At 63.9% G+C, this 57,671-nt stretch carries 44 protein-coding genes (2 of these 44 cut by a window edge); 32 read left to right on the top strand and 12 right to left on the bottom strand.

All coding sequences use genetic code 11. The features are described 5' to 3' along the window. From BJD99_RS11930 to BJD99_RS11955, 6 genes are all read left to right on the top strand, one after another. Nucleotides 1-648: the final stretch of a (2,3-dihydroxybenzoyl)adenylate synthase gene (locus BJD99_RS11930; RefSeq protein WP_256895631.1), read on the top strand. 948 nt of this gene lie to the left of the window's left edge; the window shows 648 of its 1,596 coding nt (coding positions 949-1,596); its start codon lies beyond the left edge, outside the window; it ends in the stop codon at nucleotides 646-648. Between the two features lie 2 nt (nucleotides 649-650). Next, the gene (locus BJD99_RS11935) at nucleotides 651-13,184 is read left to right on the top strand and encodes a non-ribosomal peptide synthetase (protein ID WP_084347056.1); all 12,534 of its coding nucleotides are present in this window, start codon (nucleotides 651-653) and stop codon (nucleotides 13,182-13,184) included. Between the two features lie 68 nt (nucleotides 13,185-13,252). Next, on the top strand, nucleotides 13,253-14,254 hold the full coding sequence (locus tag BJD99_RS11940; protein WP_256895632.1) for an ABC transporter substrate-binding protein: 1,002 nt from the start codon (nucleotides 13,253-13,255) through the stop codon (nucleotides 14,252-14,254). Between the two features lie 48 nt (nucleotides 14,255-14,302). Further along, nucleotides 14,303-14,530, top strand: coding sequence for a phosphopantetheine-binding protein (locus BJD99_RS11945; RefSeq protein WP_256895633.1), 228 nt, complete (start codon nucleotides 14,303-14,305; stop codon nucleotides 14,528-14,530). Nucleotides 14,531-14,556: 26 nt separating this feature from the next. Then, entirely contained in the window at nucleotides 14,557-16,407 is a 1,851-nt protein-coding gene (locus BJD99_RS11950; RefSeq protein WP_084347058.1) for a siderophore-interacting protein, read from the top strand. Between the two features lie 35 nt (nucleotides 16,408-16,442). Continuing rightward, nucleotides 16,443-17,336, top strand: coding sequence for a siderophore-interacting protein (locus tag BJD99_RS11955; RefSeq protein WP_084347059.1), 894 nt, complete (start codon nucleotides 16,443-16,445; stop codon nucleotides 17,334-17,336). 7 nt (nucleotides 17,337-17,343) lie between these two features. Here the strand turns inward: BJD99_RS11955 and BJD99_RS11960 are convergent, their stop codons facing one another. Continuing rightward, entirely contained in the window at nucleotides 17,344-18,753 is a 1,410-nt protein-coding gene (locus BJD99_RS11960; RefSeq protein WP_084347060.1) for an MDR family MFS transporter, read from the bottom strand. A 62-nt stretch (nucleotides 18,754-18,815) separates the two neighbouring features. Between BJD99_RS11960 and BJD99_RS11965 the strand changes: the two genes are divergently transcribed. Both BJD99_RS11965 and BJD99_RS11970 read left to right on the top strand, forming a co-directional pair. After that, nucleotides 18,816-19,700: a phosphoribosylaminoimidazolesuccinocarboxamide synthase gene (locus BJD99_RS11965; RefSeq protein WP_084347061.1), complete on the top strand. Its 885-nt coding sequence runs from the start codon at nucleotides 18,816-18,818 to the stop codon at nucleotides 19,698-19,700. Then, nucleotides 19,697-21,844, top strand: a complete 2,148-nt coding sequence (locus BJD99_RS11970) for a S9 family peptidase (RefSeq protein ID WP_084347062.1) — start codon at nucleotides 19,697-19,699, stop codon at nucleotides 21,842-21,844. Before BJD99_RS11965 ends, BJD99_RS11970 begins: the two co-directional genes overlap by 4 nt. Here the strand turns inward: BJD99_RS11970 and BJD99_RS11975 are convergent. Next, entirely contained in the window at nucleotides 21,829-22,509 is a 681-nt protein-coding gene (locus tag BJD99_RS11975; protein ID WP_084347063.1) for a response regulator, read from the bottom strand. The genes BJD99_RS11970 and BJD99_RS11975 overlap by 16 nt on opposite strands. Beyond that, nucleotides 22,506-24,068: an ATP-binding protein gene (locus tag BJD99_RS11980; protein WP_084347064.1), complete on the bottom strand. Its 1,563-nt coding sequence runs from the start codon at nucleotides 24,066-24,068 to the stop codon at nucleotides 22,506-22,508. Before BJD99_RS11980 ends, BJD99_RS11975 begins: the two co-directional genes overlap by 4 nt. A gap of 149 nt (nucleotides 24,069-24,217) precedes the next feature. Between BJD99_RS11980 and BJD99_RS11985 the strand changes: the two genes are divergently transcribed. The 4 genes from BJD99_RS11985 (at nucleotide 24,218) to BJD99_RS12000 (ending at nucleotide 27,760) form a co-directional block, all read left to right on the top strand. After that, on the top strand, nucleotides 24,218-25,615 hold the full coding sequence (locus BJD99_RS11985) for a cation:dicarboxylate symporter family transporter (RefSeq protein WP_084347065.1): 1,398 nt from the start codon (nucleotides 24,218-24,220) through the stop codon (nucleotides 25,613-25,615). A gap of 129 nt (nucleotides 25,616-25,744) precedes the next feature. Beyond that, the gene (locus tag BJD99_RS11990) at nucleotides 25,745-26,251 is read left to right on the top strand and encodes a glutathione peroxidase (RefSeq protein ID WP_084347119.1); all 507 of its coding nucleotides are present in this window, start codon (nucleotides 25,745-25,747) and stop codon (nucleotides 26,249-26,251) included. Between the two features lie 55 nt (nucleotides 26,252-26,306). Continuing rightward, a complete protein-coding gene (locus tag BJD99_RS11995; protein WP_084347120.1) occupies nucleotides 26,307-27,005 on the top strand; it encodes a DUF2334 domain-containing protein in 699 nt (232 codons plus the stop codon). Between the two features lie 89 nt (nucleotides 27,006-27,094). Next, entirely contained in the window at nucleotides 27,095-27,760 is a 666-nt protein-coding gene (locus tag BJD99_RS12000) for an LppP/LprE family lipoprotein (RefSeq protein WP_084347066.1), read from the top strand. On the opposite strand, the gene BJD99_RS12005 is transcribed toward BJD99_RS12000, so the two are convergent. After that, the gene (locus tag BJD99_RS12005; RefSeq protein WP_084347067.1) at nucleotides 27,757-28,401 is read right to left on the bottom strand and encodes an MBL fold metallo-hydrolase; all 645 of its coding nucleotides are present in this window, start codon (nucleotides 28,399-28,401) and stop codon (nucleotides 27,757-27,759) included. The two genes, BJD99_RS12000 and BJD99_RS12005, sit on opposite strands and share 4 nt — an antisense overlap. A gap of 87 nt (nucleotides 28,402-28,488) precedes the next feature. Between BJD99_RS12005 and purS the strand changes: the two genes are divergently transcribed. From purS to purM, 10 genes are all read left to right on the top strand, one after another. After that, on the top strand, nucleotides 28,489-28,725 hold the full coding sequence (gene purS / locus BJD99_RS12010) for a phosphoribosylformylglycinamidine synthase subunit PurS (protein WP_084347068.1): 237 nt from the start codon (nucleotides 28,489-28,491) through the stop codon (nucleotides 28,723-28,725). After that, complete coding sequence (purQ, locus tag BJD99_RS12015) at nucleotides 28,722-29,399, top strand: phosphoribosylformylglycinamidine synthase subunit PurQ (protein WP_084347069.1); 678 nt, start codon at nucleotides 28,722-28,724, stop codon at nucleotides 29,397-29,399. The genes purS and purQ overlap by 4 nt, the downstream gene beginning before the upstream one ends. 29 nt (nucleotides 29,400-29,428) lie before the next feature. Then, nucleotides 29,429-29,779, top strand: a complete 351-nt coding sequence (locus BJD99_RS12020; protein ID WP_084347070.1) for a VOC family protein — start codon at nucleotides 29,429-29,431, stop codon at nucleotides 29,777-29,779. Between the two features lie 88 nt (nucleotides 29,780-29,867). Beyond that, nucleotides 29,868-31,181, top strand: a complete 1,314-nt coding sequence (locus tag BJD99_RS12025) for a M18 family aminopeptidase (RefSeq protein WP_084347071.1) — start codon at nucleotides 29,868-29,870, stop codon at nucleotides 31,179-31,181. Between the two features lie 357 nt (nucleotides 31,182-31,538). Beyond that, nucleotides 31,539-33,815: a phosphoribosylformylglycinamidine synthase subunit PurL gene (gene purL, locus BJD99_RS12035; protein ID WP_084347072.1), complete on the top strand. Its 2,277-nt coding sequence runs from the start codon at nucleotides 31,539-31,541 to the stop codon at nucleotides 33,813-33,815. 100 nt (nucleotides 33,816-33,915) lie between these two features. Next, nucleotides 33,916-35,622, top strand: a complete 1,707-nt coding sequence (locus BJD99_RS12040) for an alpha/beta-hydrolase family protein (RefSeq protein ID WP_179142310.1) — start codon at nucleotides 33,916-33,918, stop codon at nucleotides 35,620-35,622. Between the two features lie 23 nt (nucleotides 35,623-35,645). Next, complete coding sequence (locus BJD99_RS12045) at nucleotides 35,646-36,227, top strand: CPBP family intramembrane glutamic endopeptidase (RefSeq protein WP_256895634.1); 582 nt, start codon at nucleotides 35,646-35,648, stop codon at nucleotides 36,225-36,227. Further along, nucleotides 36,206-36,607 (top strand): sterol carrier family protein, encoded by a 402-nt coding sequence (locus BJD99_RS12050; RefSeq protein WP_084347075.1) that lies wholly within the window; start codon nucleotides 36,206-36,208, stop codon nucleotides 36,605-36,607. The genes BJD99_RS12045 and BJD99_RS12050 overlap by 22 nt, the downstream gene beginning before the upstream one ends. Nucleotides 36,608-36,710: 103 nt before the next feature. After that, nucleotides 36,711-38,276: an amidophosphoribosyltransferase gene (gene purF / locus BJD99_RS12055; RefSeq protein WP_084347076.1), complete on the top strand. Its 1,566-nt coding sequence runs from the start codon at nucleotides 36,711-36,713 to the stop codon at nucleotides 38,274-38,276. 179 nt (nucleotides 38,277-38,455) lie between these two features. Beyond that, a complete protein-coding gene (gene purM, locus BJD99_RS12060; RefSeq protein ID WP_084347121.1) occupies nucleotides 38,456-39,556 on the top strand; it encodes a phosphoribosylformylglycinamidine cyclo-ligase in 1,101 nt (366 codons plus the stop codon). 89 nt (nucleotides 39,557-39,645) lie between these two features. Here the strand turns inward: purM and BJD99_RS12065 are convergent, their stop codons facing one another. Continuing rightward, nucleotides 39,646-39,861: a DUF3073 domain-containing protein gene (locus tag BJD99_RS12065; RefSeq protein ID WP_084347077.1), complete on the bottom strand. Its 216-nt coding sequence runs from the start codon at nucleotides 39,859-39,861 to the stop codon at nucleotides 39,646-39,648. A gap of 256 nt (nucleotides 39,862-40,117) precedes the next feature. Beyond that, the gene (locus BJD99_RS12070) at nucleotides 40,118-41,248 is read right to left on the bottom strand and encodes a folate-binding protein YgfZ (RefSeq protein WP_084347078.1); all 1,131 of its coding nucleotides are present in this window, start codon (nucleotides 41,246-41,248) and stop codon (nucleotides 40,118-40,120) included. A 44-nt stretch (nucleotides 41,249-41,292) separates the two neighbouring features. Here BJD99_RS12070 and BJD99_RS12075 point away from each other — a divergent pair, with 44 nt between their 5' ends. The 5 genes from BJD99_RS12075 (at nucleotide 41,293) to cydC (ending at nucleotide 48,170) form a co-directional block, all read left to right on the top strand. Beyond that, on the top strand, nucleotides 41,293-42,171 hold the full coding sequence (locus BJD99_RS12075) for an aminodeoxychorismate lyase (RefSeq protein ID WP_084347079.1): 879 nt from the start codon (nucleotides 41,293-41,295) through the stop codon (nucleotides 42,169-42,171). A 102-nt stretch (nucleotides 42,172-42,273) separates the two neighbouring features. Then, the gene (locus BJD99_RS12080; RefSeq protein ID WP_084347080.1) at nucleotides 42,274-43,740 is read left to right on the top strand and encodes a cytochrome ubiquinol oxidase subunit I; all 1,467 of its coding nucleotides are present in this window, start codon (nucleotides 42,274-42,276) and stop codon (nucleotides 43,738-43,740) included. Nucleotides 43,741-43,751: 11 nt separating this feature from the next. Beyond that, the gene (gene cydB / locus BJD99_RS12085; protein ID WP_084347081.1) at nucleotides 43,752-44,795 is read left to right on the top strand and encodes a cytochrome d ubiquinol oxidase subunit II; all 1,044 of its coding nucleotides are present in this window, start codon (nucleotides 43,752-43,754) and stop codon (nucleotides 44,793-44,795) included. Continuing rightward, nucleotides 44,792-46,465, top strand: coding sequence for a thiol reductant ABC exporter subunit CydD (gene cydD, locus BJD99_RS12090; RefSeq protein WP_084347082.1), 1,674 nt, complete (start codon nucleotides 44,792-44,794; stop codon nucleotides 46,463-46,465). The genes cydB and cydD overlap by 4 nt, the downstream gene beginning before the upstream one ends. Further along, entirely contained in the window at nucleotides 46,455-48,170 is a 1,716-nt protein-coding gene (cydC, locus tag BJD99_RS12095) for a thiol reductant ABC exporter subunit CydC (protein ID WP_084347083.1), read from the top strand. Before cydD ends, cydC begins: the two co-directional genes overlap by 11 nt. Nucleotides 48,171-48,370: 200 nt before the next feature. On the opposite strand, the gene BJD99_RS12100 is transcribed toward cydC, so the two are convergent. After that, a complete protein-coding gene (locus BJD99_RS12100) occupies nucleotides 48,371-49,045 on the bottom strand; it encodes an FABP family protein (protein ID WP_084347084.1) in 675 nt (224 codons plus the stop codon). A 324-nt stretch (nucleotides 49,046-49,369) separates the two neighbouring features. Here BJD99_RS12100 and BJD99_RS12105 point away from each other — a divergent pair, with 324 nt between their 5' ends. Further along, nucleotides 49,370-50,785: a cutinase family protein gene (locus BJD99_RS12105; RefSeq protein ID WP_084347085.1), complete on the top strand. Its 1,416-nt coding sequence runs from the start codon at nucleotides 49,370-49,372 to the stop codon at nucleotides 50,783-50,785. Between the two features lie 68 nt (nucleotides 50,786-50,853). On the opposite strand, the gene BJD99_RS12110 is transcribed toward BJD99_RS12105, so the two are convergent. From BJD99_RS12110 to BJD99_RS12130, 5 genes are all read right to left on the bottom strand, one after another. Beyond that, nucleotides 50,854-51,159 carry a DUF1416 domain-containing protein gene (locus tag BJD99_RS12110; protein ID WP_084347086.1) on the bottom strand — a complete coding sequence of 102 codons (306 nt, stop codon included), beginning with the start codon at nucleotides 51,157-51,159 and terminating at the stop codon, nucleotides 50,854-50,856. Nucleotides 51,160-51,161: 2 nt separating this feature from the next. After that, nucleotides 51,162-51,998: a sulfurtransferase gene (locus BJD99_RS12115; protein ID WP_084347087.1), complete on the bottom strand. Its 837-nt coding sequence runs from the start codon at nucleotides 51,996-51,998 to the stop codon at nucleotides 51,162-51,164. 80 nt (nucleotides 51,999-52,078) lie between these two features. Next, nucleotides 52,079-52,546 carry a DUF4395 domain-containing protein gene (locus BJD99_RS12120; RefSeq protein ID WP_084347088.1) on the bottom strand — a complete coding sequence of 156 codons (468 nt, stop codon included), beginning with the start codon at nucleotides 52,544-52,546 and terminating at the stop codon, nucleotides 52,079-52,081. 284 nt (nucleotides 52,547-52,830) lie between these two features. Beyond that, nucleotides 52,831-53,247 carry a co-chaperone YbbN gene (locus BJD99_RS12125; RefSeq protein ID WP_084347089.1) on the bottom strand — a complete coding sequence of 139 codons (417 nt, stop codon included), beginning with the start codon at nucleotides 53,245-53,247 and terminating at the stop codon, nucleotides 52,831-52,833. Continuing rightward, entirely contained in the window at nucleotides 53,244-54,023 is a 780-nt protein-coding gene (locus tag BJD99_RS12130) for an LmeA family phospholipid-binding protein (protein WP_179142307.1), read from the bottom strand. The genes BJD99_RS12125 and BJD99_RS12130 overlap by 4 nt, the downstream gene beginning before the upstream one ends. Nucleotides 54,024-54,190: 167 nt before the next feature. On the opposite strand from BJD99_RS12130, the gene BJD99_RS12135 reads away from it, so the two are divergent. The 4 genes from BJD99_RS12135 to pstC all read left to right on the top strand — a co-directional run. Further along, the gene (locus tag BJD99_RS12135; RefSeq protein WP_084347091.1) at nucleotides 54,191-54,964 is read left to right on the top strand and encodes a response regulator transcription factor; all 774 of its coding nucleotides are present in this window, start codon (nucleotides 54,191-54,193) and stop codon (nucleotides 54,962-54,964) included. Then, nucleotides 54,965-55,882: a mycothiol synthase gene (gene mshD / locus BJD99_RS12140; RefSeq protein ID WP_084347092.1), complete on the top strand. Its 918-nt coding sequence runs from the start codon at nucleotides 54,965-54,967 to the stop codon at nucleotides 55,880-55,882. Nucleotides 55,883-56,022: 140 nt separating this feature from the next. Then, on the top strand, nucleotides 56,023-57,117 hold the full coding sequence (gene pstS / locus BJD99_RS12145) for a phosphate ABC transporter substrate-binding protein PstS (RefSeq protein WP_084347093.1): 1,095 nt from the start codon (nucleotides 56,023-56,025) through the stop codon (nucleotides 57,115-57,117). Between the two features lie 96 nt (nucleotides 57,118-57,213). Further along, nucleotides 57,214-57,671: the start of a phosphate ABC transporter permease subunit PstC gene (gene pstC / locus BJD99_RS12150; protein ID WP_084347094.1), read on the top strand. It continues 586 nt past the right edge of the window; 458 of the gene's 1,044 nt are visible here — the first part of the coding sequence; the start codon lies at nucleotides 57,214-57,216; its stop codon lies off the right edge, out of view.

Raw genomic sequence — 57,671 nt, forward strand, 5'->3', positions numbered from 1 at the left:
GCCCGCAGAGTCACCCCCGAACTCGGCTGCGCGTTGACGCAGGTTTTCGGTATGGCCGAAGGACTGGTCAACTACACCCGACTGGGCGACGACGAGGAGACAGTGTGCACCACGGTCGGTCGCCCCATTTCGCCCGATGACGAAGTACGCGTCGTCGACGACGAGGGTCGCGCCGTGGCCGACGGTGAACCGGGCAACCTGTACACGCGCGGGCCCTACACGATTCGGGGCTATTACCGGGCGCCCGAACACAACAGCACCTCGTTCACCGCGGACGGCTTCTACCGCACCGGCGACATCGTGACCCGCGACAGTCGGGGATACCTGCGAGTGGTCGGGCGAACCAAGGATCAGATCAACCGCGGCGGCGAGAAGGTCGCTCCGGCGATGGTGGAGAACCATCTGCTGGCCCACGAAGAAATTCACGACGTCTCGGTGATGGGATTCCCCGATGATGTTCTGGGAGAGAAGATCTGTGCCTACGTCATCCGCCGCAACCCCGAATCGGACTCACCGACCGCAAGTCTGCTCCGGAAGTTCCTCCGCACCGAGCGCAAAGTCGCGGCGTACACCGTGCCGGACCGCTTCGAGTTCGTGACCGAACTTCCGAAGACCTCTGTCGGCAAAATCGACAAGAAAAGACAGTGAAGATGACCGAAACTACGTTGCTACCGTTGACCGGCGCTCAAGTGGGAATCTGGAATGCCCAACGCCTCGAACCGGAGTCGCCGTATTACCTCGTCGGTGAAGTGCTCGAGATCGACGGGACAGCGAACGAGATTGCGATCGATGTTGTCACTCTCGTCGAGGCCATCGACGCGACCGTCCACGAAGCGGAAACGATGCGACTACGTTTCGTCGAGACCGAGGACGGACCTCGGCAGTGGATAGCCGATGCAGGTGCGGAGTCGGTACCGATCATCGACCTGACCGACGAAGCGGACCCGCGGGCGAGTGCGGCGGACCGCGTCCTGCACTGCAGAGCGCACGCGGCGGCGGAGTGCCGCAGCATGGTCGATCGTCGACTCTTCGCCTACACCCTGCTGCGCTTGTCGGCTACCGAAGTGTGGTGTGTCCAGCTCTACCACCACCTGATCGTCGACGGCTACTCGGCGGCAATGATCTCGCGTCGGCTGGCTGCACGGTACACCGCTGCTGTTGCGGGTACAGCGCTGCGCCCCAATGCGTTCGGATCGTTCAGCGATGTGGTGGACGAGGACGCGCGCTATCGTCGATCCTCGGAGTTCGAGACCGATCGTCTCTACTGGTCGCGCAGACTCGAACCACTTCCGGAAGACCTCCGACGCGCCGGCTCCGATGACGGCCCTAGCGGGCGAACCCATTCGGCCACCACCATCGTCGGCCGCGACGCCATGGACAGAATCAAGGCGATCGCTGACGACTGTGGTTGCACGTGGGCGGACGTGCTGATCGGCGCCTACACCGGTTTCGTGGCCCGTCTGCTCGGCACATCGGATGTCGTGGTCGCGTTTCCGATGATGGTGCGTACCACTCGGGCCGCGCTGACCACCCCCTCGATGGCCGTCAACGTGCTGCCACTGCGGGTTTCGGTCGACCTCGTCAGCGACATCTCCGCGTTGGCGACGTCGGTGGCGACCGCACTACGGGAACTTCGCGAGCACCAGCGATACCGCGGAGAGGATCTCGTTCGAGACCTCGCCGCTCCCGACGCAGGCGCGATTTTGCACGGCGTCGGAATCAATCTCAAAGCGTTCGACTTCGAGCTGAACTTCGCCGGTGCGGTCGGGACGCTGCGCAATGTCGCGGGCGGGCCGCCCGAGGAGTTCGGTCTCACCGCTACCCCGATCGAGGGTGGCCGGATGTTGCTGGGATTCGAAGTGGACGCAGATGAGGTGCCCGAGGCTCGCGTGCGAGCTCGAGTCGACGGGTTGTCCGCCCTGCTGTCGGCGCTGTGCTCGCCCACGAGCCCCCAGCTCGGCCAGGTGGACTTACGCTGCGGGGGAATCGATCCGGCATGGGCCCCAGTCGCAGTATCCACACAGTCCGATCAGGGGTTCATACCCGATATGTTCGCGGCAATGGTTGCCGCCCGGCCGGACACCGTGGTGCTGGCCGAATCCGACTCAGTCACCACCGCAGCCGAACTGGCGGATCGCGTCTACCGGATCGCGCGTCTGATCCGTGACCGCGGCGTGGGTGCGGGCGACGTCGTCGCGCTGGCGCTTGCTCGATCCTCGGATCTGGTGGCGGCGATGTTCGCGGTCTGGGAGGCGGGCGCGGGATACGTCGTTCTCGACCCCGCATATCCCACCGAGCGGTTGAACGATCTGGCCGCGCGTTCGAAGCCGTCCCTGCTGATCTGCGAACGAGACGCGTCGGTGACCGAGATCGATTGCGAGGTGGTGCAACTGGGCCTCGATCGGACAGTGCGTGAGCTGGAGTCTCTGCGCGGTGATCGTCTGGGCTCGCATGAGCTCGCGACTGCACGACACCCCGAGGACCTCGCCTACGTGTTGTTCACCTCGGGTTCGACCGGAACGCCGAAGGGCGTCATGGTCCGCACGGGCGGGCTGAGGAATCTGGTCCAGCGTCACCGTCACACGCTGTACGCCGATGCGACTCTCCGGGCCGGAGGTCGACGCCTTCGCGTTGCGCACACCACCTCGTTCGCCTTCGATGCTTCCTTGGATCCGCTGCTGTGGATTCTGGACGGGCACCGAATCCACCTGTACGACAGTGAAGTGCAGCGCGATGCGGAGCAACAGGTCGAGCTGTTCGCGGCGGACGGTATCGATGTGATCGACACGACGCCGTCGATGGCAGCGTTCCTCGTCGATACAGGACTCGCACCGCTCGGAACGATAGTTGTAGGCGGTGAGGCACTGCCGTCGAGCCTTGCCGGACGGCTCGTCTCGCGCGCGGCGCAGGTCTACAACATGTACGGACCGACGGAGGCCACCGTCGATGCGATCGGCGCCCAGGTCGACGGGCCGACAGTGCGTATCGGTCGGCCACTGGAAGGGACCGCGGCATACCTGCTGGACACCGCGCTCCGGCCCGTTCTGGAAGGCGAGACGGGTGAGCTCTATCTCGCAGGCCCGCAACTCGCGCGCGGGTATCTCGATCAACCCGACGCCACCGCGGATCGCTTCGTGGCAAACCCGTTCGGTATCACCGGTGAGCGCATGTACCGCACCGGTGACCTTGCTCGATGGCACTCCGAGAGCGGATACGAATACTTCGGTAGAGCAGACGATCAGGTCAAGATTCGTGGATATCGCGTCGAACTCGGTGAGGTGGAAGCGGCATTGGTGCACACCGTCGGTGTCGGCTCCGCGGTGGCCGTCGTCACCGGAACCGGTTCGGCGGCAAAACTGCTCGGCTACGTCGTTGCCGACAGCGGCGCCGCCTATCTGACCGGCGACCAGGTTCGACGCGATCTGCTCACCCGAATTCCGGAGCACATGGTGCCGTCGGTGGTGACAGTCCTCGACCGACTGCCGGTGACGGTCAACGGCAAGGTCGATCGGGCGAAGCTTCCCGATCCACGGCGGATCGGGACACCGACCTCACGAACTCCGAGTACCGCCGCCGAATATGCGTTGTGCTCGGTGCTCGCCGAGGTCCTCGATCTGGACGAGGTTGCTCTCGATGCCGACCTGTTCACGCTCGGTGGCGACAGCATCGCCGCTATCAGCATCAGCTCTCGTCTGCGTAGTCACGGAATCGTGCTCACTCCCAAGGAGATGCTGTCCGGTCGTGATCTGGTGACTCTCGCCCAGACGAGCAGGACCCTTGTCGCCGATGTCGACGCCTCGGTCGAGGACATCGAGTTCGGACCGGCCCCGGCTACGCCGATCATGCGCAACGTTCTCGGCCACAACCCGATCGAAACAGTTGCGGCGTACGCCCAATGGACCGCTGTCGAGGTGGACGACGCGCTCGATCTCGCTACCCTGCGCGAGGCAGGACTGGCTGTGCTCGAGCACCACCCTGCCCTGCGCATGATCGTCCGGGATCCCGCCGGCGTGGAGATTACCGAGAGCGCATCGGGCGCAGAGGTCGAGGTGGCCGAGTACGGTCCCCGCACTCGCCGCGAAGTCGAGGAGACACTCGCGAACTACGCCCGTATCTCGGCGGATTCGTTGTCGCTCGAGCGCGGAAACCTTATGCAGTCGGCCGTGATCAGGGTCTCCGACGGACCGGATGTGGTACTGACCGTCGTGCACCACTTCGCCGTGGACGCGGTGTCGTGGCCCGTCCTACTGACCGATTTCATCTCGGCGTGCCGTGGGCATGGCCTGGCTCCCCGCACTGGCACTTCGTGGCGGCACCGCGCACTGGATCTGGCCGCTCGCGGCACCGTGCACCGGTACCTCGACGAGGTCGATCATTGGCACACCGTGCTGGGTAGCGGCAACGAGCCGTTTGCCGGTGGGGCGCTTCGCGGCGGCATCGACACTCACGCGAGTGCGTCGATCACGCGGACCTCGGCATCGCCTGCCATCACCGGCGCCGTCCTCGACGACCTGTGCAGCAAATACCGGATGCGCCCCGACGAGATGCTGCTTGTCGCCTTGACGATCGCAGTTCGGGCCCACTGCGGCCGCGCACTGGCGGACTTCCCCGTCATGATGGAGGGCCACGGCCGCGATGCGGACGAACGCACCTCGGCCGGCCCGGGTTCGACCGTGGGATGGTTCACCACCGAATACCCGGTCTCGGTGCCGGTATCGATCCTCGCGGAGAAGAAGGTGCTGGAAGCGGCGCAGGCTGGAAGCGGCGTCGTGGCCGATCTCCTTCACGAGATCAAAGCGCGACGACAGCGCAGCCGGGACAACGGCATCGGTTACGGGGTCCTACGATTCCTCGACGACGCGGGCACGGCACTCTCGGCCCTACCGTCACCACAGATCGTGCTGAATTACCTCGGTAAGTCGACCTCGATGGCGGGCCAGGGATGGCGGAGCGTGTCCTCGGATGCATTCGGGGTCGTCGAGCCACCGCTGCGGGTGCTCTCGGAGGCGTTGGCGCTCAACGTTTTCCATCGCGACGGCCCGGCGGGGATGTATCTCGAGTTCGAATGGACCGCGGCGAGCGAAGTGCTGGACGCCGCGAGTGTGACCTCGCTCCAAGAATGCTTCGACGGGGCACTCGCCGCTCTTGCCGCGCATGCAGCGTTGTCGCCCGGCGGGCTCAGTGCAGTCGACTGCCCCGATGTCGCGATCACTCAGCGACAGATTCGAGAGCTCGAACTGCTGACCGGTCCGCTGGAGCGAGTGATGGCGCTCTCCCCGTTGCAAGAGGGGTTGCTCGCTCATTCCACACGCTATGCCGATCACGACGTCTACACGCTCACTGCAGTGGTCGACCTCGCAGGCGACCTAGACGTCGAGAGGCTACGGCGTGCGTTCGCAAGCGTCGTGGCCCGGCACTCCAACCTCGCAGCGGGCTTCCACTTCGACACCCTCGACACTCCGGTGCAGGCCGTGCCGCGCACGATCGACATCGCCTGGCGAAGTACCGATCTGCGTCTGCTGCCATCGGAGACCGCGGCGTCGGCCGCAATGTCGGCACAGCAACAGGCTTCCGGACGCGTCTTCGACGTGCGCACCGGACCGCTCCTGGCAGCACACGTGCTCGCGTTGCCGGGGGAGCGGACCCAACTGATCCTCAACGCACACCACCTGGTCACCGATGGGTGGTCCACTCCGATCGTCCTGCGCGAGTTGGTGCATCACTACAACCATGGAAGTCGGTCGCTACCTCCGGCCGCGGATTACGCCGAGTTCATCAGGTGGCTCTCCAGGCGCGATCGCAAAGCAATGCGTGCAGCGTGGGAGCTCAGGTTGTCCGGGCTGTCGGAGCCGACGTTGGTGGCGCGAGGAGAGAGCACCGGCGAACACGCCGTAACCACCGAGGTGACACTGTCTCCATCGTTGGGCGACCGAATTGCAGTCGTGGCCCGCGAGAACGGGTTGACGGTCAACACGTTCGTTCAGGGTGCGTGGAGCGCAGTGCTGTGTTCGCTCGTCGGCCGCGAGGACGTAGTTTTCGGCACCACGGTATCCGGACGCCCCGCGGACCTGGCGCGGGTGGAAGAGATGGTCGGGCTGTTCAGTACGACGGTTCCGGTCCGGATGCGGTTGGACGATCGCCCGCTTGCGCAGGTGCTCCGGGAGAGTCAGAACGAGCAATACGACCTCGGTGATGCCGAGCACCTGCCATCGCCGGACATCGCCGCGTGCAGCGACGTACCGAGTGGCAGTGCTCTTTTCGACACACTCGTGGTGTTCGAGAACTACCCTGCACTCTTCGGCGGAGGGACGGTCGACACCGATCCCGACGGCACGCACATCACCGCAGTGGGCAATCTGAGTCTGACCCAATTCCCGTTGTCGCTGCTCGCGCCTCCGGGCGAGAGCTTCCGGCTCGTGGTCGATCACGACCCAACGGCGCTCGACTCGGCTACTGCTTCGGCCGTAGCGGCGGCGCTACCGAACGTCATCGAGGCTATGCTGGTCGGTCTCGACTCTCGCGCAGCCGATCTCGTGCCTTCGTCCGTGAACAGGCTGACCTCCTTGCCTACGGAGATCCCTGCAGCCGTGCGTGTTCCAGCGGGAAGTCCTTCCGCGGTTCAGACCGTCACCGCGGTGTTGGCCGAGGTCCTCGATGCCCCGTTGCAGCCCGAGGACGACTTCTTCGAGCATGGCGGCCATTCGCTGGCAGCGATGCGGGCAGTCAGTGGCCTGCGTAAACGCGGAATCGTGGTGACCGTTGCGGACATCTTCGGTGCGCGCACCCCACGCGCGCTGGCGTCGCTCTCGCGCACGGTCTCCGTCGACCTCGTCCCGGCTGCCGGGCAAAGCAGCGACGTGCCGGTGCTCTCGTCCGCACAGGAGCGACTGTGGATTCTGCAGCGCCTCGAGCCCTCCTCCCACACGCACGATGTACCGGTGGTGCTGGAACTGTCGGGTCCGGTGGACCTCGGTGCCCTCGGCGCCGCGTGGCGAGACGTGCTTGCCCACTACCCGATCCTGCGCACCTGCTACCCGCCCGCCGAGAACGGCGAGCCCTCGGTACTGGTCCTCGCCGAGGACGCGATACCCGCAGTGCTGACGCGTGAGAGTGCCCTTTCGCTCACCGACGCCGTCCGAAATGAACTGACCGGCAACGCAGCAGTATTCGACATCGAAAACGCTGCACCGGTGCGAGCTGTTCATCTCACTGGAACCGACTGGGCAGCGCTGGTGATCGTGATTCACCACATCGCCGTCGACGGCGCCTCGGTGTCGCTGATTCTCGACGCCCTGGCCACGGCCTATCACGGTCACCTGGACGGCACGGCTGTGCTGCCGGCCGGGCAAGCTCCTGATTTCGCGGAGTTCGCAACAGCCGATCGCGCCCGGAAGAATTCGAAACAAGCGCAGGAGGCGTTGCAGTACTGGAGATCGCACCTCGCCTCGCTGCCGGTCGAGTTGGAACTGCCGATGGACCGGCCTCGCCCACGACATCCCACGCACACCTCGGTGTTCTCGACTCGAGAATTGACCGAAAAAATGGCTACGGCCGTTCGCGCTGCCGCCGTCCGCCACGGCGTCAGCCCGCTGATGTTGATGGAAGCTGCGGTGGCGTTGGCGTGGCAGCGGTTCGGCGCAGGAGAGGACATCGCGCTCGGCACGACGGTGTCGGAGCGAGAACTGTTCGACGACGGCAGGTACCGGGACACGGTCGGATACCTGGTCAACACCGTCGTTCATCGGATCGACCTGTCGGGCAACCCCACCCTCGCTCAGGTCCTCGACCGAGTGCGCACGGTAGGGGTGAATGCGCTGTCCTACCAGCAGGTTCCGTTCGATCGCGTCGTCGATGCGGTAGCGCCCGCACGTGCGAACGGACGCCATCCGCTGTTCCAGAGCTTCGTCGGACACGAGATCGGTGGCGAACCGGTTCGGTTGGGCGACGTCGAAGCGAGACCGGTCGATCCGATCGATCCACCCGCCCGGATGGACGTCGTGGTGTGGCTACGCGAACGCGGACCGTACACCGACGTCCGACTCGGTGCCGACGCCGATCTGTTCGACGCGGCCACCGCGGCGTATCTACTCGACGAGATTCTCGCTGTACTCGACCTTGTGGTTCATCGCCCGGATACGTCGATCATCCAGATCGGTGCTGACCTCCCGCTCTCGGACGAGCCGAGCCGGAGTACTGCTCCGCGTTCGGTGATCCAGCGGTTCGTGGACCAGGTTCACACCAGACCCGAGGACGTGGCGATCATGGCAGGCGGGCGTGTCTTCGACTACCGCCACGTAGGCGCACAGGTCGATTCGCTTGCACGAGAATTGATCGCGACGGGGGTGGGCCCTGGCAGCGTCGTCGGTATCGCCGCCGAACGAGACTGGAATCTGCCCATCGCACTGCTCGCAGTGCTGCGATGCGGTGCGGCATACCTCCCGCTGGACATCGACTATCCGCGAGAGCGGTTGCAGTACATGATCGAGGATGCAGCTCCGGTCTGTGTCATCACCACTGCCGCCGTGGCCGACTCGATCCGGTGGATGCAGCTACCGCAGGTCGACGCGGGAACGGTTGATACATCAGCAGATGTCGTACTGCCGCCACCCCCGGGACCGAGCGACCAGCTGGCCTACATCATCCACACCTCGGGCACGACGGGAAAGCCCAAGGGCGTCATGGTCACCACCACCAACGTGGCGGTATTCGCCGCCGCGGTAACCGGCATGGGATGGGTGCGTCCCACCGATCGGATCGCGGCGGTGACTACCGTGTCGTTCGATATCGCAGTACTGGAATTGCTGTGTCCGTTGACGATCGGTGCGGCCGTGGTTCTCGTGCCACGGGCGTCGGTGGTGGATCCGGCGAAGCTCGAGACGATCATCGAGGACTACGGCGTGACCGTGGTGCAGGCAACACCGTCGCTGTGGCGGTTGCTGCTCGATTCCGGTGACCGTGCAGGTCTTGCTCGAGTGCGTGCACTCGTCGGTGGGGAAGCCGTGCCGGCCGCGCTGGCCGATGCTCTGACGGGCGCCTGCGCCGAGGTGTGGAACGTGTACGGGCCCACCGAAGTCACAGTATGGGCCACTGCGGACAAGATGACACGTGGCAATCCCGTCAGCATCGGGTCCCCGTGGGACGGGGTGCGAGCGCACATTCTCGACGATATGTTGCGGCCGGTTCCCGAGGGCGCGAGCGGCGAGTTGTATCTGGGTGGAGCTCAGGTGGCCAGGGGATACCTCGGACGGCCCGGTCACACGGCAACCCGATTCGTCGCCGATCCGGAGCGAGTCGACGAACGTCTCTACCGGACAGGCGATCTCGTGCGCCGAAGAGGAGGACGCACCGAATACCTGCGGCGAACCGATGACCAGGTCAAGGTACGCGGATTCCGAGTCGAGCTCGGCGAGGTCGAGACGGCGCTGCGGACACTGCCCGGTGTTCGTGACGCGGCAGCCAAGGTCGTCGAGATCGCCGACGGCACTGCTCGCCTGTTCGGTTACGTCGTCTTGGGGACGACACCCGAAGATGCAGCCGTCGACCTCTCTCGGATGCGCGGGGACCTCGCGGACATGCTGCCCGATCAGTTCGTGCCGCAGACGATCACGGTGATCGACCACCTTCCCCGAACGCTGAACGGAAAGCTCGATCGATCGGCGCTTCCCGAACCCGAGATAGCAGCTCCTCCGGCAGTACCCGGAAAGACAGTGTCGGAGACTTCCGTATCGGCCGACCTACTCGCGACGGCCGGGGAGATTCTGGGTATCGAGGTCGATCCGGCGTCGAGCTTCTTCGAACTCGGCGGCGACAGCATCGCCGCCGTGCGGTTCGTTGCAGCCGCTGCCGAGCGCGGAGTCGACATCGCCGTCGCAGACGTCTTCGACGCGAGCACTCTCACCGAACTTGCGGCCCGGGCGTCCCGGACGGAATCAGGTTCAGCCCATGAGACAGAGGGGTTCTCGACTGAGCTCGTCGAGGTGGACGAGCAGGCCAAGGAGATGCTGAACGCGTCGTATCCCGGGTGGCAGCAGGTGCTCCCGCTGACACCGCTGCAGCGGGGCATGTACTTCCAATCGGTGACCGGCGGCAGAACCTCGACCGACAATTATCATGTGCAGCAACGGTTCACCTTCGCTGCGCCGATCGATCGACGTGCGCTCGGTGCGGCCGCGAATGCAGTGCTTCGCCGGTATCCGAACCTCGGCGCCGCCTTCACCCACACCGCTTTCGCCGAGCCCGTTGCGATAGTCGGCCCCAGCACGATATCCATCACGGACATACCGAGCGCCGACACCACACTCGACGCAATCGCCGCGGCCGAATTCGGGCGAGCCTTCGACCTCGATCATGCGCCGTTGATGCGGATGCTGATCGCCGTGACACCGAGCGGTTCCGAGGAACTCATCGTCACTCAGCACCATCTGTTGACCGATGCGTGGTCACAGGGCGTGATGTTCACCGAACTGTTCGTGCTGTACGGGGTGGCGCGCATGACGGCAGGCCTGTACCCGGAGGAGCCGGACATGGCGTCGGGGTTGGCGCGGGTGCTCGATCCACCGGCTGACTTCACCGATCATCTTCGCCGACTGGCCGACCGGGACGTCGTCGGTGCCACCGAGGCGTGGGCTCGATACCTGGGCGACCTCGCCGAGCCGACGTCGGTGGCACCTGCGCCCGATCGCGCGAGCATGGCACTTCCGCATCGACGCACGCGTGCGATCGATGCCGACGTGAGTGCCGGAATCGTCTCCGCTGCCGCAACACACGGAGTCACCGTCTCGACCATGGTGACATTGGCGTGGGCTCTGACGTTGCGACGCTTCACCGGACGCGACGATGTTGTCTTCGGCTCCACCGTGTCCGGGCGCGACCCGGTAGTGCCGTCGATCGATCGCATGGTGGGTCCGACGCTCAACACCGTCCCCGTCCGGGTGCGGATGCGCCCTGCGGCGCTGCTGCCGGAACTGTTGAAGGAGATGCTCGCAGAGCAGGGCGGGTTGATCGAACACCAGCATCTCGGGTTGGGCGAGATCAGCCGTGCGGCGGGGTTCGCCACCTTGTTCGACACGCTGCTCGTGTTTCGGAACATCGGCGGCGACGCTGCCCGCGTCGAGGTGTTCGAACGTGCGGGGATCACTGCTGCCGAGGCCGACGATGCCACGCACTACGCGATGACCGTCGACGTCGATCCGCGAAGTCGCAGTGGCGCGATGGAAGTGACGATGGAAAGCCGTCCGGATCTCATCGACGATCGCACTGCCGAATCGTTGCTGGAAATCATGACCGAGATGCTGGCGGCACTGATCGATTCGCAGACCGTCGCCGACACCGGCCGCCCGTTCGATGAACTGGAACGGACGCCGTTGATCGCCGATCGCGTCGCGGTTCCAGGTCCGGGAGAGCGTGAGGGCAGCATCGATGCATTGCTGTCCGAGCGGGCTGCGGCGACACCCGATGCACCCGCCTTGACCTGCGGAAGCGTGACGCTGAGCGCCCGCGAGTTCGACGACGCTGTCACCGCGATGGCGCGATACCTCGCAGCGACGGGTGTCGGGGTCGGTGACGTGGTCGCCTTGTTGCTCCCACGAACCACCGAACATGTGGTGGCAATCTTCGCCGTGATGCGTGCAGGCGCAGCGTATCTCCCGCTCGATCGCCAGAGCCCGGCTTCTCGGCTGCGGGAGATCCTCTCCGACAGTGGGGCTACGACCATCGTCACCTCGTCCGCAACTGCGGCCGCCGACGTCGTGACAGGGCTGGACATCGCCGTCGTGGATCTAGCGGATCCAGCAGTCGGCGACATTCTTTCCGGACATGCTGCGGCGCAACCGGTGTCGACAGATCGGATTGGTGGGCCACGTCATCGAGATCAGTCCGCCTACATCATCTACACCTCGGGCTCGACGGGTACACCCAAGGGCGTCGAGATCGGTCACCGCGGGTTGACGTCGATGTATCACAACCATCGCGCCGAGATCTTCGCCCGCACCGAACAGATTGTGGGGGGCAGGCAGCTACGCATTGCGCACACGGTGTCGTTCTCCTTCGACATGTCGTGGGAGGAACTGTTCTGGATGCTTGCCGGCCACCATGTCCACGTCATCGACGAGGATGCGCGAGCCAACCCCGTCACGTTGGTCGAGCATTATCGCAGCGTGGGAATCGACGTGGTGAACGTGACGCCGTCCTATGCAAGGGAATTGATCGCAGCCGGTCTGCTCGACGGTGAGCGAGCACCGACACTGGTCATGCTCGGCGGTGAAGCAGTCCCGCAGGAATTGTGGACGCGCCTGCGTGATCAGCGTGAGGTCGACGGTTACGACCTGTACGGGCCGACGGAGTTCACGATCAATGCCATGGGCTCGGCGGTCGCCGACAGTGAGACTCCATGCCTCGGAACCCCGGTGCGCAATGCTGTTGCGCGGGTCTTGGATTCGGGTCTTCGTCCGGTCGCGCCGGGTGCCGTCGGCGAGCTCTACATGTCGGGAGACGGTATCGCGCGCGGATACCGAGGCCGAGCCGGGCAGAGCAGTGCGGTGTTCGTGGCCGACCCGGTCGGGTCGGGTGAGCGGATGTACCGCACCGGAGATCTGGTCTGGTACCGCGAAGGCGGCAAACTGGAGTATCTCGGACGAGCCGACCGGCAGGTCAAGATCCGCGGAATCCGAATCGAACTGGGAGAGGTCGAGTCTGCACTCGAAGCGCTACCCGGCGTGGCGAGAGCCGCTGCGACCGTGCGGCAGCACGGTTCGAGCGCACGGTTGATCGGATACGTGGTCACCGACGGTGCGCCGTCGGAGCGCGATCTGCGGGAGATGCTCCGTGAGCGGGTTCCCGCACATCTGGTGCCCGCGCAGATCGTGGACATCGAGTCGATACCGCTGACCGTCAACGGAAAGCTCGATCGCGGTGCTCTCCCCGATCCTCCTGTTCGACACGCCGGTGAGAGCTTGCACACCGACAGTCAACGAACGGTAGCCGAGGTGTTCTGCGCGGTGCTCGGGCTCGACGAGATCGGTGCGGACGACGGCTTCGCCGACAGTGGCGGCGATTCCTTGGCGGCCATGGCGCTGGTGTCGATGCTCACCCGAAGAACCGGCATCGCGGTGGATGTCAACGAACTTCTCACCCGTCAATCGGTTGCAGCGCTAGCGCAACTCGTCGACACAGGGCGAGGCGAATGAAGATGTCAGGCCCGGCCGCGAACACCGCGTGCCGGTTACGATCGATGATCTCGAAAGGATCTATTTCAGTGTCTGATTCACAGTTTCGACGACGTGGCCTTCGCGTATTTGCCACCGCATCGGTGGCTTTTCTCGCACTAGGGTTGGCTGCGTGCAGCTCCGACAGTTCGAGCGAGGGCACCTCGGGTACCGAGACGCGAGTGGTCACTACCGACAAGGGTGATATCACGGTGCCCGCAGAGCCGCAGAAGATCGCCGTGCTGTCGGCAGGCCTCGCGGGCTACCTGTTCACACTCGATGCCCCCATCGCGATCACCGATACCAGGCTGCTCGGGGTGACGAATCTCGACGGCGGCTTCCCACCGCAGTGGGCGGAAAAGGCCGAGAAGCAGGGCACGCAAGAATTGCCTGCTGGTGAAGCGCTGAACATCGAGGCACTCGCCGCAGCCGAACCCGACCTCATCATCGGTGGCGGCCAGGGAATCTCCGCTGTTCAGGCGAACGAATCCTACGATCAGCTCAGCAATATCGCACCGACGGTATTGATTTCGTCTTCGCTCGCAACGTGGCAGGAACAGCTGACCGCGGTCGCCGAGGCAGCCGGTGAGAGCGAGAAGGTCGACGGTTTGCTGCAGGCCTACGAAGACAAGGTCGCCGAGGTGAAGGACTCGATCACCATTCCAGCGACGCCCGTGTCGTACTTCCTGTCGCTGAGCACCAACGAACCCGCGTTCATCCCACAGAGCGCCACCTTGCCCACTCTGCTTTCGGCCGTCGGTTTCGAGCCGGACGATGTGATCACCAAGGCGAACAACCCCGAACTGTACGGCTCGGGTGACTCGTTCATCATCAGCAACGAGCTGTTGGCGCCGGTCGGCAGTGCCCCGGCCATGTTCGTCGTTCCGGTCGCCGGACGCACTCTTGCAGAGCTCCAACAGGATCCGCTGTACGTCGGCCTGCCTGCATTCGCCGGCAACAAGGTCTACGAACTGCCTGCTACCAGCTACCGTCCGGACTACGACGGCGTGATGGCAACTCTGGACCAGGTCCAGGAGATGTTCACCGAATAGGGCTATCCGGTCCGAAATCTGTTCACCGAACAACGAAGGAAGAACACTGTGCTCACCCGTGAGACCGTCATCGGCGATATCGCCACCGCCCTGGATCGGCCGCTCGGCTCGATCAGCGAGGACACCAACCTGCTCGACGAAGGGTTGGACTCGATCCGCATCATGGGGCTTGTGGAACGATGGCGGTCCGCGGGTGCGCCCGATATCGACTTTCCGACGCTTGCCGCCGACCCGACCGTCGCGCATTGGATCGCCGTCGCGCTCGGCGAGTACTGAACACTTTTACGAGAGAGGGATTTTCGATGGTGGCGACTGTTCGCGAGGTCGAGGTTTTTCCGATTTGCATACGAGAACTGGACGTTCTACGGGTAGAGGACATCACCCCGGGAATGCGGCGAGTGATCGTCGGGGGTCCCTCGATGGATCGCCACGTTCGCGACGGTGTCGAACTTCCGCCGGTACGTACCAGAGGCTTCGACGACGACGTCAAGATTCTGCCCGTCGACCCAGCGACCGGCACCCTGCCGTTCACGGTTCCGGTCAACTCCGACAACGGGACAGTCGACTGGCCGGCGGGCTCGTTCCAGTACAGCCGGACGTACACCGTGCGCCGCTTCGACGAGGAAACCCGTGAGATGGCACTGGACTTCGCGATGCACGATGGTGGGCTGGCAGCTGGCTGGGCATTCGGAGTGCAGGCGGGGGAGAAGATCCTCATCGCCGGGCCCAAACATTCGTCGTCGCTGCCGCGTGAGGTGGATTGGATGCTGATCGCCGGAGACGAGACCGCGCTGCCCGCCATCGCGCATTGCCTGGAGAAGCTGCCGGCAGATCTGCCGGCCACGGTGGTGATCGAGGTGGCCGAGCCTTCGCACCGCCAGGAACTTTTCTCTGCGGCTTCGGTGGACATCACCTGGCTGTACCGCTCGGAGAACGACGGCCAGTCGCGGATGGTGGACACGGTGCAGGCCGCGCAGTGGCGTCCAGGCCAGCCGTATCTCTGGGTCGCAGGTGAAGCGTCGACCATCAAGCCTTTGCGCCGATGGGCCAAGCAGGACAAGCAGATCCCGAAGCAGTTCGTCGAGATCGCCGGATACTGGCGTTTTCGTGAGACGTCCGCGGTGGCTGCGGGCCAACCGGTTCTCGACCCCGCAGGTGAGCCGAGTCCCGACGAACGACTCCACGAAATGTCGGAACTACTGCCACCTTTCGCTATTCGTACCGCGGTGACAGTGGGTATCTTTGCCGCCGTCGACGGCGGCAAAGAGTCCGCGGATGCCATTGCAGCGGAATGCGCGACGCATCCAGGTGCGACGGCGAAGCTGCTGCGACACCTCGTGCTGATGGATCTGTTGAGCAACGACGACGGCCGCTTCACCCTGACCGAGATGGGATCCATCCTCGCCGATCAGGACACCTTCGCCAGTCAGGCATTGCACTTCGACAAGATCCACACTCGTCTCGATCTGGCGTTCCTCGGATTGCTCGAATCGGTCCGGACGGGGTTGCCCGCCACCACGCACAGCTTCCTCGACAAGAAAGCCGATCCGAGCTTCATCGAAGACTTCCACGAAGAGTCCGCGTTCGGAGCGGTGTACCGCGCCCCGGCGTTGCCGGATGCGGTGGACCTCGTGGACGTGACCTCCGTGGCGATCTACGGCGAAGGCGCCGGGGTGTACGCCGACACGCTGGCACGTGTGCGCCCGGAATTGTCGATATCTCTGGTCGGGCTTCCGGCCTTGAACGCCAGGAACCTCGGTGACGTCGCGGAGACGCGTCGGGACGCGATCACCCGCATCGATGCCAGTGAGTTCGCAGCTTTGACGGCACCCGTCGACTTGGTGATCGCTGTCGACGTGCTCGACACGCATCCGGACTCCGACGCTCTGCTGCTGTTGCGCACCCTCGGGACATCGGCCGCGCGAGTCGTGCTGATCACCGACCTACTCGATCCGTCGACGACGGACGATCACGATACCGAGGAGGACCTGCTGCGGCTGTGTCTCTACGGCGCCGGGCGTCGTACCGAAGCGGAGGTGTGCGCGTTGGTGGCCGAATCCGGCGGCGGAGCCGCACGGGTGGGGTCACTGGGGTGGGGGTCGACGGTGTTGGAGTTCGCGGCACCCCTGTACGAAAGCCACAGGGTAGGCTAGCCTACGAAAATGGTCATCGTAGCGAGGGCGAAGAAATGAGCGAAGGCGAACTCGGCTTCTACTACGCCGACGCAGTGGGCGTGGAACAACTCACCACGCACATGGTGCGGGTGACGTTCGGCGGAGAGCACCTGGCCCGTTACGAGGGCATCGGTGCACCGGACGAATGCGTCGCTGTCTACTTCCCGCGCAACGGTGAAACTGCCCCACCGCCGATGACCGAGGTCGACGGCGTCTGGTGGTACCACGGAATCGAAGACGTCCCCGACGGTCGTAACTACACGGTCCGGCGGTTGAACAGCGCCGCAGGCGAGCTGGTCATCGACTTCGTCGCACACGACGGGGGAGTGGCAGCCACCTGGGCGCTGCAGGCAACCGTCGGCCAACGGGTGCTGCTGGCCCGTCCGCGATCCTGGTACCGCGTTCCGGCCGACGTTCAGTGGCAACTCCTCGTCGCCGACATGACCGGACTCCCCGCGCTCGGACGCATCATCGAGGAGCTTCCGGCCGGCGTGAGAGCTCACGCCGTCGTAGAGGTTCTCGAGCGGGGTGACATCCAAAGTTTCGACACGGCAGCATCCGTCACCTACGACTGGCGCATCGGTTCCGGAAACGGTGACTGCGCAAGCGTTCTCGACGACGCCGTACGCGACTACGAACTACCCGAAGGCGTCGGATACGTGTGGTTCGCAGGTGAGGCCGCATCTTCGCGGGTAGTACGCAAGTACTTCCGCAAGGACCGAGGTTTCGACATCGCGCACTTCCACATCATCGGATACTGGCGCGCGCGGTCCGAACAGTGGCTCGAGAAGTACAAGAAATATCAGAGCGAGGCACTGGCGCTCTACAACAGCGTCATCGAGGCCGGGCGCACCGAACAAGAGGCGAGCGAGGAATTCGACGCCATGCTCGAGCGCGTCGGGCTGTAGGGGACCTTCACCGCGCCGAGGGCTTCGGCATGAACAACGCAGCAACCGCCATCAGCACGGCCGCCGCCGCCACCCCGAGGAAGACCACGTGGATGGCGTCGGACAGCTGTTGTGGGTCGGGTTCGCCCGGGCCGGAGATCCGGGAGTTGACGATGGCCCCGAAGATGGCAACGCCGACGGCACTTCCGATCGATCGCGCAAACATGTTGGTGGCGGTGACGACGCCACGTTCGGACCACTCGACGCTCGATTGCGCGGCGATGAGGGTGGGACTGGCGATCAACCCCATGCCGAGACCGATGACGAAACACACCACAGCGATCTGCCAGATGGCGCTACCGGAACCGATGAACGTCGACGCCACTGCGCCGACGAGGGCGATGGACGCACCGGTCAACGCGGTCGTGCGAAAGCCGAACCGGAGATAGAGCCTGCCCGATTGCGAGGCCGCGATCGGCCATCCAAGGGTGAGCGTCGCGAGTGCGAAGCCCGCCACGATCGCGCCGGTCCCGAGTACCCCTTGGACGAAGGTCGGTACATACGACGTCAGGCCCAGAACCAGCGCTCCGACGAGCAACGAGATGACGCTACTGACGAGAAGGACTCGCCGGGTGAAGACCCATAGCGGCAGAATCGGCTCGGGCACTCGCGTCTGCACCCACGCGAACAGCGCGAGTGAGAGGACACCTGCGGAAAAGACCGAGACACTGATCGGCGACGCCCAAGACCACGACTGCCCGCCTTCGAGCAGGCCCAACAGCATCAGTGCTGCACCCGTGGTGAGCAAGCCTGCTCCGAGGTAGTCGATCTTCGGCCTCGTCCGTTCTACGGCACCCTCGTGAAACTTGGTGATCAGCATCCACGCCGCGAGCAGACACAACGGGATGTTGACGAAGAAGATCCAGCGCCACGACAGGTATTCGGAGAAGACGCCGCCGAGGGCCGGGCCCAGCACCGCCGACATCGCCCAGACGCTCGCGAGATATCCCTGTGCTTTCGCGCGTTCGGCCAACGTGTAGATGTCACCGGCGATGGTGATCGACATCGGTTGCACGGCGCCCGCACCGAGACCCTGGACCGCTCGAAAAGCGATCAGGGCCGGCATGCTCCACGCCAGCCCGCACAGAATCGAACCGAGCAGGAAGACACCGATTCCGAACAGCATGATCCTCTTGCGTCCGAACAGGTCGGACAACTTGCCGTACAACGGCACCGACACGGCCTGGGCGAGCAGGTAGATCGAGAACAACCACGGGAACTGACCGAAGCCGCCGAGGTCGCCGACGATGGTCAGCACCGCGGTGGCGATGATCGTGGAATCCAACGCAACCAGCGATGTGCTGAGCATCAACGCGATGAGTACGGGCCCGCGTTCGGACCGGAAGCCGACGTCGGCGACCTCGTTGTTCGTTGCCATTGCAGTTCATTGTTCTCCCGTCACCGGGAGAGCGCGCCATCAGGCCCAGATAGGGTGATTACGTGCGCCCAACTCTTCATAGCTATCAGCATCTGGCCGGCGGCAAGGTTCGCGATCTCTACATCGTCGACGACGACCACCTGCTTCTCGTCGCGAGCGACCGCATCTCCGCCTACGACCACGTCCTCGATACCCCGATCCCCGACAAGGGCAGGGTCCTGACGGCGATGAGCGTCTTCTTCTTCGACCAGCTCGGCGGGGTGAATCATCTCGCCGGTGATCCGCTCGACGAGAGGATCCCGCAGGAACTGCTCGGGCGGGCTCTGGTGGTGAAGAAGCTGCAGATGGTCCCGATCGAGTGCGTCGTCCGTGGCTATCTGACAGGTTCCGGATTGTCGGACTACCGCAGCACCGGCGCGGTATGCGGAGTCGAATTGCCGCAGGGCCTCGTCGAATCCTCCAAGCTGGACGAGCCGATCTTCACTCCCGCCGCCAAGGCCGCGATGGGGGAGCACGACGAGAATGTCGACTTCCAGACCGTCGTCGATCAGGTTGGGGAAGCGCTTGCCTTCAAGCTCCGCTCGGAAACCCTCGAGATCTACATCAGTGCAGCGAATTTCGCGCTCGATCGTGGAATCATCCTGGCCGACACAAAGTTCGAGTTCGGTCTCGACCGTGACGGCAACCTCGTACTCGCAGACGAGGTTCTCACTCCCGACTCCTCGCGCTACTGGCCCGCCGACGGCTACGCCGAAGGTCGGGTGCAGCCGAGTTTCGACAAGCAGTACGTCCGCGACTGGCTCACCGGTGAATCCGGCTGGGACCGCCATGGGCAGACCCCACCGCCGCCGCTTCCAGACGAAGTCGTCGCAGCGACACGCGCACGTTACATCGAGGCCTACGAACGCATTTCGGGTCTGAACTTCGAAGATTGGGTCAAGCCATGACACTCACACCACCGATCGCCAAGAAGATTCCGCTGAAGCGAACCCATCATGGCGATACCTTCGTGGACAATTACGAATGGCTGCGTAACAAGGATGACGCCGAGGTAATCGCCTACCTCGAGGCCGAGAATGCGTACACCGAGCAGGAGACCGCCGGGCTGGCCGAGCTGCGGGGGCAAATATTCGACGAGATCAAATCGCGCACGCAGGAAACCGATCTTTCGGTCCCGACGCGGATGGGCAACTGGTGGTATTACTCGCGCACCCTCGAAGGGAAGTCGTACGGGCTCCAATGCCGTTGCCCGGTCGACTCACCCGACAACTGGACCCCGCCGACACTGTCGGCGGACACCGAGATCGCCGGCGAGCAGATCCTCCTCGACTCCAATCTCGAAGCAGAAGGACACGACTTCTTCTCGCTCGGCGCCTTCTCGATCAGCCAGGACGGGAACCTGCTGGCCTACTCGACCGACACCGAGGGCGACGAGCGATACACGCTGCGTTTCAAGGACCTCTCGACCGGCGAACTGCTCGCAGACACGATCGAGAACGTCTCCACGGGTGCGACGTGGGCTATCGATCACCGCCACGTCTTCTATCAAACTGTCGATGAATCCTGGCGGCCGGACACCGTGTGGCGTCACACCCTCGGCACCCCTACCGAGCAGGACCAGAAGGTCTTCCACGAGCCCGACGAAAGCTACTGGGTCGGTTTCGGATCCACGCGCAGCGAAAAATACCTGATGATCTGGGTGGGGTCGAAGATCACCACCGAATGCCTCGTCCTCGAATCCGCCGATCCCGAAGGCGAATTCCGCGTCGTTCTCCCGCGCGTCGACGGAGTCGAATACAGCGTCGAGCACGCCGTCGTGAAGGGTGAGGACCGGTTCCTCATCCAGCACAACGGATCGGTGAACGGCTGGGGCACCGAAGGGGAGAAGGCCGAGAACTTCCTGCTCGCCGAGGCTCCTGTCGACAATCCCGAGGACCAGCGGATCCTCGTTCCACATCGCGACGACGTTCGACTCGAGGACGTCGATGCGTTTGCCGATCACCTCGTACTGAACTATCGACGCGAGGCTCTGACGAGGTTGGCGATCTGGCCGCTCGACGAGAACGGTTACGGCGACTACACGGAGATGACGTTCGACGAGGAGCTCTACTCCGTCGGAGCGGGTTCCAACCCGGAGTGGAGTCAGCCTCTGCTGCGTTTGGTGTACACCTCGTTCATCACCCCCGCCAAGGTCTACGACTACGACCTCGCGACGGGTGAGATGCTGCTGCGTAGGTCGCAACCGGTATTGGGCGACTTCGACGCGAACGACTATGTCCAGCATCGTGAGTGGGCCACCGCCGCGGACGGAACTCGGATTCCGTTGTCGGTCGTCCTGCGCAAGGATGTGCCGGAAGGGCCTGCTCCGACGCTGCTGTACGGCTACGGTTCGTACGAGGCGAGCATGGATCCGTCCTTCTCGGTCGCACGGCTCTCGCTGCTGGATCGGGGCATCGTGTTCGTCGTCGCGCACGTTCGCGGCGGCGGTGAGATGGGTAGAGCGTGGTACGACAACGGCAAGACCCTGACGAAGAAGAACACGTTCACCGACTTCGTCGCTGCCGCACAGTATCTGATCGACAGTGGTCGTACCTCGCCCGAGCATCTCGTCGCCGACGGCGGAAGTGCCGGTGGCCTGCTGATGGGCGCGGTCGCGAACCTCGCACCCGAACTGTTCAACGGGATTCTCGCCAATGTGCCGTTCGTCGATCCCTTGACCTCGATCCTCGACCCATCGCTGCCACTGACCGTCATCGAATGGGACGAATGGGGTAATCCTTTGGCCGACATGCAGGTGTACGAGTACATGAAGTCCTACAGCCCCTACGAGAACGTCGAGGCGAAGGACTACCCGAGCATCCTGGCGATCACCTCGATCAACGACACCCGGGTGCTGTACGTCGAGCCGGCGAAATGGGTTGCTGCGCTGCGCGCTACGAAGACCGGTGACTCCGACCTACTACTCAAGACCGAAATGAGTGCGGGCCACGGTGGCGTCAGCGGGCGCTACGAGAAGTGGAAGGAAGCAGCCTTCGAGTACGCCTGGATCGTGGACAAGACAGGCGGCTCACTCGACTACCGCCAGAGGTAACGGACCTGCGGTCGACCCGCTTTGCCGTATTCGGTGATGCGGGTGACCAGTCCGTCGTCGGCGAGGCGCTCGAGGTACCGCCAGGCCGTTACTCGCGACACCCCGCCCGCCTTGGCGACCTCGGAGGCGTTGAGGCCGGCGGGCGCCTCGCGGACGATGGCGGTGATGCCGTCCATCGTCTGCGGCGCAATGCCTTTGGGTGTGGAGGCGCGTTCGTCGGCGATGCGCAGATGGGACATTGCGCGGTCGATGTCGCGTTGACTGGCTGCACTCTTACCCGCAGGCAGCGCGTCGTGAAATTCGCGATACCGTTCGAGCTTGTCGCGGAACGCAGCGAAGGTGAACGGCTTGAGGAGATACAGAACGACACCGTGGGCGACCGCGGACCGCACGACCGAGAGATCACGCTCGGACGTGATGGCGATGACGTCCGGGCTCGGACGCAGACCGCCCAGAGCGGCCGCCACGTCGATGCCGTTGGCGTCGGGCAGGCCGATGTCGAGAAGGACGAGATCTATGGGTTCCTCGGCCCGGCTTGCCGCGCGCATCGCACCGTGTCCGCTGTGCGCGACTGCGGCGACGGTAAAGCCGGGCACTCGGTCGACGTAGCTTCGGTGCGCCTCGGCGATCAGCGGTTCGTCGTCCACGATAAGGACCCTGATCACGACCGGTCTCCGGACGGGATGCGAGCGAGGAGCACCGAACCGTAGGTGAGAGCGGTCGTTACCTCCCCGCGGTGACGCTTGACGACCTGGGTGACCAATGCTAGTCCGAGTCCACGGGAATCGGCCTTCGTCGAATAGCCGCGAGTCATCGCGGTACGCAACGTTTCCGGTGACATTCCAGGGCCGCTGTCGGCCACACGAACGATGAGAACATCATCGGAGTCACGGACCGTCACTTCGACCCACGGTTGTTCGGATTCTTTCGAGGCATCGATCGCATTGTCTATCAGATTTCCCACCACGGTCACCAATTCACGCGGAGTCAGCACGCCCACGGGTCCGAGCGCAGTGTCCTCGGTGACGGTCAGTTCCACGCCCTGTTCGCCGGCCTGGCTCATCTTGCCGAGCAGCAGTGCCGCCAGCGCGGGTTCCTGCACGGATGCCATCAATCGGTCGATCAGATGCTGTGACAACTCCAGGTCTGCAGTTGCGAACTCGACAGCTTCCTCGGAGCGGCCGAGTTCGATCATGGTGATGACCGTGTGCAGACGGTTCGCCGATTCATGGGCCTGCGACCGGAGTGATTCGGCGAAGCTGCGGACCGAATCGAGTTCGCCCATGATGTTCTGCAGTTCGGTGCGGTCACGGATGCTGAGGACCTGGCCGAGCCGAGTGCCCTCCCACATCACCGGATCCTGGTTGACGAACAGGACTCTCGAATCGGTGAGATGAAGTTCGCCGCGGACGATTCCGGTGTCCATCGACTGCATCGACTGCATCGACTCCGGCAGCGAGGCCCGCGTCACCGGCCCATCCGAGAGGTCGAGAAGTCGACGCGCTTCGTCGTTGACGAGTTCGGCACTTTCACCCTCGCCGAACACCACCAGTCCTTCCCCGATCGAATGCAGCACGGCATCGTGATGGCCGTACATGGTGCGCAACTGCGCAGGCGCCATTCCCAGGGTCTGCCGTCGGAGACGTCGACCGAGAAGCACGGATCCTGCTGCAGCGGCAGCGAATCCCGCAAGTACGACGGCGAAGATCATGGGTAGACCACGAACGAACTGTTCGCTGATCTTCGCGCGGGTGACGCCTGCCGATACGAGACCGACGATATTTCCGGACGTGTCGATGACCGGGGTGACCGCACGGATCGACGGACCGAGCGACCCGACGTACGTCTCGGTGATGGTCTCACCGCGCAGCGCGTCATCGATGTTGCCGCTGAACGGTTTACCGATCAGGTCGACGGTCGTGTGCGTGAATCTGGTGCGGTTCGGTGCCATGACGACGATGAAGTCGACGCCGGTGATCTTGCGGATACGTTCGGTTTCGGGTTGCAAGCGAGCCGTCGGATTTTCGGAGGCAATAGCCAACGGCGTCGACGGTTCGTTGGCGATGGCGGCGGCCACCGCGACGACTACCCGGGATGTCGCTTCGTCACTGTTGGAGCGTTCGTTCAGGACGGTGAGGATGCCGCCTGCGGCGACCACGACAGCGATGACCGCCAGCTGCAACAGCAATACCTGCCCTGCCACGCTCGTCGGACGCTTGGCCATGTCATGTCACCTCGAAGAAATAGTAGAACCGTGAACAGAATGAACGTATTGGTGACTGTGGCCTCGATCTGCACCAGCATCGTTCCCTAGCGCGGCGTGATCCACCTCACGCTGCACAAGTCGCAGATATAGCCGCAGAGGACGTACCAATGACTACCAGCATCGATGCTGACACAAGCCAGACCCCGCCGCCCAAGCCCAAGGTGAAGCGGGACAAGACCCATTGGCTGTACATCGCCGTGATCATCGCAGTGGTCGCCGGCGTCATCGTCGGTCTGCTGTGGAAGGAAGTCGGCGTCGACCTGGCGGTGCTCGGCACATTGTTCGTCAGTTTGATCAAGATGATGATCAGCCCGGTCATCTTCTGCACCATCGTCCTCGGCATCGGATCGGTGCGAGCCGCAGCCAGTGTCGGCAAGGTCGGCGGACTGGCGCTTGCCTACTTCCTCACTATGTCGACCATCGCCCTCGGGATCGGCATGGTCGTCGGCAACCTCATCCAGCCAGGCAGCGGCCTCAACATCCCGGCCAGTGGCGCAGGCGACAAGTACGCGGCCACCGCGGAGGGCGCGGGCGGCACGATGGACTTCATCGCCGGCATCATTCCGGAGACGCTCCTGTCCTCGCTGACCGAAGGCTCGGTGCTGCAGACTCTGTTCGTAGCAATCCTCGTCGGCTTCGCGCTGCAAGCGATGGGTAAGCAGGGCGAAGGCATCCTCAAGGGAATCGGCGCAGTGCAGAAACTCGTCTTCCGCATACTGACGATGATCCTGTGGCTCGCTCCGATCGGCGCCTTCGGTGCCATCGCAGGCGTCGTCGGCGCGACCGGATTCGACGCCGTCATCCAGCTCGGCACCCTGATGTTGGCGTTCTACATCACCTGCGCCATCTTCGTCTTCGGCTTCCTCGGCCTGATTCTTCGCTTCGTCGCAGGCTTCTCGATCTTCAAGCTGGTCAAATACCTGGCTCGTGAATACCTGCTCATCGTCGCGACCAGCTCCTCCGAGTCGGCCCTGCCGCGGCTGATCGCCAAGATGGAGCATGTCGGTGTCGAGCGCACCACCGTCGGAATCGTTGTCCCGACCGGATACTCGTTCAACCTGGACGGCACCGCCATCTACCTGACGATGGCGTCGATCTTCATCGCCGACGCCATGAACCTGCCGCTGTCGATCCCTGAGCAGTTCTCGTTGCTGCTCTTCATGATCATCGCCAGCAAGGGTGCCGCAGGCGTCTCCGGTGCCGGTCTCGCCACGCTCGCCGGCGGCCTGCAGAGTCACCGCCCCGAGTTGCTCGACGGCATCGGCCTCATCGTCGGAATCGACCGCTTCATGTCCGAAGCTCGTGCAGTGACCAACTTCTCCGGCAACGCCGTCGCCACCCTGCTGGTGGGCACGTGGACCAAGACGATCGACGCATCCCGCGTCAAAACAGTTCTCGACGGCAACTTGCCGTTCGACGAGACCACCATGGTCGACGATCACCTCCCGGAGGACGACAAGCGCGTAGAGCGCGTCGAACTCGAGAAGGACTCGGCCAGGGTCTGATACCTGCCGGGCGCCGCGCACCCCCCGTCGCCCGGTTCGGAAATGAAGAGAACGACCCTCACCGAGGGTCGTTCTCTTTTCATATGGTCGGTTCCCCTTCCCGCGATAACCACAGGTAAGTTCTTCGGCATGACTGAAGTTCAGAACATCGGCATCAACACGCTGGGCGGCGCGCCCACCACGCTCGATGAGTACGCAGGCCGAGCAGTGTTGGTGGTGAACGTCGCATCCAAGTGCGGCCTGACCCCTCAATACTCCACCCTCGAAAAGATGGCCACCGAATACGCGGCACAGGGCTTGTCGGTAATCGGCATCCCCTGCAACCAGTTCGGTGGACAGGAACCCGGCACAGCCGAAGAGATCGAATCGTTCTGCTCCACCACCTACGGCGTCACCTTCCCGATGTTCGAGAAGGTCGATGTCAACGGCGAGAACCGGCACCCGCTCTACGCCGAGCTCACCAAGGCCGAAGACGCGGACGGCACCGCAGGCGACATCCAGTGGAACTTCGAGAAGTTCCTGATCTCGCCCGACGGCGTCGTCACCAACCGGTTCCGTCCCCGCACCGAACCCGATGCACCCGAAGTTCTCGCAGCGATCGACAAGATCCTGCCGAAAGAGACCATCGCCGTTTAGACACGGTCAATGCTGATGTCGAGCCTCGTTCACCCTGGTGCGCGAGGCTCGAGTCATGTCTGGAGCGCTGATCGTTTCGGTAAGTGGAATCAGAGACGACACCCGCGACTACGCTGCGGAATTCGCCCGTGAACTCGACTCGCGATCGGTACCACTCTCGTTGCTCGTCGCGCCCCGGTTGAAGGACAAATACCGGTTGGCGAAGGATTCGGCTACCCAGCAATGGCTTCGGGGCCGTCGCGACGATGGGGATGCCATCGTCCTGCACGGCTACGATCAGGCAGCAACCAAGCGTCGCCGCGCCGAGTTCGCCGCCCTGCCGCGGCACGAGGCCCGGCTGCGGCTCATGGCTGCCGATCGAGTCATGGAAGAGACCGGCTTGCGGACAAGGGTTTTCGCGCCGCCCCGATGGCTCGCCTCGCCTGGCGCAGTATCGGCGTTGCCGGATGCCGGATTTCGAATGATCGCCGGTATCAATGCAATTCGAGACCTGGAAACGGGTACCGCCGAGCGGGGGCGAGTTCTCGGCATCGGGGAGGGCATGAAGGCCGAACCGTGGTGGTGCAGGGCGCTCGTGATCGGTGCGGGCCGCGCAGCTCGACGTGACGGCCTGGTGCGATTGGCCGTCAGCGCTCAGCAACTCGGGTGTAGCGGGCCGCGCCGGGCGATGCTCGACGCGATCGACCTCGCGCTCTACAGCGGGGCGGTGCCTGGCGTTTACGAGCACGTCCGGACAGTTCGCCGAGCCGCGTAGCCGTCAGCGGTGTATCCCTTGGGTGTAACGGACAATTCGGTTCGCGGGATGTAACCTCCGACTGTGCAACCGACTTCGCAGGTGGCGACATGAAACGACTTCTTCTCGTAGCGATCGGCATCATGGCCCTGGTGGCGTGCGGGAATTCCGATGACGGAAATGCGACGGCCGCCCCGGAATCCTCGGCCGCACCGAAATCGTCGGCGGCCCCGGGGCAGCAGAATGTGCCGCAGACCTTCGTGCCCTCGCCTGGGTCTCTCCCGCCCATTGTCGCGGATCGCCCGCCCGGCGAGAGAACAGAAGTGGTTCCGCGCGCCGAGGCTGCCCCAGCTACGCGTACGCCCGGCCCCGAGTATCCCGTCTGCTTGGATCTTGCCTCGCCGACAGTGACCGATGCTCTCGCCTCACTGCCGCAGTACTTCGACGGCGTTGCGTGGGTGGCAACGGAGATCGGTGACCCATGTGCGTCGTTCACCTGGGTCCGCGCCGATACTTCCGGCGGTACCGCCAGCTCGCCGGTGCAGGTGTTGTTCTTCGCCGACGGCGACTACCTCGGCACCGGAACGTCCGAGCCGTACGGGTTCACGTTCGTCGACTCGCAGTCCGCCGACACCATCACCGTCGGGTACCGCTGGCCCGTAGGTGACGATGCCAACGCCAACCCGACGGGCGGTCCCGCATTGATCCGCTACCAGTGGGATGGGTCCTCGGTGACGATGCTGGACGCGCTCCCCGTCGAGGTGACGGGGTCCTAGAGCTCGATCGAACCTTCCTCCGGGAACGTCCGGAATTCGGTGTTCTCGTCGGCCAACTCCTTGTAGCGCCCGTAGTAGATCCCGCGCGCCTGCTCGGCGATGATGGCCTGGTGGATCGGGAAGGCCGTGCGGGGCGCGACTGCGCGTAGGAAGTCGACGGTTTCGGAGAGCTTCATCCACGGTGCCGCGGCGGGAAGCGCGAGAATGTCCACCTTCTGTTCGGGGACGAACAGTGAATCGCCGGGATGCAACAACTGGGACGGATGTTGGGGAGTTCCGAGGAGATAACCGGTGTTGTCGATCACCGGCAGGTCCGGGTGAATCACCGCATGAGTGCCGCCGACTCCGGTCACCTGGATGCCGCCGACCCCGAACACATCCCCCGGGTGCGTCGCCGTCCAGCGGTCGCCGAGCTGCGACGCCGTCATCGGGTCCGCATAGAGCGCTGCCCGCGGATTGCCCTGCACCAATGCCGGCAGACGCTCGAGGTCCACGTGATCAGGGTGCTGGTGAGTGATCAGGATGGCGTCGAGATCGGTGATGCCGTCGAATCCGTGGGAAAAGTTGCCGGGGTCGAAGAGGACGGTCGTTCCGTTCAGTTCGACGAGGAGGCAGGAATGTCCGAAGTGAGTCAGCCGCATCACCCCACAGTAAACGCAGTGTCATGCACACGGCAGTGCCTGCGTAGACTCTCACCTGCCGGTACCTATATCTCGAGGAGCTCTCACGTGGCCCGTGTTGTTGTCGACGTCATGCCCAAGACCGAAATTCTCGACCCGCAGGGTCAGGCCATCACAGGCGCTCTGGGGCGTCTCGGGATCGCAGGTGTCTCCGATGTGCGTCAGGGCAAGCGTTTCGAGCTCGAGGTCGACGACAGTGTCGACGACGCCGAGCTGGAAAAGATCGCCGAATCGCTGCTCGCGAACACGGTCATAGAGGACTGGAAAGTGACCCGTCTCGCATGAGCACTCGCATCGGTGTCATCACCTTTCCAGGAACTCTCGACGACGTCGACGCCTCCCGTGCGGTCACGTTGGCAGGCGGCGAGGCCGTCAGCTTGTGGCACGCGGACGCCGACCTGAAGAACGTCGACGCGGTCGTCGTTCCGGGCGGCTTCTCCTACGGTGACTATCTGCGCGCCGGCGCCATCGCCCGGTTCGCACCCGTCATGGAATCCGTCGTCAAGGCAGCAGAAGGCGGCATGCCCGTCCTCGGTATCTGCAACGGCTTTCAGATTCTCTGCGAGGCCGGGCTGCTGCCGGGCGCTCTGACGCGTAACGAGGATCTGCACTTCGTGTGCCGCGACCAGTGGCTGAAGGTGGAGAACAGCAACACCGCATGGTCCTCGCGCTACGAGTCCGGCGCCGAGATCCTCATCCCCGTCAAGAACGCCGAAGGTCGATTCCAGGCCTCCGAAGAGGTTCTCGACGAGCTCGAGGGTGAAGGCCGGGTCGTGTTCCGCTACAGCGGTTCCAACCCCAACGGTTCGCAACGCGCAATCGCCGGCATCTCCTCGGCCAACGGTCGCATCGTCGGACTCATGCCGCATCCCGAGCACGCCACCGAGCCCCTCACGGGCCCGAGCGACGACGGTCTCGGCATCTTCTACTCGGCGCTCGACGCGATCGTCTCTGCGTAGTTGTCGGTGGCCCGGGTTAATCTCCGGGCATGACTCTGACGCCAGCGATGATCACGTTCGATTCTTCGGACCCCGGCCCCCTCGCGCGGTGGTGGGCCGAGCAGACCGACGGCCGCATCGACGAGGAGAACGACGGCTGGTTCTACACCGTCGTTCTGCCGTCGGTGCCGTACCGCCTCGCTTTCCAGAAGGTCGATGACCCGACGCCCGGCAAAAATCGGATCCACCTGGATCTGACGACGTCCGACCTTTCGGGTGAGCGGTCTCGGCTGGTGTCGTCGGGTGCATCCGAGGTGGACGAGCACACGATGGGCGACTTCACGTGGGTGACCTTGGCCGATCCCGACGGCAACGTGTTCTGCATTTCGGGAGCGCACTAGCCTTCACGGTCCGCGAGGTACCGGTCTTCGAAACCAGGTTGGGAACGCCTCTCGATCTCTCGATCTGTTCGACGCAGCAGCTGACACAATGGATCCCATGTCGTCTCATGCGTCCGCTGCCGGTCTGTGCAACTTCGTCGACGTCTCGCCGTCGCCCTTCCACGTGTGTCGAACAGTGGCGGTGCGATTGGAGGAGGTCGGCTTCGTCCGGGTCGAAGAGACCGCAGCGTGGCCGACCGCGGCAGGCAGGTACTACCTGATCCGCGGCGGTTCGCTGGTGGCGTGGAGCACCGAGAGCAACCCTCGTGATTCTGGTCGTTCCGCAGGCTCCACTCCCGGCCGGTTCCGCATCGTCGGCGGCCACACCGACAGCCCCAACCTGCGGGTCAAACAGCATCCGGACCTCGAGTCGGCAGGCTGGCAGATGGTCGGTCTCGAACCGTACGGCGGCGCCTGGCTCAACTCCTGGCTCGACCGCGACCTCGGGATCACCGGCCGCCTCAGCGTCCGTGACGGCAACGGACTACGGGAAGTGCTCGTCAAGGTCGACGAACCCATCCTGCGCGTACCGCAGTTGGCGATCCACCTGTCCGAGGACCGCAAGGGCGTCACCCTCGATCCGCAGCGCCACGTCAACGCGATCTGGGGGATCGGACGCTCACCACGGTCCTTTCTCTCCTACGTCGCCGAACGCGAGGGCGTGGATCCGTCTGCGGTGCTCGGCTGGGAACTCATGACGCACGACCTGGCGCCGAGCGCAGTCGTCGGCGTCGAGAACGAGTTGGTCAGCGCTCCTCGTCTGGACAACCAGGCGACGTGCTACGCCGGAACTCAGGCTTTGATTGCGGCAGTGGAGAATCCGACCGCTGCGACTCCGGTGTTGGCCCTCTTCGATCACGAGGAAGTCGGCAGCATGTCGGACCGCGGCGCCTTCTCCGATCTGCTGAGCACCGTGTTGGAGCGAATCGTGCTCGGACGCGGCGGCGGACGCGAGGAGTTCTTGCAGGCGATGGCCGGATCTATCTGTGCCTCAGGCGATATGGCGCACGCGACGCACCCGAACTACCCGGATCGACACGAGCCCGCGCACCGCATCGAACTCGGCGGCGGACCGGTGCTCAAGGTCAACCAGAACCTCCGGTACGCAACCGATTCCGCGGGCGCCGGTGCTTTCGCGTTGGCCTGCGATCAGGCAGGGGTGCGAATGCAGCGCTACGTTCACCGCGCCGATCTGCCGTGCGGATCGACCATCGGACCGATCACCGCCTCGCGCACGGGGATCTCCACCGTCGACGTCGGGGCGGCGCAGTTGGCGATGCACAGCTCTCGGGAGCTGATGGGCGCGTCCGACGTCGCCGCGTACTCCGCCGCACTCGCTGCCTTCCTCGCTCCGGCTCAGTAAGCGAACACCTTTTTTCTGAAGTAGACCGCCGCGCTGATCGGCTAGCGCGGGGGTCTACTTCGGAAAAAGGGTGCGCGCTCACAGGCGCACGCACGCCGCGAGCTGTGGAGTCGATCACTTCCGCGAAGAAACACACGACGGCCTTGCAGGGGGTATTCACACCCTTGACCACCTGCTGGGGCGTCAGGACCCCGATTCGTTCAAATCGTTCTCGGTGAGCGGTATGTCCACCAGGTCGTGCTCGCGCGCTGATGTCGGCCTGGCTCGCTACCGGGCGAGGGACGAGGATTCGGGCATGTCGGCCCCGCCCGATAGACTTCAGCTGGCATTTCGCTCCAAGAAGGGACCCCACTCCTCGTGTCCGTCGATACAGTGACAACCGCAGCCGCCACACCCGATGTAGAGCAGCCGTACAAAGAGCTCGGACTCAAGGAAGACGAGTACGTCCGAATCAAGGAAATACTCGGCCGTCGCCCCACCGATGCCGAGCTTGCGATGTACTCGGTCATGTGGAGCGAGCACTGCTCGTACAAGTCCTCCAAGGTGCACCTGAAGTACTTCGGGGAGACCACCACGGACGAGATGCGCACCTCGATGCTCGCGGGCATCGGCGAGAATGCAGGCGTCGTCGACGTCGGTGACGGCTGGGCCGTCACGTTCAAGGTCGAGAGCCACAACCACCCGTCGTACGTCGAGCCCTATCAGGGCGCCGCGACGGGCGTGGGCGGCATCGTCCGCGACATCATGGCCATGGGTGCACGTCCCATCGCCGTCATGGATCAACTGCGCTTCGGTGCCGCTGATGCCCCGGACACTCGTCGCGTGCTCAGCGGCATCGTCTCCGGGGTCGGTGGATACGGAAACTCCCTCGGCCTCCCCAATATCGGTGGCGAGACGGTGTTCGACGCCTCCTACGCCGGTAACCCGCTGCTCAATGCTCTGTGTGCCGGTGTCATGCGGGTAGAGGACATGCATCTCGCGTTCGCGTCGGGACTGGGCAACAAGATCATTCTGTTCGGGGCTCGTACCGGTCTCGACGGCATCGGCGGCGTCTCCGTTCTCGCCTCCGAGACCTTCGACGGAGACGAGACCGACGGCAAGCGCAAGAAGCTTCCGGCGGTCCAGGTGGGCGACCCGTTCGCCGAGAAGGTTCTCATCGAGGCGTGCCTGGAACTGTATGCAGGCAAGCTCGTCGTCGGCATTCAGGATCTCGGCGGTGCCGGATTGTCTTGTGCCACTTCCGAGCTCGCATCCGCGGGTAGTGGGGGAATGTCCATCGAGCTGGAGAAGGTGCCGATGCGCGCCACCGGCATGACCCCTGCCGAGGTGCTCTCGAGTGAGTCACAGGAGCGCATGTGCGCCGTCGTGACTCCGGACAACGTCGATGCGTTCATGGCGGTCTGCAAGAAGTGGGATGTGTTGGCCACTGTCATCGGCGAGGTCACCGACGGCGACCACCTCGAGATCACCTGGCATGGCGAGACCGTCGTCGATGTTCCGCCGAAGACGGTCGCCCACGACGGCCCGGTCTACCACCGTCCGGTGCAGCGTCCAGCGCATCAGGACGCACTGATCGCGAACACGACTGCATCGTTGAAGCGTCCGGAAACGCCGGACGAGTTGAAGGCAACGCTGCTGAAGATGATTGCCTCGCCGCAGCTCTGCAGCCGTAAGTTCATCACCGAGCAGTACGACCGCTACGTCCGCGGCAACACCGTGCTGGCCGAGAACGCCGATTCCGGAATGATCCGCATCGACGAGAAGACCGGTCGCGGTATCGCACTCGCTACCGATGCGTCGGGCCGCTACACCGCGCTCGACCCTTATCAGGGTGCTCAGCTGGCTCTTGCCGAGGCATTTCGCAACGTCGCCGTCACCGGTGCGACTCCGAAGGCCGTCACCAACTGCCTCAACTTCGGTTCCCCCGAAGACCCGGGCGTCATGTGGCAGTTCCAGCAGGCCGTCCGCGGTCTCGCCGACGGCTGCGTCACTCTCGGCATCCCTGTCACCGGCGGAAATGTCAGCTTCTACAACCAGACCGGCTCCGAGCCGATCCTGCCGACGCCCGTGGTGGGTGTCCTCGGCGTGATCGACGACGTGCACCGACGCATTCCGACGGGCCTGGGCCTCGAGCCCGGTGAAACGTTGATCCTGCTCGGTGAGACACACGACGAGCTGGACGGTTCCATCTGGTCACAGGTCGAGCACGATCATCTCGGTGGCGTCCCGCCGAAGGTCGATCTCGCGCGGGAGCAGCTGCTGGCGGACATCCTCCTCGCCGGTTCACGCGACGGCATGGTCACCGCCGCCCACGATCTGTCCGAGGGGGGACTGGCTCAGGCCGTCGTAGAGGCAGCTTTGGCCGGCGAAACCGGATGCCGCATTCTGCTCCCCGAGGGTGCAGATCCTTTCGTGGCTCTGTTCTCGGAGTCTTCGGGTCGCGTTCTCGTGGCGGTCCCGCGTACCGAGGAGACACGCTTTTCCAACATGTGTACCGCTCGTCAGCTGCCGTGGACGCGCATCGGCGTCGTCGACGAGGGCTCCGACGAGATCGAGGTGCAGGGTCAGTTCTCGGTCCCGATGACCGAGCTGCGAGAAGTATTCGAGGGCACTCTTCCCCGACTCTTCGGGTAGGGCCGTGACGCGGGGCGAGGTATCGGAGGACGCGGCGGAGGTCGTGAGCACAGTCGAGCGCGAACATGCTCATTACCTCCGTATCCCCGTCGAGTTCTCGATGCCTTCCCCGCTCGCGCATCCCTTCCTCATGTGGCTGTGGGGTCTGCCGAAGCTCGACTTCACCGGCCTCGCCTTCAGTGCGCTGTTCTTCTGCTGGTCGCTGACACCCTCGCTCCTGCCCCGAGATTGGTTGTTCCAGGGCCTCATCGGCGGAATCAACTCCGCGATCGGTTACGGGTTCGGTGTCGCCGTCGGATGGCTGGTACTGCGAGTGTTTCTGCGGCCACGTTCGTGGTGGCCGCTGCCACCACGAGCCGAGCTGGGCATGAAGATCTTCGTCCCGATCGCTGCAGTCCTCGCTTCGCTGGTGATGCTCGCCTACTCCGCAGGCTGGCAACGCGAACTGGCTGCACTGATGGACGCCGAGGGAACCACGACGACCGGTTACTTACGGACCGGGGCTCTCAGTATCGCCACGGCCGCATTGCTGATCTCGGCCATTCGGGTTCTCCGTGACTTCGTTCGACTCGTGGTCCGGCAGATCAACAAAGTGATCAAGATGCCGCGTGAGGTCGCCAACGTCATCGGTGTGGTGTTGGTCGTCGTCCTCGTCGTCACGCTCGTTCAAGGCGTCTTGCTTCGGGCGGTGTCGGACGTGACGAACTCGATCTTCAGTCTCCAGAACGACGAAACTCGCGACGGCGCAATCCAGCCCACGGAGCCGGAGCGATCCGGCAGTCCACAGTCCGCCGCGTCGTGGGAATCACTCGGATTCGAAGGCCGAAATTTTGTCTCCAGCGGCATGAACGCAGGCGAGCTGACCCAGGCGCTCGGACGGAACGCCGTGGAGCCGATCCGCGCATACGCCGGACTGGAATCCGCTGACAACCAGGACGAGCGGCTCGACCTCGTCGTCGACGAACTCGAAAGAACCGGCGCCTTCCAACGTAGCGCCCTGGTCGTGGTACCCACGACGGGGACGGGCTGGGTCAATCCGACAGCCATCGAAGCAGCCGAATTGATGTTCGACGGCAACGTGGCCACGGTGGCCGCGCAGTACTCCTATCTGCCGAGCTGGATTTCGTTTCTCGCCGAACGAGAAATCGCATCGGAGGCAGGCAAGGCACTCATCGACAAGGTTCACGAGCGCTGGCTGCAAGAACCGGAGGCCACGCGCCCCAAGTTCTACGTCTACGGCGAAAGCCTCGGCACCAATGCCGGCGAGGGTGCGTTCGACGGTTTGGCCGACATCCGTGACACGACCGACGGCGTGCTGTGGGTGGGACCGCCGAACTCCAATCGACTCTGGAGTCAGTTCGTGGATCGCCGTGACCCGGGCAGCCCCGAAGTACTCCCGGTCTACGCGGACGGTCTCGTGCTGCGCTTCGCCGACAACTCGGGAGCGATACCACCGGTCGGTCAACCCTGGTACGGCCCGCGGGTGCTCTACGTGCAGCACGCGTCGGATCCCGTCGTCTGGTGGTCGCCGGACCTGCTGTTCGAGCGGCCGGACTGGCTGTCCGAGGCGCCAGGGCCCGATCGACTGCCTGATATGCGCTGGTTCCCGATCGTCACGTTCTGGCAGGTGGCAGCGGATCTGACCAACGCCGCAGGCGTCCCGGACGGTCACGGACACAATTACGGAACGCTGGTCCTCGACGGGTGGGTCTCGATCGCCGCACCCGATGGGTGGACAGCCGCCGACACCGAACGTGTGCGTGCCGTCATGAACGCCTACAAGGGCCGGGACGGCCCAGAAAAGTGATGCGCGGGATTGCGCTCGGCGCCGTGACCACGGGCTGGAGTACGTCGGTGTTGCCACGGTTGGCGTTGCCGGACCGCCGCAATGTTGTCGCGAATCTGGCGTTCGGTATCGGCGTGACCGTTCTCGCCCGCATGTTCGGCATCCGCCCCGCCGGGCTTCGGCGTTCGTCCTGGCGTTCCGGGCTCGCCTGGGGAGCCGCGGCCGGCGCTGTCCCGGTGGTGGGCGCAGTCGTCATCGCAGCCCAACCGTCGTGGCTGGAGCGCGTGCGTCCATCCGACAGCGACCTCGCCGAGTGGATCCTGTTTCGCATTCCGTTCGGAACCGTCGCGTGCGAGGAACTTGTTTTCCGAAGCGTGTTCGACGCAGTATCACCCGCACTGTCGCCGATGTTCTTCGGGCTGTGGCATATTCACCCGGCACGGACAGCAGGCGATTCGGTGGTGGGCACCGTGATCTTCACCGCGGCCGCGGGGGTCATGTTCTCGTGGCTACGGCGACGCAGCGGCAGCGTCCTCGCCCCTGCGCTGATGCATCTGTCGGTCAATGTCAGTGGGGCGGTCCTGGCTGGAACTAGGCTGAGACGATGGCGCCGAGCAAACTCGTAACCCCCGAACAGGTACGCGAAGCGGTGCTGGCCGTCGCCGACTGGACCAGAGGCGAGGACGTCGAGAAGCCCTCACGTGCCGCGCTCGCCGATGCAGTTCGCACCACCGTACGCACGCTCGCGCAGGTCGCACCGGGTTCGAGTGTGGAGGTTCGGGTTCCGCCCTTCGTGGCGGTGCAGTGCATCACCGGCCCGCGGCACACCCGCGGCACGCCGCCGAACGTCGTCGAGACGGATCCGTACACCTGGTTGCAGATAGCGACAGGGGTCCGCACCTTCGACGATGCGCTGAAAGACGGATCCATCACAGCCTCCGGCAGTCGGGCGGGTGACGTCGCACACTGGTTGCCGATCATGCGGCTGCCGATCCTGCGGGAATGAGCCCCCGAGGGAATGCTGAGCACGTACGATGCGTTGCCTCTTGCCGTGGGACCGTAGACTGGTCCCAGCCCCCCGCCCTCGTCCCCCTTAGGGAGCAGTGCCAGTGACCAACGCCGAGTTGTCGGTCGACAGTCCGAATCTTTTGGTAGGCAAACCGCTGGACGTACCCGAAAGTGAGCCGCGAGAAGAGTGCGGCGTCTTCGGTGTGTGGGCTCCAGGCGAGGATGTGGCAAAACTTACTTATTACGGTCTGTATGCGTTGCAACACAGAGGCCAGGAGGCCGCGGGTATCGCCGTCTCCGACGGCGCACAGGTGCTGGTCTTCAAAGACCTCGGACTCGTCAGTCAGGTATTCGACGAGCAGACCCTCGGCGCCATGCCGGGGCATGTCGCCATCGGACACTGCCGCTACTCCACAAGCGGTTCGGTCATCTGGGAGAACGCACAGCCCATTTTCCGCACGACTACTGCCGGGACGGGCATCGCGCTCGGCCACAACGGAAACCTGGTCAACTTCGCCGAACTTGCCACCAGAGCTCGCGACGCAGGTCTCATCAGCGACCGGCTCCAGGGCAACGGGACGTCGGACTCCGACGTCGTGACAGCCCTCCTGGCCCACAAGGCTGCCGATCGCACCATCGAGCAGGCTGCGATGGAACTGTTGCCGACGCTCGAGGGCGCCTTCTGCCTCACCTTCATGGACGAGCACACGCTGTATGCAGCGCGTGATCCGCATGGCGTACGACCGCTGTCGTTGGGGCGGCTCGACCGGGGTTGGGTCGTAGCCAGTGAAACGGCTGCACTCGATATCGTCGGTGCCGCGTTCGTACGCGACATCGAGCCCGGTGAACTGCTCGCCATCGACGCCGACGGTGTTCGATCCTCACGTTTCGCCTCCCCGGAACCCAAGGGCTGCGTGTTCGAATACGTGTACCTGGCCCGTCCCGACAGCGTCATCGGCGGTCGCTCCGTGCACTCCACTCGGGTCGAGATCGGTCGACGGCTCGCGAAGGAACACCCCGCCGAAGGCGATCTGGTCATTCCGGTTCCCGAGAGCGGGACGCCGGCAGCGGTTGGGTTCGCACAGGGCTCCGGCATTCCGTACGGCCAGGGACTGATGAAGAACGCCTACGTCGGGCGAACGTTCATCCAGCCGTCGCAGACCATTCGTCAGCTCGGTATTCGGCTCAAGCTCAATCCGCTCAAGGAAGTCATTCGCGGCAAGCGTCTGATCGTGGTCGACGACTCGATCGTGCGCGGCAACACGCAACGCGCCCTCATCCGAATGCTGCGCGAGGCCGGCGCACTCGAGATCCATGTGCGGATCGCGTCGCCGCCCGTTCGCTGGCCATGCTTCTACGGCATCGACTTCGCCTCACCGGCAGAGCTGATCGCCAACGGCGTCGATTCCGGGGACGGAATCCTCGAAGGTGTGCGTCAGGCCATCGGTGCCGACTCCCTCGGATACATCTCGATAGAGGGGATGGTTGCGGCATCGGAGCAGCCCGAATCAAGGCTCTGTACTGCATGTTTCACGGGCGAGTACCCGATCGCCCTTCCGCCGGACAATGCTCTCGGCAAGCATGTGCTCGAAGGCATGCTTGCAACGGCCGCCGGCCAACAGACCGAGACGGACAACGCCAACGCGAGCGCGCTGAGCAGACCCTAGTCTCGTGTGATCTTCAGTCTCGTGTGATCGTCGTTACGTCCTATTCGGCGATGTCGACGTCACAACCAGTCGACTAGGTCTGTCGTGTTCCCGGACGATTGTCCGCTCCGGTACCGTGAGAGCGCACTATGCGCACGATGCGCGAAGACAAACAGTACGAGCACACAGGCTGGAGCCGCATGACCGAGGAAACCCGACCACCGAGCGCAACCTCCTCTGGCGGTGCTTCCTACGCCTCGGCAGGCGTCGACATCGCCGCAGGGGACCGAGCGGTCGAACTGTTCGCCCCCCTCGCCAAGAAGGCGAGTCGACCCGAGGTTATGGGCGGTCTCGGTGGATTCGCCGGACTGTTCGCGCTCAAGAGCGACTACCGGGAGCCGATTCTCGCCGCCTCGACAGACGGGGTAGGCACCAAGGTCGCCGTCGCGCAGGCGATGGGCAAGCACGACACCCTCGGATTGGATCTCGTGGCCATGGTCGTCGACGACCTGGTCGTCTGCGGAGCTGAGCCGCTGTTCCTGCAGGATTACATCGCCGTCGGCCGCGTAGTACCGGAAATGGTCGCTGAGCTCGTCAAGGGCATTGCAGACGGCTGTGTCATTGCGGGCTGTGCGCTTCTCGGAGGCGAGACGGCCGAGCATCCAGGTCTGATGGCCGACGGAGACTACGACCTGTCGGCAACCGGGGTAGGCGTGGTCGAAGCCGATTCGGTTCTGGGCCCCGACCGAGTGCGCCCCGGCGACGTCGTGATCGGAATGGGATCCTCGGGTCTGCACTCCAACGGGTACTCCCTTGCACGCAAGGTTCTGCTCGAGATCAATCACATGGATCTCGGCGGCCACGTCGAAGAGTTCGGTCGCACTCTCGGTGAGGAGCTGCTCGAGCCCACCAAGATCTATGCCAAGGACTGCCTGGCGCTGGCCGCCGAGACCGAGGTGCGGACGTTCTGTCACGTCACCGGCGGCGGGTTGGCGAACAACCTGGGACGCGTCATGCCCGCAGGGCTCGTCGCCGAACTGGACCGTGGAACGTGGAGTCCGGCACCGGTGTTCTCACTGATCGCTCAGCGTGGGCGCGTCGAACGTAGCGAGATGGAGCAGACGTTCAACATGGGGGTCGGCATGGTGGCCATCGTGGCGCCCGAGGACGTGGACCGTGCACTCGCTGTCCTGACCGCACGACACATCGAATGCTGGACTCTGGGAACGGTCAAGAAGTCGACGGACAGTACCGTCGCAACCGAGCGCGCCGTACTGCTGGGCAATCACCCACGCTTCTGAGCGCCGAACGGTCTATGACAACTGCAGGGAATCTGTACAACTGAGGGGGAGCCGCGGTGCGGCTCCCCCTCAGTTGTACACATCGCAGGTCAGCGTCGCCAATCCTCGTATTCATCCTCTTCGACGCGGGTGTAGCTTTCCGCGTCCGAGGAGGATATGCCGCCCGAGGTAATGCCGCCACGGTGGGATTTGGACGAACCGCCGGAGAGTTCTCTTTGTAAACTCTCCAAGTCCGTTGTTGGAGAGCTGTACTTGAGCTCACGAGCGACCTTTGTCTGCTTTGCCTTAGCCCTGCCTCGGCCCATGGCGTTGCCCCCTCGCGGACTTGCGGGGCGGCCTGGGGAAATTTGGGCGCCCCGTTGGTTTTGGTATTTCTTCCTGGACCACACTCTAGCGCGAGAACGGCTCAGATGCTCATACGCCTCCGGGTAGCGTTATTCCTATATATATGTATGACCGGTCCAGAGGTGTCGGTCAGGGCCGCTGGCCTGCGGCAATGCCCGTAGCCTCGGTAAAGAGTCACGATGACGCATCGCGGCGCAAAAGTGACCTGTCCGATGGTTATCTCCCGCGGAGCCGATCGATTGCTGCGCGGCCCGCCTGAACGTCGTCGTAGTTCGGAATCGAATCCGGGTCGATCGACGCAGCACACGGACCGACGACCAACTCGGTGTCGGCAGGAATGGTTCGCTTGATCAGAGCCAGCGCGATGGGACCGAGTTCGAAGTGATCGACGACGGTACCGAGCCTGCCGACGGTCCGCCCTCCGGCCGTCACCGGATCCCCGGTTTCGGGCCTGCCGTCGGCAGAACCGTCGAGATGAAGAAGAACCAAATGGCGGGGTGGTCGACCCAGGTTGTGCACGCGCGCGACGGTCTCCTGCCCGCGGTAGCAACCCTTGCTCAAGTGCACGGCGCCGAGTTCGGCAACTCCGCCGATCCAACGGACCTCGTGGGGGATGGTCTTCTCGTCGGTGTCGATACCGACACGGGGGCGAATCGACTCGACCCGCAGCGCCTCGTATGTCCAGGTACCGGCGGGGGTTGCGCCCTGCTCTCGTACTTTCTTGAACCACGCGGTCAGTGACGTGCGCGGGACGAGTAGGTCGTATGCGTTCTGGCCGGGCCACGGCATCCGTCGGATGAATCCGCCTCCTTCGAGGGGGAGTGCGGCATAGACGTCCTCGGGGGTCGGTACGCCGGCAGCCTCGAGCACTCGATGCGCGTCCGAGCCGAGCACGCTCAGGACTGCGAGTTCGTGGCCTTCCCGAGGCTCGGCTTTGGACCAGAACACCATCTTCTTCAGGAACGTGAGGAGATCGGGCCCGTTCGCGGCCTCGGTGTCGATCCACGTGATGCCGTCGAGATCGGTCTGCACGAAATGATGTTCGACGCGTCCGTTGATGTCCAGACTCAGGTTCTCTGCCGACATGCCGTCGGGCAGGTTCTGAACCTGTTGGCTGGAAATCGTATCGAGCCAGGTCAGTCGCTCGTTTCCGCTGATCGCTATGACGAAGCGGTTGGAGCGGTCGATGATTGCCGCAGCAGATGTCGCGTCTCGTTGCTCACCGAAGGGATTGCCGTAGTGCCAGGCCACGGCCTGGTCTGCAGAGTCTTCGGGCGAAGGCACAGCGCCGGGGAGGGTGAGAAGTGGGCTCGGGTCGATCGGGGCGGTATCGGACACATCTCCCATAGTAGGAGCGCCGCCCGCAAAGCGACCCCGTTAGGGTGGGCGCCATGTCCGACCGTGTAGTAGTGACCCTCGATGGGCAAGTTCACGACGCAGACCAACCGCTTCTGTGTGCCGACGACCTTGCGGCAGTTCGGGGTGACGGGATTTTCGAGACGCTTCTGATTCGGGACGGAGCGGCGTGTGGGGTGGAGCGGCACCTCACACGCCTGGCTGCCTCGGCGAGAGCGCTCGATCTGCCTGAGCCCGACTTGGATGACTGGAGGCTGGTCATCGGCCTTGCGGTGGACGAGTGGGTGCGCAAGACGAGGAGCGAGGGTGCGCTGCGGGTGGTGTTGAGTCGCGGCCGGGAGAGCGGCGGTGGTCCGACGGGTTATGCGACGGTGGGTCCACTGCACGAACGGGTTGCCAAGGCCCGTGCCGAAGGGGTGTCGGCTATGACACTCGGTCGCGGGTATTCGGTGGATTTCGCAGCGGCGGCGCCGTGGCAGTTGATGAGTGCCAAGACGCTGTCGTATGCGACCAACATGGCCGCGTTGCGGCATGCCGCCCAGCAGGGTGCGGACGAGGTGATCTACACCAGCAACGAGGGGCAGGTCCTCGAGGGGCCGCGGTCCACAGTGGTCATCTCCCGCGGTAAGACACTGATCACACCGCCGGTCGAGCATGGGATCCTGGCCGGAACCACTGTCGACGCTCTGTTCGACGTCGCGACCGCAAAGGGATACACCTGCGAGAAGGCGAACATCTTTCCCGCGGACCTGATTGCTGCAGAAGGTGTTTGGTTGATCTCGAGTATCACGCTCGCGGCGCGCGTCGTCACCCTGAACGGGGTCACGCTGGCCACCCCTGACAACGCCGACGACATCCGCTCGATGGTCGATTTCGCGATCGAACGTGGGGAGGGAGACACTGTCGACGCTTGAGCTACTACTTCGCGTAGTAGTAATCTAGGATTCGCTGCAATAAGCCCGCGTGAGCGGTAACTTCAGTTACCTGCCCCGGGGGGCGGGAGAGTCGGAGTCGTCATGGATACCTTGGATATTTCGAGGTGGCAATTCGGTATCACCACCGTTTACCACTTCATTCTCGTTCCGCTGACGATCGGTCTTGCCCCGATCATCGCGGCGATGCAGACGATGTGGGTGATCACCAAGAAGGACTCCTGGTATCGACTCACCAAGTTCTTCGGAAAACTTTTCCTCATCAACTTCGCGCTCGGTGTCGCAACCGGCATCGTGCAGGAGTTCCAGTTCGGCATGAACTGGAGCGAGTACTCCCGCTTCGTCGGTGACGTCTTCGGTGCACCGCTCGCGCTGGAAGGGCTCGTCGCGTTCTTCCTCGAGTCGACGTTCCTCGGGCTGTGGATATTCGGATGGGGCCGGCTGCCCAAACTTGTTCACCTGGCCACGATCTGGCTCGTCGCGATCGGTGTCAACGCCTCCGCCTTCTTCATCATCGCCGCCAATTCGTTCATGCAGCATCCAGTCGGTGCGATCTACAACGAAGAGACCGGTCGCGCGGAACTGACGAGTATCTGGGAACTGCTTACCAACAACACCGCCCTCGCCGCATTTCCGCACGCCGTCGCCGGTGCATTCCTGACGGCCGGAACGTTCGTCGCCGGGATCTCGGGCTGGTGGATGGTCCGCGAGGCACGCAAGGGTCGCGACACCAACTCGCGGAGCATGTTCCGTCCGGCCGCTCGCATGTCCTTCGTGGTCATGATCCTGTCCGGCATCGCGCTGATCTACACCGGTGATGTCCAGGGCAAGCTCATGTTCGAGCAGCAACCCATGAAGATGGCCTCGGCGGAATCGCTCTGCCACACCGAAACCGATCCGAACTTTTCGATCCTGACTGTCGGCACCCACAACAACTGCGATGGCGTCACCCACGTTCTCGAGGTGCCGTTCGTGCTGCCCTATCTTGCCGAGGGACAGTTCTCCGGAGTGACCCTGCAGGGCGTCGAAGACCTACAACTTCAGTACGAACAGCAGTTCGGACCGGGCAACTACCGGCCCAACCTGTTCGTCACCTACTGGGCATTCCGCGCGATGATCGGCCTGGCCGCGGGCTCGGCACTGCTCGCGATCGCCGGACTCTGGGTTACCCGAGGGGGACGCGTCCCGAACCAGCGCTGGTTCTCCTGGCTGAGCCTCGCCGCGATCCCGACGCCGTTCCTGGCCAACAGCGCCGGCTGGATCTTCACCGAAATGGGACGTCAGCCGTGGGTTGTCGCTCCCAACCCGACCGGTGTCGATCGAATCAGACTCACGGTCGATCAAGGAGTGTCCGATCACCCGGCCTCCCTCGTCGTTGCCTCGCTGGTGACGTTCACGGTGGTCTACGCAGCTCTCGGCGTCGTGTGGTACTACCTCCTCCACAAATATGTAGTCGAAGGCCCGCTCGAACACGATCAGCACCCGCCGGGTGGCGATCAAGACGATCCGACGGATGACGACGCTCCGCAACAACTCTCGTTCGCGTACTGAGGGGAACGGTCATGGGACTTCAAGAATTCTGGTTCGTCGCGATCGCAGTGCTGTTCGTGGGCTACTTCGTCCTCGAAGGTTTCGACTTCGGCGTCGGCATGCTGATCCCGGTTTTCGGACGGGCATCGGATCCGCAGGTCGGAGAACGCAGGCGTCGCGCAGTTCTCAACACCATCGGCCCGGTGTGGGACGGCAACGAGGTGTGGCTCATCACTGCCGGAGGTGCACTGTTCGCAGCCTTTCCGGAGTGGTACGCAACCCTGTTCTCCGGGTTCTACATACCGCTGCTGCTGATCCTCGTCGCGCTCATCCTGCGTATCTGCGCCATCGAGTACCGCGGCAAAATCGACGACCCGGTGTGGCGACGACGCTGTGATCTCGGCATAGGCATCGGCTCGTGGATACCGGCCGTGCTGTGGGGCGTCGCGTTCGCCAACATCGTGCGCGGAGTGGCGATCGACGAGAACAAGAAGGTGACCGCCGGGTTCTTCGACCTGCTTTCCCCGTATGCCCTGCTCGGCGGCGCCACGATGGCGCTGGTGTTCGCGCTGCACGGAGCGGTGTTCATCGCGCTCAAGACTTCCGATGACGTGCACGAGGACGCGGTCAAAATGGCGGTACGACTGTCGGTTCCGGCTGTCGTGGTCGGCGGCGCCTTCGCGCTGTGGACCCAACTCGCCTACGGAACAGGGTGGACGTGGATCATGGTCGCGATCGCCGCTATCGCGCTGATCGCCGTTGTCGCTCTCACCGCCAAGGTGCGCGAGGGCTGGGCATTCGTGTTCACCACGATCGCCGTCATCGCCGTCGTCGTACTGCTGTTCGGATCACTGTTCCCCGACGTGATGCCGTCCACGACGGATCCCGCATTCAGCTTGACCATCGAGAACGCGTCGTCGAGCCCGTACACGCTCAAGGTGATGACCTGGGCAGCTGCCTTCACGGCACCGGTCGTCATCGGCTATCAGGCGTGGACGTACTGGGTGTTCCGCCAGCGCATCTCCACCGCGCACATCCCCGACTCGATCGGATTGCCGCTCGGTCGCAAGTCATGACAGTCACCGCCGCGCCGCGCCGGGGACCGATCGACCCCCGGTTGTGGCGGTACTCGCGATCGGCGCGGCGGTATCTGCTGTTGACAGTGCTTCTTTCGCTCGTCGATACCGCGGCGATCATCGTCTCCGCGGTCATGACAGGCACAGTGCTCGCGGGCGTCATCACCGATCCCGCAGCACGATCGATCTCGAACTGGTCCGGGCAGTTGGCAGTTCTTGCCGGAGCCATCGTGGTCAGAACTACCTCGACATGGCTGCAATCGCGCTACGCGCATCGTGCGGCCTCGCGCGTGGTCGAAGAGCTCGAGAACGATGTCCTCGCCGCCGCGTCGAACAGTGATCCACGTCGACTCGATTCCGAGCGCGAAGGCGTCGCGACGGTCGTGACCAGGGCTTTGGGCGGTCTCGCTCCCTACCTCACCGGCTATGTGCCCGCGCTGATCCTGGCGGGAACGCTGACGCCACTGACGCTCGTGGTCATCCTGACCGAGGATCTGACGTCGGCAGCGATCATCTTTTTCACGCTTCCGCTGATTCCGATCTTCATGATCCTGATCGGCCTGCTGACCAAGGGGAAGGCAGAGGCAACGCTCGAATCGATGACGCGTTTGTCTGCCCAACTGCTCGACCTCCTCGCCGGACTTCCGACGCTCCGGGCACTGGGCCGTGAACACGGGCCTGCAGCGCGGGTACGGGCACTCGGCGAGGCACATCGACGCGCGACCATGCGTGCACTGAAGATCGCGTTTCTGTCCTCGATGGTTCTCGAACTACTTGCCACTCTGTGTGTCGCTCTCGTCGCCGTGAGCATCGGACTCCGACTGGTCTTCGGGGACATGGCTCTCGAGGCCGGCATCATCGCGCTGGTACTTGCACCCGAGGTGTACGTTCCGCTACGCCGGGTCGGGGCGCAATTCCACGCCGCCGAGGACGGCGTCGCTGCGTCGGAGAAGGCGTTCGGCGTGCTGGACGATCGCCCGACGGAGAGGGCAGGAACGCGTTCGATTCAAGCCCGTGGCGCACGGCTGGAGCTGGCTTCGATTTCTGTCGATGCCCGTGGCGGCAGCGCCCCACACCGACTCGACGCCGTATTCGAACCCGGTACCGTAACGGTGCTGGCCGGTGCGAACGGGGCAGGAAAGTCTACGGCGCTGAGCGTGATTCTCGCGCTGACTGCGCCCGACGAAGGCACGGTCACCGTCGGCGGAACAGACTTGGCCGACGTCGATGTGCAGTCCTGGTGGCGTCAGATCGCATGGCTCCCACAGCGACCGGTCCTTCTTCCCGGCACCCTGGAGAGCAACCTCCTGCTCACCGGAACACGGCCCGATCCCCAGGAACTCGACAGTATTTGCGCAGCAACAGGTTTCGATCAGGTTCTGGCAGAGCTACCGCTCGGATGGCAGACCGTCGTCGGTACCGGAGGTGTCGGGCTCTCCCTCGGACAGCGCCAACGCCTCGCGCTGACACGAGTCCTGACCTCCTCGGCCCCGGTGCTTCTGCTGGACGAACCCACGGCTCACCTCGACGCGACCCACGAAGCGACAGTACTGAAAACCATTCGTCGCCTCGCCGACGAGGGCAGAACCGTCGTAGTGGTCGGTCACCGTCGTTCGGTTCTCATCAGTGCCGACACGATCATCGAAGTGCAGGCACGCCATGCTCGTTGACCTTCGGCGCGCTCTCGAACTTCTCGAACTTCGTCCGTCCCGAGTCGCCATGTCCGTGGCGGCAGGGGTCGCGACCTTGGGTAGCGCACTGACCCTTGCGGCGGTATCCGCTTGGCTCATCACCCGCGCCTGGCAGATGCCACCGGTGTTGGATCTGACGGTCGCCGTCGTCGCTGTTCGAGCACTGGGCATTTCGCGCGGCGTATTCCGATACCTGGAACGCCTGGCAACCCACGACACCGCCCTGCGCGGAACGACGTCGGCGAGAACCCGTCTCTACGAACGGCTCGCCGCAGGCAACCCGGCTGCAGCAGCGGGATTGCGTCGCGGCGATCTGATGTCGCGCACCGGCAACGACGTCGACGTGCTCGGTGACGTCGTGGTGCGTGCGATCGTGCCGATCTGCGTATCGATAGTTCTGGCGATTGCGGCTGTCGTCGTGTTGGCGTTCGTCTCGCCGGCCGCGGCATTGATTCTGTTGCTGGCTCTCGTGGTCGCCGGGGTACTCGCTCCCTACTGGGCGGCGAGATCTGCCGTCATCGCCGAGTCCGAGGGCATTTCGGCCCGGGCGGAGTTCAGCGAAACCGCCGTCCGCGCCCTCGATCACGCCGGGGAACTGCGGGTCGCCGGACGATTGGACAAGACCCTTCGGGATGCTGCCGAAGCCAACCGTGCATCGGTGAAGGCCCGCGACCGGGCGGCACTGCCTGCAGCCTTCGCCGACGCGGCATTACCTCTCTCCATCGGTGCGGCGGTGCTGGGCTCCCTGCTCGTCGGTATCTCGTTGTACGGCAGCACAGGCGGAACAGCTGGTGGTATGACGCCGATGGCGTTGGCGATCATCGTGCTCGTGCCGCTTTCCGCCTTCGAGGCGACCTCTGCGCTGCCTGGTGCCGCCATTGCACTCACGAGAGCACGCATTTCGGCGTCACGCATCGTGGAGCTGCTGGACGCTGCGGACGAGCCCGCTCCGCAGACAGTGAATGATCTGGACTCGCTCACCGATCGTGTCACTGCGAGAAACTTGCGGTGCGGCTGGCCGGGGTCTTCCTCGACTACGGTGCCGGTCGATCTCGATGTCGGTCCCGGGGCGAGGGTGGCGATCGTCGGCCCCAGCGGTATCGGCAAGAGCACCCTCTTGATGACGCTCGCGGGACTGCTGCCACCGATCAGCGGAACCGTCGAGGGCTCCGGTGCCCGTTTCTTCGCCGAAGATGCACACTTGTTCGACACCTCGATTCTCGAAAACCTGAGGGTGGCACGCGGCGACGTGCAGCCGGACGAGGCGGTCGAGGCGCTCGACCGAGTCGGCCTCGGCGCCTGGATCTCTTCGCTCCCGGACGGCATCGACACGACCCTCGTCGGCGGTGCACAGGCGGTGTCCGGAGGACAGCGTCGACGCCTTCTGCTGGCTCGTGCACTGTTGTCCGACGCGCGGATTCTGCTGCTGGACGAACCGACCGAACACCTCGACGACGACGGGGGAGCGCAGCTGCTGCGACGGCTCCTCGACCGCTCCGACGGTATCGTCGACGGGAATCGTGCGGTCGTGGTGGTAACGCATCAGCTTCCGCCGGACAACCATGCTGACCTGGTCTTGGACCTCGACCTTCCCGGCGAAATCATTCCTTTGCCGACTTCGGAATCGCGGCGTACGTTGTTGAGTACACGGGAGAGGAGGTGGTCTGACGTTGAAGAACTCTAGGACGCGTGAGGTGGCTGTCAGCTAGCCGCAACCGCTGACGGATTCACTTTTCGAAGACCGCGCGAGCGGCAAGCGAATCCAAGGCAGCTACCCGGCTCCCGAGCCCTCGGTCATATCCGGCCGAGACCTGAAAACAGGTATGGCTCGGGGGCCGTTCGCGTGCGTCGGAAGTACGGCCCGAAGGACCGATGAGTGACTTTTCAGCCGATATAGCGGACGAGGCGAGCAGACAGCCGCGGTGCCAGCTCGCCGTCGGCGTCGACACGTTCCTCGACGTACGCGAGGTCGGCACCATCGACGATGCCGTACAGCCGCTTGGCGCCACCGACGAGGGCGCCCGAAGTGGACCGGATGACGACATCGGTCGCGAGTTCCCACGAAGTCTGATTCAGTGCGTGCCCGTAATAGAGTTCGACGACGCCGGTGCTGTGCGTCAGCAGAAACTCGATGACCTCAGGCGTCTCGCTGCCCTTGACGTCATCGCCGGTGATCCGCCAGAAGCCGGTTTCGCGAAGATCGGGATGCGCGTAGTTGCCGTCGGAGTCGAGGCGCCACGAGCGCGATTCCCAGCTGAGGTAGGCACCGCCGTCGTGTGAGACGACAATTTGCTGCCCGAACGGGTACTCCTGTCCCGACTCGGGATCGCGACCCTCACCTTCGCCGCGCCAGACGCCGACCAACGGAAGCAGCGCAAGCATCGCTGGATTCAGTTCGGGTCCGAGGCGAAGGTTGGCGGTGTCTTCAGGGTGCGGAAGATCCGGCAACGTCGGAATGTTGCGTGCCGACGCCGCCGCAAATTTCTCGGCAGCTTCGGCGATCGCTTCATCGGCGGACCGTGTGGTCTCGCCCGACCCGTCGGCTGCGCGCTCGGTCACGATTCTTCGGTGACCAAGCGGTAGACGACGTAGAGCGAGAACGCGATGATGGCTACTGCAGCCAGTGCCAGCAGAAGCTCGAAGAAGATGACCACGACGCCGAGTTTAGACCCACCCGATTCACTGCGCAGAATCGCGGTGGGGACAACGCCGAAGTCGATAGTGCGATCTCCCAGAATCCGGCCCCTGACATCGGGGTTTCACACTCTGTAGCAAACGGTTCGGGCTCGGCACGGTACCTTCTCCAGTGTGGTGTCGGGCGGTCTGCGCCCGACTTTTTGTCTTGTCGAAAGCTGTCTCGAAGTGTGCTGGAGAGGATCTCGGATGCGTTGCCGAACACGTGCGGGCTCGATTTTGACGAAGTCCGCGACGCTGGGGGTGGCGTTGCTCCTCGCCGTTCCCGCGGCGGCAGCCGCAGCTCCGGAATCGGGCTCGTCGACGACCGGGTCTGCAACCGGGTCCTCTTCCGAAGACGACGGCCCGAATGTCGACCCGAACAACTTTGCGCGAGAGTGCCCGGACGTTCTGATGCTCGCAGTGTCCGGCGCCACCGACTCGGATGCCGACCGTGATCCGCTGAACGAAGAACCCCGGTCCCCGACGGGCAATTGGGTGGGCAACGTGACGCTCCCCGTCGGCCAGGCCGGCGCGAGCAACCCGGGATCGGTCGGCTGGCTGTACGTTCCGTATCCATCGACGTACGGAGTGGGCCTGGTCTCCGACGTGCCCACGTATCAAGAATCGGTTGCCGCAGGTGTCGCCTCGACCAACCGTCTGCTCGATGAGTACAAGAACAAGTGCGGTGAAGACACCAAGTTCGTGCTCCTCGGCTACAGCGTCGGCGGCGAGGTGGTCGAGCGTGTCGCGATGGAACTCGGACACCGCGCACCCGATGCCCTCGTCACGGGCGAGGACATCGCCGGTGTCGCGCTCCTGGGGGATCCGTACCGACCTGCAGGCGTACCCAATATCGACGAGCCCGGCCCGACACGCGGGGGTTTCCAGTCGCCGGAGGCCAAGGATTACGGCACGCTGAACGACAAGATGACGTGGGCTTGTCGGCCCTACGATCTTGCCTGCGACGCTCCCGCGAACATTCTCGCGCTGCAACTGGCGCTCGGAGTGCTCGGACAGATGCGGCTGACAGTGCTCGACCCCGTCCAGACCGTCGCCGACTTCGCCCGCACCGTGACCTCCATAGCCACCCGTGCGATCGTCGACATCGTCACCCAGAAGGACTGGGTCGGGTCCGAGGAGACGCTGCTCGAAGTGCTTCTCAAGGTTTCCGATCGGACCTATGAGGTCGACGAGGGTAAAGCCCGTGCAGAGCTGACCCCTGAGCGTCTGCGCGAAGACCTCGACTGGGCGATGGGGCCAGGAGCCGAGACGGTGCGTGCGAAAGTACGTGCCGAAGGCGAAGGTCTGGTGGCGAACAACAGGGGGATAGTCGACGTCCTCATCGAGCCGTACATCTTTCTCGGATTCCTCCAGCACCTGTTGTACTGGAACAACAATCCGAATGACGGCCGCGTATGGGAGAGCGAAAAAATTGTCGCCTGGGTGACGGATCTGGCCGAAATCGAACGCGAGAACAAGCGCGCCGGCGATGCATCTCCGGCACCCTCCGAGGTCGAGCCCGACCCGGCTCCGCAGACACTCCCGACGCCCGGAACCCTCACTCGTGACACCGATCTGGGAGCACTGCTCGATTCCTTCGGCGTAGCGCTACCGCAGAACTAGGACAGAGCACGAAAGAGCCCCGCATCGACGAAGAATCGATGCGGGGCTCTTTCGTGCTCTGGATGAAATCAGGCTCCGACGGTCACATCCGCCGAGTGCACGCCTGCACCTTCGGGGGTGATCACCGCGTCACCGTTGCCGGACGAGGACAGTGCACGCAGGGTCCACTTGCCGGGGGCCGCGAAGAACCGGAAGTCTCCGGTTCCCGACGCCACTACCTCTGCTGTGAACTCGCCGGTTCCGTCGAGCAAACGCACGAATGCGCCGCCCACAGGCTCACCGTCGGTGGCAAGAACACGACCGGTGATGACGGTCTCCTTCTCGACATCGACGCCTGCCGGAATCGTTTGGCCTTGAACGGGTGCTCCGCACATGATCAGTGAACCTCCAACTCGATGGGTGCTCCCACGAGGGAGCCGTACTCGACCCAGCTGCCGTCGTAGTTCTTGACGTCGGACTTGCCGAGAAGTTCCTTCAAAACGAACCAGGTGTGGCTCGAACGCTCGCCGATGCGGCAGTAAGCGATGGTCGCCTTGCCCTCGTCGTAGCCCTTTTCTTTGTACAGCGCCTCGAGGGCGTCGTCGTTCTTGAACGTGCCGTCCTCGTTGGCAGTGGTGCTCCACGGGATGTTGATCGCAGAGGGTACGTGTCCACGCTGCTGCGCCTGCTCCTGCGGCAGGTGCGCCGGCGCGAGGATCTTGCCGGAGAACTCGTCGGGGGAGCGAACATCGATGAGGTTCTTGTTGCCGATGGCGTCGATGACCTCGTCGCGGAATGCGCGGATCGACAGGTCGGGCGCTTGTGCCCGGTACTGTGTCGTGTCCCGAGTGACGACATCGCTCGACAGCGGACGACCGTCGAGTTCCCACTTCTTGCGGCCGCCGTCGATGAGCTTGACGTCCTTGTGGCCGTACAGCTTGAAGTACCAGTACGCGTAGGCGGCGAACCAGTTGTTGTTACCGCCGTACAGCACGATGGTGTCGTCGTTGGCGATTCCCTTCGCCGACAGGAGATCTGAGAACTGGTCCTGGCCGAGGAAGTCGCGGCGAACCGGGTCCTGCAGGTCCTTGCGCCAGTCGAGTTTCACTGCGCCTTCGATGTGACCGCCGTCGTAGGCGCTTGCATCTTCGTCGACCTCGACGAAAACGGTCTTCGTGGCGTTCAGGTTCTGCTCGGCCCAGTCGGCAGAGACCAGGACGTCGGAGCGGGCCATGGGTTTCCTTTCGGTGATGGATATCAGAGGGGAGAAATTGTGTCGGTCGGTGATGGATAGGTGGTAGGTGGGTAGGTATGTCAGGCGCGGGCGGTCTGCGATCGCAACCGCGCTACGAGGGGGTAGATCTGGCAGCCGAGGCACACCGCGAAGGCGGCATTGAGGAAGGCCGCGAACAGTGCGAAGCCAGTGGCCACAGCGCCGAGAGTCGGTAGCCCAGCGGCGAAACCGAAGACACCGGTGGCCGCGAACAGGAAGCCGACGAGCTGCGCGAACCTCAGTGGCGGCGTCGGCTCGCGTTCGCCGGCCGGCGACAACCTCGGTGCGAGAAACAGCCCGAACAGTCGGCCGTAGGGGCTGCGCTGTGGGCCGAAGGCGGCACCGATCGCAAAGACCACGGCCTGCGCAGCCAGCAGCACTGCCGCGGCAACAACGGAGAAGGACGACAACAACAGAACTACGACGAGTACGGCGGTGGTGATCCAGGCCGCGAATCGTGGGCCACGGGCATCGACTTGTTCGACCGCGGAATGTAGGTCGGTAGACATCGTGAAGGTGCTCCTGCGCTTGATTGTCGAACGAGTCGGTTGTCTAGGCGGATCCGATGGACGGAACCGGCACATCTGCAGAGGGGTAATGAGAGATCTACCCGTGATCGCCTGAAAAACTTTCCGGAGTGCGCACCAAGGGCACCGGCGGAACGAGGGATCAGCAGCAGCGACAGCAACAACCGCCCAGTCGGCACAGGTCTACCGTGCGACGACTGGTGAGCAACAGCTCATGGCGGGACAACACATCGAACACCCTACCCCGAGAACTTCGACCAGCAGAACTACAGGTCGAGCAACGCGGCCTTCAGGGCGGCCGCTTTCGGCACTCCGGCAATCCGAACGTGCTGGTTCAGCTGTCCGTCGAGAACGAATGTCGTCGGAAGCGACAGGACGCCCAGCTCCCGGGCGAGCGCCTGGTGTTCGTCGATGTCGAGTTCGAGCTCGGTGGGACCGTCCAGTTCGGCGAGTACCTGCCCCACGACGCGTCGCACAGCACTACAGGGGCCACACCAGTCGGCAGAAAAGTGCAGAACCGTGGCGTGCCCAGAGACCGCACCGGCGTCTGCCAGCATGGCGGTCAAGCGAGGGGAGGCTCCCTTCGTGGCCGCGTGCCGTACCTTTCCTGCGCGTGAGGTGAGGACTACGCCGACTACCGATGCGGCAACCAGTACGACAACGAGAATTGTGATTCCGGTCATGGCTTTTCGATCTGGTCCAAGTCGATCGTCACGTTCTCCGCCGAGCCTTCGATCACGATCTGAGAACCCTCGGCATAGACATCGGTGGGAAGCACTCCGAACGGAAGCGTCTGGCGGTCGATCGTCTTCGTGAACAGACCGAGCACAGCAGACTTCGCGAAGTCGGGGATCGTGAAGTCCGCACTGCCCTCAGGGCCGAAGTAGAAATCGGTGGCGACGATGCTCACCCGATCACCATCGAGAATCAAATCTGCCTGGACGCTGACTTCGGTCTCGACCGGTCCGACCGGCACGGTGCCGGTGAGCACGACTCCGCCGTTCGTCGTTTTTCCCGACCCACCCGAACCGCCCGTGCCGTCCGACTTGTCGGCGGGTGGCGCAGAAACCTGCAGGTCGACGATGCCGAGGAAGCGCCCGAGGTCCGTCGCCTCGATGCGCACCCGCCCGTCGAGTTTATCGACGGGAACCGTCTGCACCGACCCGTCGGCCAAGTCCGACAGGGGGATCGACACGCCACGCAGATTGGCTTCGATCGTCGTCGACCCGACGTAGTCGTTGGGGACGTCCTGTGCCCGGACCTCGACATTCTGGTACTTGCCTTCGGCGGCCTGGGTCAGAAAAGGGAAACCGTGGATCGTGACCTGAGGGTCCGAGGTGAGGTCCCCGCCCTCACGAATTGCGCGAGAGACGCGGTACTCGGAGTAGGCCGCAACCCCGAAGTCGATGACGAGGGCGAGTGCCAGCAGACTCACGAGACCGATGATCAGTTTGCGCATGGGGACCATTGTGACCGACGGATCCGGGACTGCGTTGAACGGTGGTCCCCGTGGACAAGTTAGTCTTACCCCCTGAGAAAGCCGTCGGCTTCGCTCCCGAAGACGGCGTCCCGCCGAAAATCGACTCAGTTCGATATCGGCACGACAGCGGTAAGAATAGAGGCTGTGTGGAGCTCCTGCTTCTGACCTCCGATCCGAATCCGGAGGCCGTTCTACCGTCGCTTGCGCTTCTGTCGCACCATGTGCGGCCTGTTCCCACGGAAGTTTCCTCGCTCCTGGAGGCAGGTTCCGCTGATATCGCCCTGGTCGACGCTCGTACCGACTTGGCCGCCGCACGCGGATTGTGCCGGTTGCTGGGCAGTACCGGCTCGGCGATCCCGGTGGTGGCCGTACTCACCGAGGGCGGTCTCGTCGCGGTCAACTCCGAGTGGGGCCTGGACGACATTCTTCTCCCCGGCACCGGACCCGCCGAGCTCGATGCCCGGCTCCGTCTACTCGTCGGACGTTCCGGGGGAGTGGCAAGCCCGGAGGCGTCGGGAAAAATCACTCTCGGTGAACTCGTGATCGACGAGGGCACGTACACCGCACGGTTGCGCGGACGCCCCCTCGATCTGACGTACAAGGAGTTCGAGCTCCTCAAGTATCTGGCTTTGCACGCCGGACGTGTGTTCACGCGTGCTCAGCTGCTCCAGGAGGTATGGGGATACGACTTCTTCGGTGGTACCCGAACCGTGGACGTGCATGTTCGCCGCCTCCGCGCGAAACTCGGCACCGAGTACGAGTCGCTGATCGGTACCGTCCGCAACGTCGGATACAAGGCGGTGCGCCCTTCCCGCACTGCAAAGGGTGGGCCGGTGGCAGCAGGTTACGAAGACGATGGCCATGACGGGGCCGAGTTGACCGCGGTCAACGGCACGACCCACGGAAGTGCGGCTCAGTAGATGACCCTCTCGTTCGAAATCTCCCGACTCGACTCCGCAGCGATGACCTCGGACGTGTCCGAGGCCGTCAAGGCGGTGGTGTCACGTGCCGCCGTCACCGACGGCACTGCGCCCCTGTCGGAACAGGCCGTCAAAGCAATCTCGGCGGACGGTTCGGTGCAGCATCTGGTTGTTTCCGAGGGCACTCGTATTGTCGGCTACGCGGGCATCGCGGCTGGTTCGGCCGAGGCTCCGCCGATGGCTGAAGTCGTCGTGGATCCGGAGTTCCGCGGCCGAGGCGCGGGACGCAGCCTCGTCGACCGTGCACTGTCCGAGGGTGGAGACGGGGCCCGAGTCTGGGCCCACGGAAATCTCGAACCCGCACAGGCGGTCGCCGCTCGACTCGGCCTGACGGTAGCTCGTGAACTGCTGCAAATGCGTCGCTCACTCGCAACGCCGGAACTGCCCGAAGTTGTTGTTCCGGAGAGCATCACGTTGCGCACCTATGAAGGGCCTCGCGATGATGCGGAACTTCTGCGCGTCAACAGTGCAGCGTTTGCCTGGCATCCCGAACAAGGTGGCTGGACCGCGAAGGACATCGACGAACGCCGCGACGAAGAATGGTTCGACCCGGCCGGGGTGTTCCTTGCTTTCGAAGAAGGCACCGACCATCTGCTCGGCTTCCATTGGACGAAAGTGCACGAAGCCGAGGCAGGCGAAGACGAGATCGGCGAGGTCTACGTCGTCGGTATCGACCCGGCGTCTCAGGGGCGTGGTCTCGGCCGGGTTCTGACCCTCGCAGGCCTGCACTATCTGCGCGACCGACAGCTTGCCGAAGTGCTGCTCTACGTCGAGGCGGACAACACCGCTGCTGTGCACACCTACGAACGCCTCGGTTTCTCGCGATTCCACGTCGACGCGGCGTACACGCGTCCGTAAACGGACAATTGCCCACTCTGTTCATTCTCCGTTCATTGTTTCGGGGGTAGCTGTCAACCGGCTCCCTCTACGTTTTGCTGTGGGTAGCGCCGACGCTGCCCTATCAGCGACAACGGCAACAAGAATCCTCGGAGGAAACGGTGAATCTCAAGCGCAATGCTGCTTTGATCAGCGCAGCGGCAATCAGTGCCATGCTGCTGACCGCGTGCGGCAGCGACTCGAACATCGAAGCGGCATCGGGGACCACGGCCGCAACATGTGAGGGCAAGTCACCGCTGACCGGTGAAGGATCCTCTGCTCAGCAGAACGCGATGTACAACTTCACGTCCGTCTACGCGGGCATGTGCTCCGGCAAAGCCGTCGAATACACGACGAGTGGTTCGGGCAACGGACGTACCCAGTTCGTGGCCGGCCTCGTCGACTTCGCAGGCTCGGACTCGGCCATCAAGGAAGAGCAGGCTGCCGCAGCCGCCGAACGCTGCCAGGGCAACCCCGCTTGGAATCTCCCACTCGTCTTCGGCCCGGTTGCCATCGCGTACAACCTCGACGGTGTCGACAACTTGGTGGTCACCCCCGAGCTCGCGGCCCGGATCTTCACCGGTCAGATCACCACCTGGAACGACCCGGCGATCGCCGCTGTCAACGAAGGCGTCTCGCTACCGTCCACGGCGATCATTCCGGTGTATCGGTCGGACTCCTCGGGCACCAGCGACAACTTTCAGCGGTTCCTCTCCGCGTCTGCTCCGCAGGCGTGGACACTCGATCACAGCTCGGACTGGGCCGGTGGCGTCGGCGAAGGCGCGAACGGTTCGTCCGGGGTCGCGCAGGCGGTCGCTGCGACCCCCGGCTCGATCACGTACGTCGAGAAGGGCTTCGCGGAACAGGAGAACCTCGGCACCGCCGACGTCGACTTCGGGAACGGACCGGTCGAACTGAGCAGCGAGACCGCGGGTACGGCAATCGATACCGCTGAGTTCTCCGGCGAGGGTAACGACCTCGTCATCGACATCGACGCCCTCTACGCGAGCGACGTCGAAAATTCCTACCCCCTCGTTCTTGCCACCTACGAAATCGTGTGCTCGAAAGGCTACGACGCCGACACCAGTGCAGCGGTCAAGTCCTTCCTGCTCAGCGCGGCCAACGAGGGCCAGCAGGGTCTCGAACAAGCCGGCTACGTCCCGCTGCCCGAGTCCTTCAAAGAGCGTTTGGTCACTGCGATCGACGCGATCGCCTGATTCAATGAGACGAGAACCTGTGTCGATGCCGTGGATGAATCTCCTCGGCATCGGGCAGGACCCGTCCTCGACCACCACACGAGAGACGTGAGCGGTATGAGAGACACCCACTCGATCACCGGCGTTACGTCCGCGGATGACACCACCGCGACCGGGGCGCCCCGGAACACGGAAGAGTCCATTCAATTGCCGGACAAGAAGGTCAAGGGCGGTACCGTCACTCGCCCTGGTGACCGCATCTTCGCCACCCTCGCCAAGGGCTCGGGTGTCTTCATCATCGTGCTCATCGCCGCCATCGGACTGTTCCTGCTGTGGCGGGCGATTCCGGCGCTGCAGAACAACACGGTCAACTTCCTGACGTACAACGGAAGTTGGAGTACCTCGGACACCTCGGCCATGGTCTTCGGTATCCGGGACCTGCTCCTGGTGACCGCGACCGTGTCGATCTTCGCGTTGATCCTGGCGATGCCGGTCGCGCTCGGTATCGCCGTCTATCTCACCAACTACGCCCCGAAGAAAGTGGCGGGCCCGTTGGGTTACGTCATCGATCTGCT

The sequence above is a fragment of the Rhodococcus sp. 1163 genome, assembly GCF_002091985.1.
Taxonomy (GTDB): Bacteria; Actinomycetota; Actinomycetes; order Mycobacteriales; family Mycobacteriaceae; genus Rhodococcoides.

What these genes read in the sequence shown, in the direction of transcription:
- BJD99_RS11985 (WP_084347065.1), top strand. Translation starts at nt 24,218, where the DNA reads ATGACTACCAGCATCGATGCTGACACAAGCCAGACCCCGCCGCCCAAG.
- mshD (WP_084347092.1), top strand. Translation starts at nt 54,965, where the DNA reads ATGACCCTCTCGTTCGAAATCTCCCGACTCGACTCCGCAGCGATGACC.
- purM (WP_084347121.1), top strand. Translation starts at nt 38,456, where the DNA reads ATGACCGAGGAAACCCGACCACCGAGCGCAACCTCCTCTGGCGGTGCT.
- BJD99_RS11955 (WP_084347059.1), top strand. Translation starts at nt 16,443, where the DNA reads ATGAGCGAAGGCGAACTCGGCTTCTACTACGCCGACGCAGTGGGCGTG.
- BJD99_RS12040 (WP_179142310.1), top strand. Translation starts at nt 33,916, where the DNA reads ATGCCTTCCCCGCTCGCGCATCCCTTCCTCATGTGGCTGTGGGGTCTG.
- BJD99_RS11950 (WP_084347058.1), top strand. Translation starts at nt 14,557, where the DNA reads ATGGTGGCGACTGTTCGCGAGGTCGAGGTTTTTCCGATTTGCATACGA.
- BJD99_RS12005 (WP_084347067.1), bottom strand. Translation starts at nt 28,401, where the DNA reads ATGCGGCTGACTCACTTCGGACATTCCTGCCTCCTCGTCGAACTGAAC.
- purQ (WP_084347069.1), top strand. Translation starts at nt 28,722, where the DNA reads ATGAGCACTCGCATCGGTGTCATCACCTTTCCAGGAACTCTCGACGAC.
- BJD99_RS12110 (WP_084347086.1), bottom strand. Translation starts at nt 51,159, where the DNA reads ATGTGCGGAGCACCCGTTCAAGGCCAAACGATTCCGGCAGGCGTCGAT.
- BJD99_RS12050 (WP_084347075.1), top strand. Translation starts at nt 36,206, where the DNA reads ATGGCGCCGAGCAAACTCGTAACCCCCGAACAGGTACGCGAAGCGGTG.
- BJD99_RS12075 (WP_084347079.1), top strand. Translation starts at nt 41,293, where the DNA reads ATGTCCGACCGTGTAGTAGTGACCCTCGATGGGCAAGTTCACGACGCA.
- BJD99_RS12080 (WP_084347080.1), top strand. Translation starts at nt 42,274, where the DNA reads ATGGATACCTTGGATATTTCGAGGTGGCAATTCGGTATCACCACCGTT.
- BJD99_RS12105 (WP_084347085.1), top strand. Translation starts at nt 49,370, where the DNA reads ATGCGTTGCCGAACACGTGCGGGCTCGATTTTGACGAAGTCCGCGACG.
- BJD99_RS12065 (WP_084347077.1), bottom strand. Translation starts at nt 39,861, where the DNA reads ATGGGCCGAGGCAGGGCTAAGGCAAAGCAGACAAAGGTCGCTCGTGAG.
- cydD (WP_084347082.1), top strand. Translation starts at nt 44,792, where the DNA reads ATGACAGTCACCGCCGCGCCGCGCCGGGGACCGATCGACCCCCGGTTG.
- BJD99_RS12020 (WP_084347070.1), top strand. Translation starts at nt 29,429, where the DNA reads ATGACTCTGACGCCAGCGATGATCACGTTCGATTCTTCGGACCCCGGC.
- cydB (WP_084347081.1), top strand. Translation starts at nt 43,752, where the DNA reads ATGGGACTTCAAGAATTCTGGTTCGTCGCGATCGCAGTGCTGTTCGTG.
- BJD99_RS11990 (WP_084347119.1), top strand. Translation starts at nt 25,745, where the DNA reads ATGACTGAAGTTCAGAACATCGGCATCAACACGCTGGGCGGCGCGCCC.
- BJD99_RS12025 (WP_084347071.1), top strand. Translation starts at nt 29,868, where the DNA reads ATGGATCCCATGTCGTCTCATGCGTCCGCTGCCGGTCTGTGCAACTTC.
- BJD99_RS11995 (WP_084347120.1), top strand. Translation starts at nt 26,307, where the DNA reads ATGTCTGGAGCGCTGATCGTTTCGGTAAGTGGAATCAGAGACGACACC.
- BJD99_RS12130 (WP_179142307.1), bottom strand. Translation starts at nt 54,023, where the DNA reads ATGCGCAAACTGATCATCGGTCTCGTGAGTCTGCTGGCACTCGCCCTC.
- BJD99_RS11935 (WP_084347056.1), top strand. Translation starts at nt 651, where the DNA reads ATGACCGAAACTACGTTGCTACCGTTGACCGGCGCTCAAGTGGGAATC.
- BJD99_RS11970 (WP_084347062.1), top strand. Translation starts at nt 19,697, where the DNA reads ATGACACTCACACCACCGATCGCCAAGAAGATTCCGCTGAAGCGAACC.
- BJD99_RS11960 (WP_084347060.1), bottom strand. Translation starts at nt 18,753, where the DNA reads ATGGCAACGAACAACGAGGTCGCCGACGTCGGCTTCCGGTCCGAACGC.
- BJD99_RS12070 (WP_084347078.1), bottom strand. Translation starts at nt 41,248, where the DNA reads ATGGGAGATGTGTCCGATACCGCCCCGATCGACCCGAGCCCACTTCTC.
- BJD99_RS12000 (WP_084347066.1), top strand. Translation starts at nt 27,095, where the DNA reads ATGAAACGACTTCTTCTCGTAGCGATCGGCATCATGGCCCTGGTGGCG.
- BJD99_RS12115 (WP_084347087.1), bottom strand. Translation starts at nt 51,998, where the DNA reads ATGGCCCGCTCCGACGTCCTGGTCTCTGCCGACTGGGCCGAGCAGAAC.
- BJD99_RS12120 (WP_084347088.1), bottom strand. Translation starts at nt 52,546, where the DNA reads ATGTCTACCGACCTACATTCCGCGGTCGAACAAGTCGATGCCCGTGGC.
- BJD99_RS11980 (WP_084347064.1), bottom strand. Translation starts at nt 24,068, where the DNA reads ATGGCCAAGCGTCCGACGAGCGTGGCAGGGCAGGTATTGCTGTTGCAG.
- cydC (WP_084347083.1), top strand. Translation starts at nt 46,455, where the DNA reads ATGCTCGTTGACCTTCGGCGCGCTCTCGAACTTCTCGAACTTCGTCCG.
- BJD99_RS12125 (WP_084347089.1), bottom strand. Translation starts at nt 53,247, where the DNA reads ATGACCGGAATCACAATTCTCGTTGTCGTACTGGTTGCCGCATCGGTA.